This is a genomic window from Paenarthrobacter sp. 2TAF44 (genome assembly GCF_052114885.1).
In the GTDB taxonomy this organism is placed as follows: Bacteria; Actinomycetota; Actinomycetes; order Actinomycetales; family Micrococcaceae; genus Arthrobacter.
Genome location: NZ_JBFRFP010000017.1, coordinates 55693 through 112467 on the forward strand (window position 1 = coordinate 55693; position 56775 = coordinate 112467).

The window sequence follows — 56775 nt, forward strand, 5'->3', positions numbered from 1 at the left end:
AGCGGTGGAACGCGCCAAGGCCCAGGTGCACAATTCGGACCGGCGGTTTGGCCACGGGCGCGATAGTACGGTTGAGGCGCGGGAGGTCCTTCTCGTCGACACTCACAGTTTGAAAACCCGTCGAGGCGAGGAATCGACGACGTCGACAATCAGCTCGTGTGCGCGGTCCTCGCTGATGCGGTGCTCGGCAACGAGCCGCGCCAGGAAAGAGGCTTCGATCCGGCGTGAGGCGTCGTGCCTTGCGGGGATGGAGCAGAACGCGCGGGTGTCGTCGATGAATCCCGAGGACCTGGAGAAGCCGGCGGTCTCCGTAACCGCAGACCGGAAACGGAGCATCGCATCCGGCGCGTCCAGGAACCACCACGGCGCCCCGATGTAAACGGACGGGTAAAAGCCTGCAAGCGGGGCGAGTTCGCGGGAGAAGACTGTCTCGTCCAGCGTAAACAGCACCAGGTGGAAGTCCTTCGCCGTCCCGAAGTCCTGCAGCAGCGGCCGGATGGCCTCCGTGTAGTTCGTGGCGACGGGGATGTCGTGGCCTGTGTCCGCGCCAAAGGCTTCAAAGGTGGGCTGATGGTGGTTTCGGAACGAGCCTGGATGGATAGTCATCACCAGTCCGTCCTCCACTGACATCCTCGCCATCTGGTACATCATGTGGGCTTCGAAAGCGTCGCGGTCCGCTGCTGTTGCCTGACCGGACCGGGCGCGTTCGAACAGCCGTGCGGCGTCGGCAGGGTCCAATTTGAGGGTGGCCGGGGTGCGGACGCCGTGGTCCGCCGAGACGGCGCCATGCTCCACAAAGTAACGACGGCGGTTTTCCAAAGCGGCGAGGTAACCGCGGTAGCCCGAGCCGCCGTCGGACGCTGTTTCACTGAGCCGCTCAACGTTGGTTGTCCACGACGGGTGCGCAATATTCAGGTACGCATCCGGTCGGAACGTTGGCAGGACGCGTCCATGGAAAGAGGGATCTGCCGCGAGCGCCCGGTGGCTTGCGAGATCGTCCAGGGGGTCGTCGGTTGTGGCAAGTACTTCGATATTGAAGTCTTTGAAGAGCTCCCGCGGGCGGAATCCCGGCTCGGCGAGCTTTGCCGAGATGGCATCGAAGGTGGCGTCGGCCGTGTCAGAACTCAATTCGCCCTGCAGCCCAAAAACTGTCTCGAACTGCGTCCGCAGCCAGTATCCGGAGGCCGTGCCGTCAAAGAGCGGCCAGGACTCGCAGAAGAGCCGCCAGATCTCCCGGGCCCCGGCGCCCGGCTGGAGCTGTTCCAGCGGTACGCCGGACGCGTGGATGAGCCGCGTGACGTAGTGGTCCGGAGTTACAAGGAGAGCGGCCGGATCCGGGAACGGCGTGTTCTGCTCGATCACTGCGGCATCAACGTGTCCGTGCGGGGAAATGATGGGCAGGTCCTGGACCCGTGCCAGCAACGTGCGCGCTATGGAGCGCGTTCCGGGGTCCGCTGGCAGCAGTCGGTCCGGGTGGGTGGCAAGCGACTCGGTCATGGGTCAGCCTTTCGAGAGGGAGTCAGCAGGCAGGCTTCCGTTGACAGTCAATCCAGCGAGTTCTGCCGTGTGGCGCAGGAAGTGCAGGTTTCCGGCTGTCCGCTCGCCCAGTGGTAGGTCAGTGGAGAAGTCCTCCACAGTCACCCAGGCGTCATAGCCCACGGCGGCCAGGGCCTTGAAGTAGGCCAGGACGCTCCCCTGCCCCTCGGTGAGTGGAGCCCACTCGTTCACCCATACCGCCGCTCCAGCCTCGTCACGGTCATCAGTGCGGACCCAACGGGCATTCTTCACATGGACGTGGGCCAGGTAGGGGCCCAACAATTCCAGAGCCGGCAACGGGGACTCCCAGCCTTCGATCAACAGGTTGCCGAGATCATGGATGACCCCAACATGGTTCGGATCAAGGCCGTCCAGGAGCCTGCGCGCCGATGACGCCGAGGCTGTCACCGTGCCGTGGTGCAGCTCGACCAGCGCTTTGACACCGTGGTGTGCGGCCCGGCCGGCAACCCATTCATAGTGCTCGCGCGTCGCGTCGAAAAGCTCCGGGTAGGACAATCCACTCGGCTCCTGCCCGCCCATGGTCGAGTTGCCCAGCGGCAGAACATTGACCCTGACCTGGCGGGCGCCCAAGGCGGCGGTCGCTGCGAGGACCCTTTCGACGCCGTCGTGATCGTCGCATCGTGCATAACCACCCAAGCCCGAGTATTCGAGTCCGGCCTCGGAAGTGAGCCGCGCGATTTCCGGGATCGAGTCCTCAAGGCCGGTCATGGGCCAGGTTGCTTTGTTTCCTGCCCAGAAGCCAGGTTCCGGGGCGTCGGCCTGATCCGTGACACGCCATTCGATGCCGTGCCAGCCCTGGGCCGACAGTTCTGACACGGCTTGCTGCGGAGTCCAATCCGGCGTCGAGGCCGTGAAGACGGAGAATTTCATGCCGTAACCTCCTCGAAGTGGCCGTTGCCGGTACGCACCTCAACGTCGTTGTATTTTCCGGCCATCACGTCGGCGATCAGGACCGGGCGGCCGAGGGTAGCCGAGACGTACAGCGCACGGACCGTGGCCAGGGCAGTGACGGCGTCCTGGACAGTGACACCTGCGGGACGGCCCTCCTGGATGGCCTCCACAACATCGCGGTACTGGCGAATGTGGCCGGCAGGGTAGACCGTGGGGTCAAGGTTCGTCTGCTGGGGTGGCTCAGGGAATTTGGCCAACTCCTCTTCGGCCTGGTTGCCGCCACCGCGGATGCCCATGGGTCCGCTGTCCGCATCGCCGCCCTCAGCAGCAGCATGGAAGTACTCGAGGTTGTCGTTGTCGATCACCGCGGAACCCTGGCTTCCCATGACCTGCAGCCGGACTGTCAGGCCCGGGTAGGCTGCGGTCGTTGCATGCAGGACGGCGAGCGCGCCGGACTCGAACATGAGGGTTGCCACGGCTGTGTCCTCTACCTCCAGATCCGTGTGCGCCAGAAGCGCGGTCTTGGCGCTGATCTCCACAGGACGCCCAAGGAACCACAGGAGCAGGTCCACTGTGTGAACGCCCTGGTTCATCACGGCTCCACCGCCGTCCATGGCCCACGTTCCACGCCAGGCGCCGGAATCGTAATAGCCCTGGCTGCGATACCAGCTAACGGAAGCTATAGCCGAAGTCAGCCGCCCGAACCGGCCTGCCCGGCGCGCCTGATCCACCACGACACTCGCGGGGTCAAAGCGGTGTTGGCTGATGACGCTCGCTACGAGCCCTTTGTCTTCGGCAGCCTTGGCAGCGGCAACGATCTCGTCGGCACGGTCCAGGTTCACATCGAGCGGCTTTTCGATGACAACGTGCTTGCCGGCGTCGAGGACTTCCAGCGCCTGCTGGATGTGAAGTCCGCTGGGGGTAGCAATGATGACGAGGTCGACGTCGGCACCCGCGAACGCTTCACTCAAAGTCCGGAACGTGGCTGGCTTGGAAGCGCCACCGTCCTCTATCTCCTGGGCCAGTGCGGCCGCCGCTTCCGGGATTTCATCCACCAGTGCCGTGACGCGAAGCTCGGGCAGTTCTCCGACCGCTGCTGCGTGCGTTCGGCCAATGGTGCCGCATCCGGCGATGGCGACATTGATAGTTGTGCTCATTTGGTTTCCACTCCTGCTTCATTCACGACTCTTGCAAAGGCCCGCGCGGCCATCCCGAAAGCTGTGGGACCGGAGAAACCGCCCAGTCCGTGGGCGCCGGCCAAGTGCGGTTCCAGGCTCGCGAATCCCACGAAGCCATCGGATTTCAACGCCTCAACGGTGCGCAACACATCGCCGTCGCCCTCCCCGGCAGGAACCACGACGCCGTCGGCGAACCGCGCGTCCTTGACCTGCAGGTACTCCAGGTGGGGACGGAGCTTGGCGTAGCCCTCGTCAAAGGGCTTGACGCCCACCTGCACGAAGTTGGCCGGGTCCCATGCCACCTTCAAGGCCGGCGAGGCAACAGATTCAATGATGTCCAGGACACGGTCCGGGGTGTCCCCGAAAATGTCCTTTTCGTTTTCGTGAAGCAGGACAACGTCTGCTTCTTCGGCCACGGCAGCCAGGGCACGCATCCGCTGGATGACGTCGTCACGGATGCTGTCCACCGCCACGTCCTCGCCGTAGTAGAAGGAGAAGATCCGGATGTAGCGGGCACCAAGGACTTGCGCTGCTTTGACCGCCCGCCGTAGTCGCTCCACCTCGTGTTCCACAGGCAGCGTGACATCCACTTTGCCGATGGGCGAGGCAATGGCGGACACTCCCATCCCGGCTGCGTCCAGGAGCTTCTTGAGCTCGCCAAGTTGCTCGGCACTGAGATCCACGATGTTGGTACCCCACGCGCTGCGGACCTCGATGTGGTTGGCGCCCAAGGCTTGTAGTACCGCGATCTGCAGCACGGGGTCGTCGTCGATTTCGTCGCCGAAGCCCGAAAGCGTCCATTCGACTGTTGCTGAATCGGTCATTGCTATTTGACTCCTCCGGCGGTAAGTCCGCCCACTAGGTAACGCTGGAAAATCAGGTACAGGACCACGACGGGGGCCGCACAGACGAGCGAGGCTGCCATCATCTGTCCGTACAACGGGATGGCCCCGCCTTCCTGGGAAGCTCCGAAGATCTGCAGTGCGACGGCCGCCGTCTGGCTGTCCGGCCTGGTCATGACCGAGGCGAACAGGACGTCGTTCCATCCGAGCAGGAAGGCGAAGATGCCTGAGACCACGATTCCGGGCCAGCTGAGGGGAAGGATGATGCGGATCAGTACGCCAAGGTTGCTGGCGCCGTCGATCCTTGCAGCCTCTTCCAGTTCCCGTGGCAAGCCGCGCAGGTAGGTGACCATCACCCAGGTTGAGAACGGCATGGCGAAGGTGAGGTAGGTAATGAACAGGCCCCACTGGGTGCCGATGACCTGGATGCCGAGGTAGCTGGCCGCTGACGAGAAGAGAACGAAGACCGGCAGGACCATGAGCGTGCCGGGCACGGACTGCAGCGCCAACAAGCCACGCAGGATGCTGAGCCGCCCACGGAACTGGTACCTGACCAGCACGTAGGCGATGGAAACGGACATCGCCGCGGACACCACGGCCGTGGCTCCCGCTACGAGCACACTGTTGGTCAGGCCCTTGGCAAGCCCCACGCTGGACCAGATCTTGGTGTAATTCTCCATGGAGAACGTGGAGGGCCAGAACTCGCCGTTGGCCACACCGATGTCCGAGTTAACCGAAGCCAGGAAAATGTAGGCGACAGGGATGAGGACGATGGCGCACAGAACGGTAAGGATAATCGCCAGCATCGGCACGGGCAGGAGACGGGTTACTTCATGTTGTCGTTTTGAGCCGGGCCGGAATGTGGCTGCCGACGTTCCCCGGCTTGCCGTGCCGCGGACGGAGGTGGTTGATGCGCTCACTTCTTGCCTCCAGGCGTCTCGGCGTCGTCCAGCTTGACGGCGCGCAGGTAAATGAACAACGGGATAGCGATCAGTACCAGGGAGACAAACGCCATGGCGGCGCTGAGGCCGAAGCGGAAGCTCTGGAAACTGGTCACATAGGTGAGGATCGGAAGGACCTCGACGTCGGCGGGAGCCGGAACACCGAACAGCACGAACGGAAGCGTGAAGTTGTTGATGTGGTGCAGCATGCCGATCAGGAACGCCAGCGCCAGGGGTCCCTTGAGGTACGGGAAGATGACGTAGCGCAGCTTGTTCCACCACAGCGCACCATCCAGCGCGGAAGCCTCATGGACCTCGTGGTCCACGGACTGCAAGCCCGAAAGTGCCAGGAGATAGATGAAAGGCCACGAAGCCCAGATTTGGACCAGGATGAGCGTCCAATAGGTCTGGGGCCCATTGAGCCAAAGCCCGACATCCACCCCGAACGTTCCCAAGGCAGAGTCCACCACGCCGTTGGGCTGGAACATTGTCCGCCAAACAGTGGCCACCACGAATGACGGGAGCACGTAAGGGATCAGGAAGATCGATCGAATCACCGCGCGGCCCTTGAACGAGTTCTGGGTTGCCACCGCCGCAGCAATGCCCAGCGGCAGCGTGACGATCATGGCGATCAGGGAGTAGCTGACGCTCAACCACACCGAGTGAAGCAGCGGCGAGTCTGTCAGCGCCTCCACAAAATTCCCGACGCCGATAAACGGGGCGCTGACCCACTTGCGGAGCGAGTACTGGTCCAGGTTCAGGGCCGACATGTAGATGCCAAGGAACAGCGGGAGAACGATGATGATGAACATCAGGAGCCCGCCGGGGATCAGCATCCACAAGGGGCGGTTGCGCTCGCTCAAGCCCTTCCGGCGGACGGGTTTCTTACCGCGTCCGGCTGGCTGGCCTGTACCCGTGCCTGTGGCGGTGTTTGGTGACGTGCCGCCGTTGGACGCTTGAGCTGTTGTGCCCGACCGGGCTGGCTGCCCCTCGGCAGCCGGGCCCGTCGCGGCCTTCATTTCCCTGAAGGAATCAGTGGACATTGGAGATCCTGCCTAGGACTTGGCGGCCCGGTCGAGGGATGCTTGTCCCTTTGCTTGGGCATCCTTGAGCCGCTGCTCCAAGGCTGCGTCGTCCACAGCGCCCTTGGCCAGCTCCGGAATGGACTGGACCGTGACGTTCAGGAGGCCCAGCTGGATGTCGCCCCATGCGCCGGTGAAGGGGGTGGCCTTCGACTTGCCCGCAGCATCGGCGATCGGCTGGAGCTTCGGGTCTGTCAGCGATGCCAACGCGTCAGCGTTCGCTGGAAGTTCCCCGAAGATCTTCTGGTAGTTCAACTGCTCATCCTTTGACGTAATGAGCTCGACGTATGCGAACGCCAGGTCCTTCTGCTGTGAGTAGTCCGCCACTACTACGTTGTCGCCGGAGAGGATGCTGGCCGCTTTGTCGCCGTCGCCCTTGGGAGAAGTCTCACCCGGTGCTGTGGTCGGCATGATGGAGTACGCATATTTGCCTGCGACAGCGGACTTGTCCAAGGTGGGGATTGAACTCGACGTCGTCATCATCAAGTAGCCAGCCTTGCCCGAGGCGAACGCAGCTACAGCGTTGCTGTTGCTCCACCCAATCGCAGCCGGATCCACTACTTTGTCCTTGGTCAGCCAGCCGAAGTAGGTCTCGTAGGCTTTCTTGACGGTGGGATCGTCCATCTTCAGTTTGTCGCCGTCCACCAACGGGTTGCCGGCCTGGACGGACATCGCCCAAATGAACTTCCACGGGTCGAAGTTGTCCTTGTAGCCGGTGGCGAGGCCGAAGGTGCCCGTGCTGGCGTTGGTCATCTTCTTGGCTTGCTCGGCGAGTTCATCCCACGTGGTGGCCGGCTTGTCGATGCCCGCAGCAGCAAGGATGTCCTTGTTGTACGCCATGACGAAGGGGCGGCTGACGAAGGGAATGCCCGCCCGGTGCTCCGGGTCCGGGCCGGAGATCCCCAGCGCGGCCTGGTTGAAACGGTCCTTGCCGCCTACCTTCTTCCAGTCATCGTCGGACAGAGTGACGAAGGCCTTGGTGGCGTAGGCAGTGGGTGTGAAAGTAGTGCCCAGGCTGTAGACGTCAGGGCCCTGGCCGGAAACCACTGAAGTTTGGATCCGGGTCAGTTCATCGTTGGCGGACGCGAACGTCTCAAATTCAACATCCGCGCCTGTCTTGGCCTTGAACTTGGCCGCGATGTCCTTGAACCACGCCTTCTGCTGTTCGGGGTACTGGCTGTTGACGGCCGTAAGGACGCTCAGTTTCTTGCCGGTGCCATCCACCGCGCCCCCGGAGCTTTCGGAACTGCTGCTGCTTCCCCCGCAGGCCGTCAAAGCGAGCGCAGCCGTTGCGATAACGGCTGCCAGCTTTGCTGATGGTGCAAACCTCATTGTTTCCTCCTTGGATACCAAGCCCGCAGGTGTGGTGTGGTGCGTCTCAGGGGCTCGTTGTCGAGTCTATGGACTTGGCAATCAAAGCGACAAGCGTTTGCCAAAAGTTGCCAAAAGTGCTGCAATTGCCCCATGGCAGATGCAAAAGCCCGCTCGACGGCGGCGCCTCCCACCATCCGTGACGTGGCGGAACTAGCGGGAGTCGCAACTTCAACCGTGTCCCGGGCATTGTCCAATCCGGGCAGGGTGAACCGTGTGACCCGCGAGCGCGTGGAGCAAGCGGCAGCATCGCTGAATTATGTGCCCAGCTCACAAGCGCGCGGGCTTAGTTCCGGGCGCACCAACGCCATCGCCCTGCTGGTGCCCGACGTCACCAACCCCTTCTACTTCGACATCATCCGAGGCACACAAAACCAGCTCAAAGCCGCCGGCTACACACAGCTGCTCGTGGACACGGAAGAGTCAGCCGAGATGGAGGCGGACACCCTGCACAAAATGCGGCGGACGGCGGACGGATTCATTCTGGCCGCTTCACGCCTCACGGATGCGCAAATACTCGAAGCTGCGTCCTCACAGGCCATCGTTACGATCAACAGGTCCTCAGCCAACGCCCCCACGGTCATGATCGACACCCCCGGTGCAGTGGTCCAGGCCCTGGAACACCTGACCTCGCTGGGACATTCCAAGATCTGCTACGTCGGCGGACCGGCGTCGTCATGGTCCAACGCCAAGCGCTGGAAGACGTTCGAAGAAGAGAGCCGGGACCGTGGACTGACCACCTCCCACGTCGGCCCCTTTACGCCCAAGACGACGTCAGGCGCGGCAGCTGCTGACGCCGCGGCCCGGACAGGCGCCACGGCCTGCATCGTCTTCAACGACCTCCTAGCCATCGGCATGCTGCAGCGGCTGCGCGAGCGAGGCATCCGCGTCCCTGAGGATATGAGCATCGTGGGCTGCGACGACATCTTCGGCGCGGACTTCTGCAATCCGCCGCTCACTACCATTGCCTCGCCCATTGAGCAGGCCGGACGCGTGGCCGTCTCCATGCTGCTCGCCCAACTCGACCCGCTGCACGCCGGCTCCACCCGCCGCCTGGCTGTCATGCCCACCCACCTCACGGTCCGCGGCTCCACGGGTCCGGTCTCGGCCTAGAACCTTCTCTCACGTCCCGCCTCTTTTGGGCGAACGTTCTCTCACGTCCTGACTGTTTTGGGCGCTTGCTCTCTCACGTCCCGCACGACGGCGAGCTGGCCGCGATGCGCTAAAGCCCGACGTCGGCACTCACCGGAAGTGTCCGTCGTCGGGCGGTCCGGGCGTAAAGTTTTTTCCGGGACAGCATGAATGGGAGCTTCACTTCAAATGACCACGTCCAGAAGAAGATACGATGCCGCCTTCCGTGAGCGCGCGGTGCGGCTTGTTTTGTCCACTGGCAGGCCAGTGAAACAGATCGCCGAGGAGACCGGGGTGAAGGAAAGCACGCTGCAAAACTGGCTTCGCAGGGATCGGGCAGATCAACCTAACGCGTCTCTCCTGCCCGAGGACGGAGTCCCGGTTGCCTGGGATGAGCACCAGAAGGCCCTGGCTGAAAACGAACGGTTGAAGGCCGAGGTCGAGTTCCTGGGTAAAGTCAGCGCCTTCTTTGCCACGAAGCAAAAGTAGAGGACTTCTTCGAGTTCATCGACGCGGAGAAGACCAATCATTCAGTGGACCGGCAACGGTCGCAGTGAATGAGTCGAAGATCTTCGGTATGTGAGAGAGCGTCGGTCAAAAACCCCTCACCACGTGAGAGAACGATCGCCAAAAAACCGTGGGAAGTGAGAGAGGATCCGGGGGTTATTTCCACCAGGTATCGAAGATCGTGACCGGCACCGTGCGCTTGTGGCGCGTACGGAGGTACTTCTGTTCGATGATTTCAGCGACGCCGTCGGGCACTTCGCGGCCTTCAAGGTAGTCGTCGATCTGGTCGTACGTGACTCCGAGCTCGTCTTCATCGGTACGGCCCGGCTTGTCGTCCAGGAGGTCAGCTGTGGGAACCTTCTGCCAAAGCCGCGCGGACGCGCCAAGTTCGGCCAGAAGTTCGCGGTTCTGGCGTTTGTTCAGGCCGAACAGCGGCAGGATATCCGCACCGCCGTCGCCATATTTGGTGAAGAAGCCTGTGACGGACTCGGCGCCGTGGTCTGTGCCGATGACCAAGTAATTGTGTTCGCCAGCCAGTGCATACTGGGCAACCATACGCGCGCGGGCCTTGGTGTTGCCCTTGTGGAAGTCGGAGATTTCAGCGCCCGTGGCTTTCTCGAACTCTTCCTCGAATCCGTCCACTGCGCGGGAGATGTTGAAGGTCCGCTCGTTTTTGGCCTTGATGAAGTCCAAGGCGGCTTGGGCGTCGTCTTCGTCGTGCTGGATGCCGTAGGGGAGACGCATCGCGACGAAGTTCGCGTTAACGCCTTCAGCTTCCAGTTCCTCGACTGCCAGCTGCGCCAACCGGCCGGCAAGAGTGGAATCAAGTCCACCGGAAATGCCGAGCACAAAGCCGTTCGTGCCTGTGGCTTTCACATATTCTTTCAGGAATGTGACCCGTTTGCGGACCTCCTCTTGGGGATTGATCCGGGGCTGGACGCCCATTTCCTCGATGATCTTGGCCTGGAGTTCGCGCATGTGTCCAACACTAGTCAGCCCCATGACAAAGGCTCAACCATATTGCGCCGCGATTCGGCCGCGGCAGCATGGACCTGAAGGAACAATCCCCAAAAAGCGGCAGGACGTGAGAGAACGATCGCCAAAAACCCGCAGGACCTGATGGAACGATCGCCAAAAACCTGCAGGATGTGAGAGAGGATCAGGCGAGGAAGCCGCGCAGCAGTGAAGCCGTTCCTTCCAGGTGTTCGATGGTGGCCCGTTCGGCGGCGGGGGCATCGCCGCGCAGGATAGCCTCGGCGATCTCGGCGTGTTGTTCGTTGGCGTGCTCGAGGTTGGTGCTGAGCAAGGGAATCCGGTCCAGGAGTTCGTTGAGCCTGGATCGTGTTTCGGCCACGGCGCCCACCAAGCTTGCGGAGCCGGACAATTCGGCGACGGCGATATGGAACCGGGCATCGCGGGGCCGGTAGCCCACGGCGGGGGAAGCGCTCACTTCGGAGAGGCAGACCTGCAGGTGCCTCCGGGCAGCCGCGGAGAGGTCCGCTTTGGCGGCCAAAGAAGCAGCGGCAGGCTCGATGATGGACCTGAACAGCAGGACGTCCTCCACTTCGGCGGGGTCGAGCGGCCCTTGGTCCGGCTGGCGCTGGACTGCCGTTGTGGAGACATACGTACCGCCGTACCGGCCGCGCTGGACTTCCAAATAGCCGGCACTCTGCAACTCCCCCAACGCATCCCGAAGCGTGGCGCGGCTGACACCTAATTGTTCGGCCAGTTCGCGCTCGGGCGGCAGTTTTTCGGCGGGAGCAAAGATCCCCAGCTTGATGGTCTGCAGGATGTGTTCGATGGTCTCTTCGAACGCGTTGCCGCCCCTGACTGGGCGCAGCATCGAGAACGACGGGCCAAACGGTGAGTCCGGCACGGCATCTCCTTCCACGGAATGCGGGCTGCGCCCATCAGTGAGGTCATTCACCGATCAGTGAGGCCGTTCACAGGGCGCTGCTGCCTCCATGCTACCCACGCCAACCAATAAAGGTCATCAAAAAAACCATTGGACACGCCCTCAATTGTGATCCAAGTCATCAGGTTTTTCAGAAAAGTCTTGACTCGTGGCGAATCACGCTCCAGACTTTGAAGCACACTTTGGACTGAAAACAGTCCTTTAGGATCTGAATGATCCTCCGCTCGACTCTTCCCAGAAGCATTCCTCAGACGATAGGAAAACGCATGGAAACAGTGCTCCAGCCGCCCGGCGGCGAGGATGAGTATTTGAAGCACCGGCGCCTTAAACGGGGTGCCGCCGGATGGGTTCTCCTCGCGGGGCTCGGAGTGGCGTACGTGATCTCCGGCGATTTCGCGGGCTGGAACCTGGGCCTGGCACAAGGAGGCTGGGGCGGCCTGCTGATCGCCTTCCTGCTCATGGCCGTTATGTACACGTGCATGGTTTTCGGGCTCGCTGAACTCTCATCGACGCTCCCGACGGCGGGGGCTGGCTATGCCTTCGCCCGCCGGGCTTTGGGACCCCTCGGTGGATTCGCGACAGGTATGGCGGTCCTCATCGAATACGCGGTGGCCCCGGCAGCTATTGCCACGTTTATCGGCGGCTATGTTGAAGCGCTTGGCCTCTTTGGCCTCACCAACTCATGGCCGGTCTACCTGGTCACATACGTCATCTTCATCGGCATCCACATCCGCGGAGTCGGCGAAGCCCTGAAGATCATGTTCGCCATCACCGCGGTGGCAACCATCGCCCTGGCCGCCGCCGTCGTCGGCCTGCTTCCCAAGTTCGATTCCGCCCGCTTGTTCGATATTGTTCCCGATGGATCCGCCGGCTCCAGCGCCTTCCTGCCCATGGGTATCGGCGGCATCCTGGCGGCGCTCGTCTACGGGATCTGGTTCTTCCTGGCAGTGGAGGGCGTCCCCCTCGCGGCCGAGGAAACGTCCAACCCCAAGCGGGACATGCCTCGGGGAATCATTGTGGCCGTCATTATCCTGGTCATCTTTGGCGCCCTCATGCTGGTCCTGGTCCCGGGAGCGGCCGGCTCCCAAGCCATGAGCGAATCCGACAACCCGCTCCCTGAGGCACTACGCATTGCCTACGGTGGCAACACTTTCCTGGCCGACTTCATCAATTACGCCGGCCTGGCCGGACTGGTAGCCAGCTTCTTCTCCATCATTTACGCCTACTCACGGCAGCTGTTTGCCCTGTCCCGGGCGGGATACCTGCCCCGTTGGCTGTCACTGACCGGCGCCCGGCGCACCCCGTACTGGGCATTGATCGTCCCGGGAACCATCGGCTTCCTACTGGCTGCCCTAACGCAGGATGGTGCTTTGCTCATCAACATCGCAGTCTTCGGCGCCACAGTTTCCTACGTCCTGCTGAACCTCTCGCACATCGTCCTTCGCAAGAAGGAACCCAACCTGGAACGCGGCTACAGGACGCCGGGCGGGATCGTCACGACGTCGATTGCCTTGGTCCTGTCCGCGGTGGCAGTCGTGGCGACGTTCGTCGTCGACGTCTTTGCCGCTTCCATCACGGCAGCGATTTTTGCCGCTGCCCTCCTTTACTACTGGCTCTACAGCCGGCACCGGATCGTGGCGGGCGCACCCGAAGAAGAGTTCGCCCAACTCGCCATGGCCGAGGCCGAGCTGAAGTAACAGCCAGCAGAACCTGACATCCACTCACAGAACCACACTGCGGAGACATCATGAATTCCCACATCCAAGAGTCCAGCCGGAACCGGCAGCTCACCGTCGACGAACTGCGCGAATCCGTAGCTAGCGGCGAAATTGATACCGTCATTGTCGCCATCACCGATGCGCTGGGTCGCCTCCAGGGTAAGCGTTGTGGTGCACGCTCCTTCCTCGAAGACGTTCTGGACCACGGCGCAGAGGGCTGTAACTACCTGCTGGCCGTGGATGTCGAAATGCAAACCGTGGACGGTTACGCGATGTCGTCCTGGGAGACCGGGTACGGCGACATGGTAATGATGCCGGACATTTCAACCCTCCGGAGAGTCCCTTGGCTCGAAGGCACAGCCATTGTGCAGTGCGACGTCCTGTGGACGGACCGGACGCCGGTAACCGCATCACCACGGCAGATCCTGAAGGCCCAAATCGAGCGGCTCGAAAAGCTGGGCTACCGTGCCCACGCAGGGACCGAGCTGGAGTTCCTGATGTTCGATGACTCCTACAACCAGGCGTGGCAGAAGAACTACACGGGCCTCGCGCCGTCGACGCAGTACAACGTGGACTACTCGCTCCTTGCCACCGCCCGGCTGGAACCAGTGATCCGTTCCATCCGCAACAACATGGAAGCGGCGGGCCTGGTGGTCGAGTCGTCCAAGGGCGAGTGCAACCTCGGGCAGCAGGAAATCACGTTCCGCTTCGATGAAGCCCTTGCCGCCTGCGATAAGCACACGTTCTACAAGAACGGCGCCAAGGAAATAGCGGACCAGCACGGCAAGAGCATCACGTTCATGTCCAAGTTCAACGAACGTGAAGGCAACTCCTGCCACATCCACTTCAGCCTCACCGACCTGGACGGGAACCCCGTGCTGGCGGGCGACGGCGAACACGGCTTCAGCCCCCTGATGGAACGGTTCGTGGCCGGTCAACTCGCGGCGCTGCGCGAACTCGCCTATTTCCTGGCACCCAACGTCAATTCCTACAAACGCTTCGTGGAGGGCAGCTTCGCGCCAACAGCGATCGCCTGGGGTTTGGACAACCGCAGCTGCGCACTCCGCGTGGTGGGCCACGGCCGCGGCCTCCGCACTGAGAACCGTGTGGGCGGCGGCGACGTGAACCCCTACCTCGCCGTAGCCGCAATGATTGCCGCCGTCATCCATGGCATCGAAAACGATCTCCAGTTGCCGGCAATCACCAAGGGCAATGCCTACGAGTCCGACGCGGAACGGCTGCCCACTACGCTGCGTGATGCGCGGGACCTCCTGGCCGAAAGCAGCATTGCGCGCAAGGCATTCGGCGACGACGTAGTGGACCACTACGTCCACGCCGCCAACGTGGAGCTCACCGCCTACGACAGTGCCATCACAGATTGGGAGCGGGTCCGTGGCTTCGAACGTCTCTGAAACCTACGGGCAACCGTACAAGCCCAGAATCGCGCTCACCAGTTACCTTCAGGACGCCTCCTGGGGAGTGTGGAATACGACGGCGGCGATTCTCCCCGGATCGTACGTGGAGGCGGTGGTCGCAGCTGGAGCAACACCTGTCCTGCTGCCTCCGCTGGGCACCGACGAATCCGTGCTGGATCTGGTGGACGGCCTGATTGTGGTGGGAGGTCCCGACGTCGATCCTTCCCTGTACGGCCAGGCACCGCATCCCACCACCAAGTCCCAACCGCTGCGGGACGAGCATGACTCAGCCCTGATCCGTGCCGCCCTTGAACGTGGGCTCCCCCTATTCGCGATTTGCCGGGGAGCCCAGCTCCTGAACGTGGTTTTAGGCGGAACGTTGATCCAGCACATCCCTGACATCCTTCCTGACAGCAACAGTCAGCCAGCACCTGGTGTCTATGGTGAGGCGGCATTCGACACCACGCCCGGCAGCCTCATCCACCACCTCCTGGGTGATTCCGCCACTTCGCCGTGCTACCACCACCAGGCCATGGACGACGTGCCTGAAACCCTGCGCGTGACAGCCCGCTCCGCCGATGGCCTGGTGCAGGCCATTGAAACCACTGAGGGCGGCTGGGTTCTTGGCGTCCAGTTCCATCCGGAACACAACCCCCATGATCTCCGGCTGTTCCGCGGCTTTGTGGACGCCGCCGCCAGCTACCGCTCAGACCAGACCGCAACCATGAAAGCGATGTCCCCCGCATGACAGCAACAGTGTTTGACGTGATCAATCCGGCCACCGAGGAGGTCATCCAGACCGTTCCGCTCGCTGGCGTGGCCGAAACAGACGCCGCCATTGCCAAGGCAGCCGCTGCCTACGAAACGTGGCGGGCCGTTGCCCCCGCGGACCGGGCGTTGCTGCTGCGACGGTTCGCTGCCGCCGTCGACAATGATCTGGAGAACCTCGCGCAACTGGAGGTGCGCAACGCGGGCCACACCATTGGAAACGCTCGATGGGAAGCGGGCAACGTCCGCGACGTCCTCAATTACTACTCCGCCGCCCCGGAACGTCATTTCGGCCGCCAAATTCCTGTGGCAGGCGGCGTCAACATGACCTTCCACGAGCCGCTGGGCGTTGTTGGCATCATTGTTCCCTGGAATTTCCCGATGCCGATTGCTGGATGGGGATTCGCCCCCGCACTTGCGGCAGGCAATACCGTGGTGCTCAAACCGGCGGAGGTGACACCGCTGACCGCGATCCGCCTTGGTGAATTGGCTCTGGAAGCGGGCCTTCCTGAGGGCGTCTTCCAAGTGATTCCGGGCAAGGGTTCCGTGGTGGGCCAGCGGTTCGTCACGCATCCGGCGGTCAGGAAGGTGGTGTTCACCGGCTCAACCGGCGTTGGCAAGCAGATCATGGCAGGCTGCGCTGACCAGGTGAAACGCGTGACGCTGGAACTGGGGGGCAAGAGCGCCAACATCATTTTCGACGACGCCGATCTTGAGATGGCTGCGGCCGCCGCCCCCGGCGGTGCTTTCGACAACGCCGGGCAGGACTGCTGCGCACGCTCCAGGATCCTCGTGCAGCGAAGCGTCTTTGAGCGCTTCCTGGAACTGTTGGAGCCAGAGGTCCTCGGCATGCGTGTGGGAGACCCCGCAGATCCGGCCACCACCATGGGGCCGCTGATTTCGGCCCAGCAGCTGGACACGGTTTCCGCTTTCGTGCCCGACGGCGCCCCGGTCGCCTTCCAGGGGAAGGCGCCGGAAGGACCGGGCTTCTGGTTCCCACCCACAGTGCTCACACCGGATCTGAAGGCGCCAACCTTCACCGACGAAATCTTCGGCCCGGTTGTTGCAGTGGTCCCATTCGACGACGAAGCAGATGCAATACGGATCGCCAACAACACCGAGTACGGCTTGTCCGGCTCCATCTGGACGTCCAAAGTGGACCGCGCATTGCGTGTGGCTCGGGGAGTCGAATCGGGCAACCTCTCCGTGAACTCCCATTCGTCCGTCCGATACTCCACCCCGTTTGGCGGCTTCAAGCAGTCCGGCCTCGGCCGTGAGCTCGGCCCGGACGCCCTTGACGCCTTCAGCGAAGTCAAGAACGTCTTCATTTCCACTCAGTCCGCCTGATCTTTTCCACTTTTTCAAAGGAGAGCACCAATGCAAGCAGTAGTTTCCAACCGTCTCGCCGGCCGCAGCGCAGTCATCACCGGTGGTGCCAGCGGCATCGGCCTGGCCACGGCACGCCGGATGGCAGCTGAGGGCGCCAACGTCGTGATTGCCGACATCGAACCGACCTCAGGGATTGCGGCCGCCGGCGAAGTAGGCGGCCTGTTCGTCAAGGTGGACGTGACCAGTGAAGAAGAAGTCCGCAACCTCTACGCCCAGACCAAGGAGACGTACGGCAGTGTTGACATCGCCTTCAACAACGCAGGCATTTCTCCCGCCGACGACGCTTCGATCCTGGATACCGGAATCGACGCGTGGCGCCGGGTGCAGGAAGTGAACCTGACCTCCGTTTACTACTGCTGCAAGTACGCCATTCCTTATATGCAGGAGCAGGGCAAGGGATCCATCATCAACACGGCATCGTTCGTGGCTGTCATGGGAGCGGCAACATCCCAGATTTCCTACAGCGCCTCGAAGGGCGGCGTCCTGTCCATGAGCCGGGAACTCGGCGTCGAGTTTGCACGGCAGGGCATCCGCATCAACGCCCTCTGCCCGGGACCGGTGAACACTCCCCTGCTGAAGGAACTCTTCGCGAAGGATCCTGAGAAGGCAGCACGCCGCTTGGTGCACGTTCCTCTGGGCCGTTTCGCGGAACCGGAAGAACTGGCCGCTGCGGTCGCCTTCCTGGCCAGCGATGACGCCTCCTTCATCACGGCCTCAACCTTCCTGGTGGATGGCGGCATCTCGGGCGCTTACGTCACTCCGCTCTCGTAGCATCTCTCCTGCTGCCCCTGCCCTCTTTGGGCGGGGGCAGCTTTCGCGTTTAAACCCCTTGACGTCGCGATAGTTACCGATATATCGTTAACTATCGCCGATAATCCTTCGACGAACACTTATACCGAAAGGACGATGCTGTTATGAAAGGCATCCACGAACACGACAACACCTTCCCGGAGCATGGCTCCGGACTCCCCGAACATGGCCAGGGAAGAGGCCGCTTCAATCGGGGCAAGGGGCGCCGCGGTCCCCACGGACACGGCGGGCCCGGCTTTGGACCCGGCGGTTTCGGGCCTGGTTTTGGACCCGGTGGCTTCGGCCCGGGCGGTTTCGGCCCCAGGGGCTTTGGTCCCGGCGGCGGGCGGCGGGCAAACCGCGGCGACGTCAGGGCAGCCATCCTGTCCTTGCTGGCCGAGTCGCCATCCAACGGCTATGGGCTGATCAGGACGATTGCAGAAAAGACGTCCGGAACATGGCGGCCCAGCCCTGGATCCGTCTACCCCACCTTGCAGCAGCTGGTCGATGAAGAGCTCATCACAGCCGTGGGCGAGGGACGTCGGACAGAATTCACCTTGACGGACGACGGCCGCGCCTACGTTGCCGAGCATGAGGAAGAGCTCGCCAATGCCTGGAACACCGAGGCCGACGGAAACATGCAGGAGTTCCACCAGAGCATCGGGAAACTCATGGGCGTTGTCCACCAGTTCCGCGCCGCGGCAACCGATGAACAACGCCGGGCAGCAATCGAGAAACTCGATGAAACCCGCCGTGCGCTGTACCTGATCCTGGCCGACTAATTCCCCCTTGACCTTGACGTAACGTCAACCATTACTGTCAAAGGACAAGCCAGGAACGAGAGGGCCAGGACGGAGGACTCATGGACTGGTCGATCCAGGAAATCGCCAAGATGGCAGGGACCACCAGCCGCACGCTGCGTCACTACGACGACATTGGGCTGCTCAAGCCAAGCCGGACCGGTCATAACGGCTACCGCTATTACGACGGTCCGGCCTTGGTGCAGCTCCAGCGGATCCTCCTGCTCAGGGAGCTTGGACTGGGTTTGCCTGCAATTGCCGACGTGCTTGCCCGGGAGACCGACACCGTCAAGGCGTTGAGCGGCCACCTGGAATGGCTTGGGCAAGAGCAGGACCGTCTGGCGCGACAGATCGCGTCGGTACGGCAAACCATTGACACATTGAAAGGGGATGGAAAGTACATGGCACAGGACATGTTTGATGGCTTCGACCACACGCAGTACAAGGACGAAGTAGAGGAGCGCTGGGGCAAGGACGCTTACGCCACGAGTGACGCGTGGTGGCGCGGCATGAGCGCCGAAGAAAAACAGCAATGGAAGGAACGTTCACGGAAACTGGGGAGCGACTGGATCTCCGCTGCGACGTCCGGAATTACGCCCGATAGCGCTGAAGCACAGGAACTGGCAAGGCGCCACGTCGAATGGCTCCGCGGAATCCCTGGAACCCCGACGGCGGCACCTGGCGGAGACGTGAAGGGTTATGTCACAGGCGTCGGCGAGATGTACGTTGCGGACCCCCGATTTGCCGCGAACTATGGCGGGGAGTCAGGAGCCACGTTCGTTCGGGATGCCCTGCGGGTTTACGCGGAGGAGAACCTGTAGGCAGCCGGGATGCGTTGACCGGGGTTTGGCAATAGTCTGGCCGAATGGGTACTAGCACCGTAAAGTCCAGCGAACAGGTTGACCGGCAGACTCGCATTCTCGAAGCGGCCCTGGAACTGCTGTCCCGCCATGGCATTTCGGGCATCAATATGCGGGCCGTCGCGCGTGAAGCCGGCGTCGCCTTGGGGCTCGTGAACTACTACTACGAAGACAAGTCGAGCTTGATCCGTGCGGTACTTCACCGGATTGAAGAGCACGACCTCATACTGGTGGAGCCGGAGCCGGCCTCAACCCCTGAGGAGCAACTCCGAGAGTCACTTCGGCGCGTTGCGGACCCCGATCTCCTGACCACGCCGTACCTGTCCCTCCGCCTCCACCTGTGGGCGCTCGCCCAGGCCCATGAGGACTTTGCACGGATCAACGCGGCGGCGTTCGACCGGTATCTGGACGGGCTAGCCACACTCATAGGGAATGCCAAACCCGAGCTTTCCGCCGATGAGAGTAAGGAGCGCGCAGCAGACATCGTCGTCGTGCAAAACGGCATGTGGCTCACCACGCTCCTGGGTATAGACAAGGCTGCCATCGAGCGAGGCATTGCCCGCACGGAGCAGATCGCTTTCGCTCCTTCGCGTCACGACGGCCGACACTGATGAAGCGCGACCTGACCCTTCTACGCCCGCCATCCGGCTCTAGTTGACTGGCTGGGGCCTTCCGGGCAGGCTGTGAGGACATCCGGCAAGGGGACCACGATGACTTATCGACGCTCGTTGGCGGCTACCGCGGTGCTGCTTGGGTTTGCCCTTTCCGGATGCCAGCCTGTTGCCGGGCCGCGCACGGTCGGGTCTCCCGCAACAGCTGTGCCCAGCCCGTCGTCCTCTGAGCTTTCGGCCATCATCCAGACTGCCGTTGAGGACCGCAACGGCACTGCCCTGGACGTTCCCCCGGAGCCGCATCTCAGCGACGCGCAGTCGACGGCAGCCTACCGGGCGAAGCGCGAGAGGGACCTTCCGGTGGTGGCGAGGTCAAAGGCCGGCTTCAAGTCGATGGGTTTCTGGTACACGGACTTTTCGACGACGATCACGGTGGAGTCAATCGAGGTGGCCGGCTCAGAAGCCAGCGTCCATTTCAAGGAATTGACCGAGGAACACCAGGCCTCGGCAGCGAATGGACCAAGCAACGTCCCGTCCGGCTACTCGCTGCCGCAGACGGCACTTTTCCGGGCATCCGCGGATGGCTGGCAGCTCGACAGCATCACGGCGTCAGTACATGGGGGCGGCTTGCCGATGTCCGTCGTCGAGTAGCGGGAACGGGGCTGGATGCCCTGTAGCGGCTCGGGCCGCGATTAGTACCAGTACCGTCTTCCGGCAAGAGGGCGTCCGATTGCACCGAGCACCAAGAGGATGAGGCCGATAACAGCCACAATCCACCCAATAGTTATCAGGATTCCAATGTTGAAGATATAACCAAGGATTAGTAGAACAACTCCGAGTATGAGCATTTCAGTCCTTACCTTTCCAAATATTCCGACAAACCCTAAGTTGCAAGGGGGTTGCTTGCCCTCGTCTCATTCGTACCACACTGGGTTATCGAGTGGAACAGGAACCTTCAACAGATGTTCGTCCCAGCACCGTCCTTTTTTGGCGCATATCCTGAGCTCGATGAAGATGCCGTTTAAACCCGGAACATAGTTAACCCTGGGCGTGGCTAGAGAAGCGGACCTGCATGTCCGGCGACCAGTAGCAGACTGCCCTCTTCCCGGATCCAGACTTGGGTCATGGGCATGCGATTTTGCCTCCGGCCGGCCGTTGTGGACACATCGTCGATAGCGATGCAGGTCAAGACAGCTGTTGTACAGAAGATCGTGATCGTGGGCTGTTCGAGGGTTTGCGAGTGCCAATTGTTCTGACCGCCGATGTTTGATCGAACGTAGGTATCGCGGTCGAACCGCTCGCCTTGATGCGAGATCCAGCAAAACTTGGGGTGCAGCAGACGAATCAAAGATTCTCCGTCACGTCGCGCAAGGGCGTCGGCCCTTTCTACAGCAGCTTTGAGCACCTCGTCCTGAGTGAGCATTCATTGAGTGTGTCAGTCAATGGCTGGCGTTGGGAACTGACAGTGCCGAGAACTAATCAAGAAACGGTCGTCTTTCCTTGCCACTTATCGGGTTTTTGCCGTGCCACTTATCGAGTCGTCCGACGATGGTGCGGTTTCGACCTAGACTGCCGTGAACTCTTTTCCTGCCAAGGGGCAATACAGTTTGTGACTACCGATAGCGACTTGATTCGCCGCTCCAGCAAGGACCCGCAGGCCTTCGCTGCGCTTTATGACAAGTATTCGCGGGCGGTGTACCGCTACGCGGCTACCCGGGCAGGTGACTCAGTAGCTGAAGACGTCATGTCGCAAACGTTCTTGGTCGCCTATGAAAGCCGGGAGGCTTTTGATTACGAGTGGGATGATGCCAGGCCATGGCTATTCGGCATCGCGACCAATCTTCTCCGCCGGCATCACCGCACTGAAGCAAGGCGGCTAAGAGCCTTCGCGAAAGCTGCAGGCAGAGACAGCTACGAGGACGGTGCCGATCGTGTGGCTGAGCGGCTGGACGCAGCCGTGAAGTCTTCCAATCTGGCCGCAGCGATCAGGACGCTTTCGACAGCAGATCGGGAATGCTTGCTGCTCTATGCGTGGGCTGACCTGACTTACGAGGGCATAGCACTGGCAACCGGCGTTCCCGTTGGCACTGTCCGGTCACGGCTTAACAGGGCGCGGCGCATCATTCGAGGTGCCGCCGGCCTGCTGAACATGGATGAAGAGGAGATTGAGCATGGACGAGCTATCACTCCTGCGCGAAATGCGTGACAGGACTCCCATTGCCACCGATGCGGCTATCGACAGGGGTCGGACCAAGTTACTGCAAGGTATTGATCCCCACGCGGTAAAGCTTCAGAAGAACCCGCGTCGCCGCATGGCAATGAGGTGGGGGCTTGTTTCAGCGGCAACGGCTTTAGTCGCTGGCCTCCTGGTCAGTGGCGACGTCTTTGGGCCCGGCCCACTGCGGGGAGCAGCCACCGCGCAGGCCGCGGAGGTGCTCAACGCCGCTGCCGAGACAACCATCCAGACAGCAGACCTTGTACCGGGCCCTGGACAGTACTTGAAGATCCAAAGCACCAATATGTGGGGTAGTGCCGCGGTTACGGCAGATGGCAGCGAGTATGAGTGGCTGGACACTGAAAAGAGCGCCATGTACATCCCAGCCATCCGCGAGGAGGAGTGGGTCTGGGAAAGATCAGGAAGAATCCCCACAACGTTCTTTGATGAGGAATCGAAAGAATACGCCTCCAGTCTGGAACCTGCCGAAGCGTACGTGCTCCGGGGCAATAACGGAGGCTTCTACGGCACCCCACCTGAGCAGTCCAGCTTTCCATCGCAGGATGCCCTGGCCACCTTCCCACGCGATCCAAACGCCCTCCTGGCTGAAATCCAGCGGCAAACAAACGGCAAGGGCCAGTCCAAGGATGGCGAGGCGCTGGTGTTCATCGCCGACCTGCTCAGGACGGGCATAGTCCCTGCCGATCTCCGCGCTGCACTGTACAAGTCTGCAGCGCTCATCCCAGGGGTGACCGTCACCGACGAGCAAGCCACGCTCGATGGAAGAAAAGGCATCGCCATCGGGCGAGTGGAGACAGCTTCCAACCGCCGTCAAGACATCATCATCGACCCCAAGACAGGTCTGTTGATCGGCGAACGTGAAGTGCTGACCGAACCCCGGGGATCTATTCCTGCGGGAACAGCTACGACTTGGACCGCGATCGAAACGACCATTTCGGAGACCGCACCGTAACGCTCCGCCTGTTCCCTCATGGATGATGGCAGCGAGACCAGAGTAACGAGAGAAGAAGACCGGCACCGTGTGCCGGTCTTCTTTAACTTTTTCTGATTCGGTGAAACCTTTTGGGCATTGCCGGACACTAAAGGGCATGGGGAACAACACAGACAGCGAAGAGGGGTTGTGGCACCAGAGTCTTCTGGGCCATGGCGATGCCTTTGGCGCCTTGTATGACCTGCATCGGGACCGGGTCTTCCGCCATGCGCACCGGCTCTGCGGGAATCACCACGAGGCTGAAGACATCATGGCTGCCTCCTTTCTTGAGCTCTGGCGGCGGCGAAAGCAGGTCCGGGTCGTGGAAGGATCGGTCCTTCCGTGGTTGCTGGTCACGACGACGAACATGTCACGTAACAGCGCCCGGACAGCGTTGCGCTACCAACGCCTCCTGAAAGCCCTTCCCCGCAGCGGCGACCTGACGGACCCAACGTCAGATTCTTACCGCTCTTACCAGGACAACCTTGACCATGACCTTGCCCACGCTCTTGCGACACTGACGCCCGAGGATCTGCACCTGGTCACGCTGGTCGTTTTCGAGGAGTACACCATCGTTGCCGCCGCCACTGTCCTGCATCTGACCCCTGCTGCAGCGAAATCAAGGATGCACCGAGCCCGTCAGCGGCTCAGAGCAGCCCTCAACGGTGATGCATCAACAAACACGCCCACGGCTCCAACCCCGGTCTTGGAAGGAGAACGGCCATGAAGCAGCTCCACGTCGACGATCACTTCAGTGACGCCCTGCGGGCGGAACTCGTCTCCCAGGTCAAGAAGGAAACGCTGTCTGCTAAGCGGAGGCGCACCAGGGTGTGGCTTGGTACCGGCGCTCTGGCCGGTGCGGGACTGCTTGGCATTGGAGCGGCGGCAGCGGGACTCTTCTTCATCCCTGGAAGCGAGAAAGTGACCCCCTTGGCTTCACCTGTGACCACAACCTACGCCGGCACAGCAACCGTTGAGCTGGGCACTCCGCCCGAGGGAACCACGGGGATTCAAATGGAACTTAGGTGCCTGACCCCTGGCCGGTTTGAGTTTCCCGACGGTGCCTCGAGCAGCTGCTCAGATGTGGATGCCGCAAGCGACCGGATGGGCTGGAGCGGCTACACCATTGCACTCACTCCTGGCCAGGACAGCATCACGATCAAGGCCGACCCCGAGGCCCGCTGGCAGCTCACCGCCGAGTATGTGAAGCAGGAACGAACACCCCTGGGCATCAATGCGAAGGGCGAAACCTACGGCGTCGAAAGCCAGGAGAACGGAACCCCCGACTTGATCGCTGTGATGGCCACGAACGGGCAATCCGGTTACGCCTACGCCAGCGACCTATACGACGGCCCCATGCCGACCAGCCCTGAAGACGCCCTCAAGAACTTCAACACCCCTCGCCCTCCGCGCGAGATCCCCGTCTTCAGAAGCGATGGAGAAACCCAAATCGGCGTCTTCATGGCCTCCGGCTCCGGCGGGGGAATACCCTCCTACCCAACGCGAAGCGCCCCGCCCGGATGAACCGATTAGTCGCTCGGTCAGCATCCACCTTTGAGGGAGCACAATGAAACCCGTTCGGTTATGGCGATGCCTGATCCTGCCCCTTTTTCTCACCATGCTGCTGACATCGTGCGGCAACAAGTTGGCGGTCGATCCGGTAATTACTGAGCCCACGACGAAGGCCACTAGCTCGATTCCCGCTTCTACCAGTAGCCCCGTTCCAAGTGGTGGACCCTTTGCGTGCGTGGACTGGGTCCGGTTTGCGACCCCTCAGGACCAATACGACAAAGCCGGCCTGGTGCTCATCGGAAAGTCTGTAAGACGGGCAGGAGGGACCACGATTTATGGTCAGGAGGCCACCACCCACCTTGTGGAAGTCGAGCAGTTACTCAAAGGGAATCCCGGACACGGGAACATGCGCATCACCTCCATGCCCCCGACCTGCACTGCAGGAGGGTCCTACCCGGATGGCGACCCACTGGACACTGCTGAAAGAGTCATCATTTTTGCCACCAAGCAGGGCGACGAATGGTTCACCATGACCCCCGCACAGGGAGTGCTGTCTTTCCCCCAGGGCTCAGAACTTCCCTTTCACTGAATCAGCCCATACGTATTGGACTACCGATAAATCCCGCGCCACCCCCTAAGGCCTGAACTCAACGGCCCGGAGCCGCGATTTTCGCACCAGACAGACGAAAATAAGGAGCCTTATCTATCAAAGAATTAGTCCAGAATCTATTCTGTGTTTATGGGTATGTTTAGCGCCCATCAGGCCACCGGCACACCCCGGGAAGCCCATCCCGATCCGGGGGCCGTCTCTATAAGGAGGCGTCGATGTCAACTCCCGATCTGCCGACTCGCGGGCCAGCAAGGCCCGGTCCGTATATTGTGGCCGGAATCCTGCTAGCCATCTCCGTTCTGGTTCCCTTGTTCGTCCCGGCGTACGCAATGGATAAGCCACGGCTGGCCGGTATGCCGTTCTTCTACTGGTACCAAATGCTCTGGGTCCCGATCACCGCAGGCCTGGTCGGGGTCTCCTACTGGCTGGTTACCAAGGAGGACCGCCGCCGCCGCGCGGCCGTCCGGGGCACACGCTCCGAGGCGCAGGAACAAGCCGAGGAGCAGGAACAATGAACGCGCTCGCCGTACCGGTAGAGACCACAGGCGATCGTCCCGTCAACGGCATCGCACTCGCCATCGTCGTCGCTCTCTTTATTCTCGTGGCGGTTTTGGGTTTCTTCGCTGCACGGTGGCGTGCGGACAGAGAGACCGGTTTGCACAGCCTCGATGAATGGGGGCTGGGTGGCCGTGGTTTTGGAACGTGGGTGACGTGGTTCCTCCTCGGTGGCGACCTCTACACGGCCTACACGTTCGTGGCAGTCCCGGCGGCAATGTGGGCAACGGGAGCAGTGAGCGGCTTCTTCGCGGTGCCATATACGATCGTGCTTTACCCGATCGTATTCCTGCTGATGAGCCGGCTGTGGTCGGTCTCGCACCGGCACGGGTTCGTAACGCCGGCGGACTTCGTTGGCGGGCGCTATGGCAGCAGGGCACTGACCGTTGCCGTGGCACTTACCGGCATTGTCGCGACCATGCCGTACATCGCGCTGCAATTGGTTGGCATCAAAGCCGTGCTCACGGTGCTAGGCCTCGGCAGCGCCGAGAATGCACTGTTGACAGACTTGCCGCTGATCATCGCTTTCGTGGTCCTGGCCGCCTACACGTACACCTCGGGCCTGCGGGCACCGGCGCTTATCGCCGTCGTGAAGGATCTTTTGATCTATCTGGCCGTCATCGTCGCGGTGATCTATATGCCGATCAAGTTCGGGGGCTGGGACAACATCTTTGGCGCCGCCCAGACGAAACTCGACGCCGTTAGTCCCGCTACAGGCAAACCGGCCGGCATCTTTATCCCAGGCGCTGCTAGCTACTCGGCGTATTGGACACTCGCTCTTGGCTCGGCGATGGCGCTGTTCATGTACCCGCACTCGGTGACGGGGGTCCTGGCGACCAAGAGCAGGAACACGATCCGCAAGAATGCGGCAGTGCTGCCCTTGTACTCGCTGATGCTGGGATTCCTTGCCCTCCTGGGCTACGCAGCCATCGCTGCTGGCACCAAGCCCGTTGACCTCAACGGTGCCATAAATCCGCAACTGGTGGTTCCGCAGTTGTTCTTGGACAACTTCCCCGCATGGTTTGCAGGGATCGCCTTGGCCGCCATCGCGATCGGTGCCCTGGTTCCAGCAGCCATCATGTCGATCGCAGCTGCCAACTTGTTTACCCGCAACATCTACCGCGACCTCATAAAGCCCGACGCCGACCCGCGGCAGGAAGCGAGGGTCTCCAAGATCGCGTCGCTCGTGGTGAAGTTCGGAGCACTGATCTTCGTCATCGCGATGGACCAGTCTGCCGCAATCAACATGCAGCTTCTCGGCGGTATCTGGATCCTGCAGACATTCCCGGCGATCGTGGCAGGACTCTACACCCGCTGGTTCCATCGCTGGGCGCTCTTCGGAGGCTGGGTAGCCGGAATCATCTACGGAACCGTTGCAGCTTACAACGTGGTGAATCCGGCGACAAAGGCCAATTTCGGTGGCTCCATCGCCGCCATCCCCGGCACCAACGTGCAGGTCTACATCGCCGTAGTGGCCTTCGCGATCAACCTGATAGTTGCCGTTATCCTGTCGCTGCTCTTCCGTGCGATGAAGCTCCCCGATGGAAAGGACATTACGCGAAACTCCGACTACGGAGCGGACGAGAACGACCCCAAAGTCGCCAAGCTCCAGCGCGAATACCCGCTCAGCTAAGGTTCCGCATAATGAGACGTTTTTGCTCGTATAATGGACACATCCTTTAGCCTGGACTGTATGGATGACAGTCTGATAACCCAAGAGGACCTTCTGCCCTTTGTTGATGCCGCCTGGCTTACGGCGCACCGAAGCAACGTTGTTACCGCTGATGTTCGGTGGTACCTCGACGGCGCGTCGGGCCGTGCAGCCTACGACGGCGGGCACCTTCCGGATGCGGTGTTTGTGGACCTGGATTCATGGCTGTCTGGGAGTTCGGGACCACACGGGCTGAACCCGCTTCCCGACTATGAGGTGTTCGCACAGGGAATGTCCTCCTTGGGAATAGGTGACGACACGACCGTCGTCGCCTATGACGACGCCGGAGGAGTCATCGCCGCGCGGCTCGTGTGGATGCTGCGTGCGCTCGGGCACCGGGCGGCGTTGCTCGACGGCGGGATTGCCGCGTGGACGGGACCGCTGGAGACGAAGCCCGTGACGCCGACGCCCGCGACCTTCACGCCGTCTCCGTGGCCGGAGGAGCATCTCGCCCAGCTTGGGGACATCACGGCAGGGGTTGCCGGGATCATCGTCGACGCCCGCAATGCCGACCGCTTCGACGGAAGCCTCCAACTGCCCACCGACCCCCAAGCCGGACACATCCCCGGCGCAGTGAACGTCCCGTGCCGTGGAAACCTCGCCCCTGATGGACGCCTGCGCCCGATCGCCGAGGTCCGACGAGCGTTTGCGAAGGTTGGGATCGAAGATGCGAGCGCCGTCGTCTCTTACTGTGGATCGGGCGTCACGGCCTGCCACAACCTTCTCGCCCTGGAGCATGCAGGACTCGGCCGCGGCCGTCTCTACGCAGGCGGTTGGTCAGAGTACGGAGCCGAGCCTCACCGCCGAGCCGAGCTTGGCTGACAACGGACCTACGCCTTCCAGCCTCCGTGGGAATCGCTGGTGGCTTGCGTAGCATTGGGGCTCAACAACTATTGGGGGTAGTAGTGAATTTGAGTCCAGCCTTCGGAATCCTCGGGATCCTTTACGCGGTCTTCGTGATCGCGGTGTCCGTCATGGCCGTGTACGCCCTGGTCTTGGCCATCATCTTCTTACGGCTGAGGATCGCTGAGTTGAAGAGGGCAGCACGGGCCGAGGACAGCTGACGCCGCTGCGCAATTGCGGAATACGGGTGTTCCGGAGTGCCCGCCCTGATCGACCAATACCATTCGCGCGGGTACGCGCAGCCCTGGCCGTCGTTTCTTCTGTCACAAATCCGAGGGCTGTCCGGTCTTAGTCAGTAACGAGACCGGAGGACTTGCTGCGCCAACGAAATCCAAGATGAGATACCGGCGCGCGCCTCAAGGAATCTTAACTTCAGATATCCCGAGTGAATGGAATGTAGTGATGAAGCCTCAGGAACTGCTCGTGTCGACGTCGGTGCTCGTCATTGGCACGGGAGGCGCCGGACTCCGCGCCGCCATCGAGTTGGCCGAGTTGGGTGTGGATGTGCTCGCTGTCGGCAAAAGGCCCAGAAGCGACGCCCACACTTCGCTCGCGGCGGGAGGCATCAACGCCGCTCTCGGCACGATGGATGCGGATGACAGTTGGCAGCAGCATGCCGCAGACACAATCCTGGAGAGCTACGATCTTGCGAACCCTGAGATCGTGGAGATTGTCACCAAGGGTGCCGCGCAGGGAATCAGCGACCTGGAACGTTACGGCATGCCGTTCGCCCGCGAGGAAGACGGGCGGATCAGCCAGCGTTTCTTCGGCGCTCATACGTTCCGCCGGACAGCTTTCAGTGGCGACTACACAGGGCTCGAAATTCAGCGCACGCTTGTGAGTCGCGCCGCGGAGCTCGACATTCCAATATTGGACGATGTTTACATCACGCGCATCCTCGTCACCGAGGGCCGAGTCTTCGGTGCCTACGGCTTCCGGCTCTCGGACGGGACGCGCTACCGGATCCATGCCGACGCCGTGGTGCTCGCTGCCGGAGGGCATACCCGCATCTGGCGACGCACGTCCAGCCGGCGGGACGAGAACACTGGTGATTCCTTCCGCCTGGCAGTGCTCGCAGGCGGCCGCATCCGCGACCCCGAGCTGGTCCAGTTCCATCCCTCAGGCATTCTTGAGCCAGAGAACGCCGCAGGAACGCTCATTTCGGAAGCCGCGCGCGGCGAGGGCGGTATCCTCACCAATGCCCTCGGCGAACGATTCATGGCCAAATACGATCCAGAGCGCATGGAGCTCTCCACCAGAGATCGGGTGGCTTTGGCTTGTTATACAGAGATTCAAGACGGGCGCGGCACGGCCAATGGTGGCGTGTGGCTGGACGTTTCACATCTGCCTCGGGAGACGATCATGCGTCGCCTGCCGCGTGTTTATCAGACCATGCTCGAATTGCAGATGCTCGACATCACGACGACGCCCATGGAAATCGCACCGACAGCGCATTACTCCATGGGCGGCGTCTGGGTCCGTCCCGACGATCACAGCACGGATGTCGCGGGTCTCTACGCAATCGGGGAAGCCTCAAGCGGCCTGCATGGCGCCAACCGTTTGGGAGGCAACTCGCTGATCGAGCTCCTGGTCTTCGGCAGGATCGTCGGCAAAGCCGCCGCTGAGTATTCGGGATCCCTCACAGCACACGTCCGGTCAGCGAAAGCGGTGGATGAAGCCCGGCAAGAGATAGCTGAGCTGCTCAACGCCAAGGGACACGAGAACGTCCGCGTACTTCAGCGGGCCATCCGGGACACCATGACCGAGCATGCGGGTGTTGTGCGCAACGAAGAAGGTCTTAAGCAGGGCCTGGCGGAGCTCGACGACATTGAGGCCCGCATCATCGACGTGGGCGTGCATCCCGACATTGCCGGATATCAGGATCTTGCACACGCTTTCGACTTGAAGGCAGCCGCTCTTGCCGCCCGTGCGACGCTCGAAGCTGCCCGTGAACGCCGTGAAACACGAGGCTGTCATAACCGCAGCGACTATCCGGATCTTGATTCAAGCTTGCAGGTGAATCTCGTCTGGTCTCCTGCTCGTGGCATCGAGCACGAAGCCATCGCACCTGTATCGCAGGAGATTGCGAAGCACATGCGTCGACCGGTCACGACCGCTGACAAACTCGTCGAGTGAGTGGCGGGTAAGAATTGGAATACCAATTTACCGCCAGATTCGCCCGCCGTCGTAGGTCACCCAAGCTCAGGCTTCCACGGCCAGCGTCCAATCCTTCGAGCAGTAACATTGGGCGCATGGATGCCGACACGGGGTCAGCGGCCGAATTGGAAACGGCATCGACTATTTTCGCGGAAGTCCGTCCTCGATTGTTCGGGATCGCCTACCGCATGCTCGGAAGTGTCAGCGAGGCCGAAGACATCGTCCAGGAGACGTGGGTCCGATGGCAGACATGCGATCGCAGCCTGGTTCGGCATGCGCCGGCATTCCTGGCGACTACCGCCACCCGTCTCGCCATCAATGTCGGGCAGTCGGCACGTGTCCGTCGTGAGACGTATGTGGGTCCCTGGCTGCCCGAGCCGGTGGACACAAGCGCCGACCCCGAACTGGGCGCCTTGCGTGGTGAAGCGCTCGAGTTTGCGGTGTTGCTGATACTGGAAAAGTTGTCGCCAACCGAACGTGCAGCCTACGTGCTGCGGCAGGCATTCGACTACCCGTACGAGCAGATCGCCGAGGTCATCCAACAGACGGAAGGCAATGCCCGCCAGTTGGTCAGCCGCGCGCGCAAACACCTTGCAGAGGAGAAACGTGCTCAGGTGAGCGTGACCGAGCAACGGCAACTGCTGGAGGCATTCCTGGCCGCTGCGCGAACCGGCAACCTGGCCGCGCTGGAGGCGCTGTTCGCCGCCGACGTCGTCAGTTACTCCGACGGCGGTGGGAAGGTTCGGGCTTCGAAGTTCCCTGTTGTCGGACGGGAACGGGTCGCGAAGTACTACCAGGCGTTCGCGTCGCGTTTCTGGCTTGGTGTCGATACCCAGGCTTTCATGGCCAACGGCCGGCCCTCCGCACGCCTGGCCCGGGACGGGGTGGTGTTTGCGGTGGTGACCCTCACTGCGTCTGCCGACGGTATTGATCGGCTGTTGTGGACGATGAATCCAGACAAACTCTCCGGCGTGACGAGGGTTGGGGGCTGACTGTCACAGATTGATCCGGTATCCGGTCATAGCTGGTGGACGGAATGGCTCTACATTCCGCTACGCCAACATCGGAGGGAAAGATCATCATGAAGATCGTTGTAATCGGCGGCACTGGCCTGATCGGCAAGCAAGTTGTGGAGATCCTCAGCAGTCAGGGTCATGAGGCGAAAGCGGCGTCCCCCTCCACCGGGGTGGATTCGGTGACCGGCCATGGATTGGATGAGGCGATGGTGGGGGCGGACGTCGTTGTCGACTTGACGAACACGTCCGATTTCGACGAGAAGGTAGTCGTTCCCTTCTTCTCCACTTCATCCCGCAATCTTCTCGCTGCCGGGAAAAGGGCCGGCGTGCGGCATCATGTGGCTCTGTCGGTCGTTGGAACCGATCGTATCGACGTCGGCTACTTCGCCGGAAAAGCCGCGCAGGAGAAGGCTGTTAGAGATGGCGGAGTGCCGTACACCATTCTGCGGGCAACTCAATTCTTCGAGTTCATCCCGATCATCGCCAATGCAGGAATGCGCGACGGCTCCATTTATGCGACAAATTACCTGATGCAGCCGATGGCTGCTGCCGACGTTGCCCGCATCGTGGCGGAGACGGCCGTCTCGCCAGCGATCGACGGCGTCCTGGAAATGGCGGGTCCTGAGCGCGCAGGAATTAATGAATTCGTAGGCCGGGTTCTCGAGGCCCACAATGATCCCCGCCCAGTGGTTGTTGACACCCAGGCCGGCTACTTCGGCATACCGATCGAAGAGACGAGCATCGTTCCCGTGGGTGAATCCCGGATCGGGGACATCACCCTCAAAGAGTGGCTGAACGTGACGTCCTAGCACGGCCTGTCTTTGCTCAGCCTGTCACAGATTGTGTTGGTACCCGGTCATACCTGGTGGACGGATGTCACTGCATCCCTTCACGCCCACTTATCGGAAGGAAAGATCATGAAGATCGTAGTTATCGGCGGCACTGGCCTGATCGGCTCGAAGCTGGTCAGCAAGTTCCGCGAACATGGACACGAAGCAGTTGCCGCTTCCCCTGACTCAGGCGTGAACACGCTCACGGGCGAGGGCCTCGCGGATGTCTTGCAGGGAGCGGACACCGTAGTCGATGTGTCGAACTCGCCCTCGTTTGAAGATGCGGCTGTGCTCGATTTCTTTACAACCTCCACCCGCAACCAGCTCGCTGCGGAGAAGGAGTCCGGTGTCGGGCACCATGTCGCGCTTTCGGTCGTGGGCACCGAGCGACTGTTGGAGAGCGGCTACTTCCGGGCGAAAATCGCTCAGGAAAAGCTCATCAAGGAATCGGGCGTCCCCTATTCGATTGTTCATGCGACGCAGTTCTTCGAGTTCGTCAAGAGCATCGCCCAGGCCGCGACCGAGGGAAACATTGTTCGTCTGTCGCCCGCCCGGATCCAGCCAATGGCCGCGGAGGACGTGGCCACCGCAGTTGCACGCACCGCCGTCGGAAGTCCACAAAACGCCACCGTTGAGGTCGCCGGTCCCGAGCAGTTCGGTCTCGACGAGCTCATCCGCAAGGGCCTCAGCTTCCGTGGCGACCCCCGCGAGGTTGTCACTGACCCCAGCGCGCGCTACTTCAACGCCATGCTCCAGAATGGCGAGCTGCTTCCCGGCACCGAGGCGACCATTTATGACACCCGCTTTGAGGAGTGGCTGAGCCAGCAGTAGCCGGACCGTGTGCGGGGTGTCCTTTACAGAGGACCGTTGAAAAGGGCGCTCCGCTCCCGGCTTTTCGATTAAAAATGTACTCAAAATGGCCCCTGTGGAGGAGACCCCTTACTCAGCGTCAGCAGGCTATTGACCGAGTATTTGGGCAGGTCTAGCGTTGCGAATGGCAGTGGGACTATCCCCCGCCGTTCCCATTGGAGGTCCATTATGGCCGTTGCAGTAATCATGGATTTCACCGAAGGCACCCTTGAGGATTATGACAAAGTGGTGCAGCGACTAGGACTCGCTCCCGGCGGACCCGGGGCCCCGGGCGGGCTCTTCCATTGGGCATCAGGGACCGACAACGGTGCCCGGATCGTGGATGTGTGGCGGACCCGCGAGCAGGCCGATTCCTTCTACCAAGAGAAGCTCGGCCCGGTTACAGCCGAACTCGGAATTGCGCAGCCGGAGATCAGCTATTTCGATGTCCACAATTTCCAGACCGCAGGACCTGAGGCCTGACAGCCCTCGCAGGACGCAGACGACGACGGCGCCCTCCGGCAACCGGAGGGCGCCGTTGTTGTCCGCCCGGAAGGGCAGTGCCTGATCACCCCGGAGCGCGCAGCCAGCACCACTTTGAACATTTGTTCATATTTTCTCTTGAACAGATGTTCAAGATCCTCTAATCTACAAGTATGACCCAAGCCACATTCTCCGATTCCGCATCCACGCTTTTCATCAACGGCTCGTGGGAGCCGGCTGCGTCCGGTGCGGTCCGCCAAATCCACAACCCGGCCGACGGCGAACTGGTCGCCACGGTGTCCGAGGCTGGCCGCGAAGATGCCGAGCGCGCCATTTCTGCCGCTCGTGCAGCCTTCGACTCCGGCGTCTGGTCCTCCGTCCCGGCGCCCGATCGCGGCGCGTTCCTGCTGAAGGTCGCCGCTGAACTGCGCGAACGCCGGGAAAAGTTCGCCCGGGCCGAATCGCTGGACACCGGCAAGCGGATCATCGAAAGCCGCATCGACATCGACGACATCGCTGCCTGCTTCGAATACTTCGGAAGGCTCGCCGGGCAGTCGGCGGGCCGGGTAGTCGACGCCGGGGACAACGCCGTCGTCAGCAAAGTTGTCTACGAGCCCGTTGGCGTCTGCGGGTTGATTACGCCGTGGAACTACCCGCTGCTGCAGGCTGCATGGAAGATCGCTCCCGCCCTGGCCGCTGGCTGCACCTTCGTCCTCAAGCCCGCCGAGCTGACCCCGTCCACGGCAATCCTGGCCATGCAGTTGCTCAAGGACCTTGGCCTGCCGGACGGCGTCGCCAACCTCGTGACGGGCCCGGGCGCCAAAGCGGGCGCACCCCTTTCGGAGCACCCTGACATTGATTTGGTCTCCTTTACGGGTGGCCTGGAAACCGGCAAGCGCATTGCCGCGGCCGCCGCTGGCACGGTCAAAAAGGTGGCGCTGGAGCTCGGCGGCAAGAACCCCAACGTCGTGTTTGCGGACGCTGACTTCGACGCCGCCGTCGACAATGCGTTGAACGGCGCCTTTGTGCACTCGGGTCAGGTCTGCTCCGCCGGGGCGCGGCTGGTGGTGGAGGAATCCATCGCCGAACGCTTCGTCGACGAGCTGGTCCGCAGGGCACAGGACATCTGCCTCGGCGGCCCGTTCGATGAGTCCGCCGAAACCGGACCGCTGATTTCCGCAGCCCACCGCGAGAAGGTGGATGCCTACGTCCAGCGTGGCGTGGCGGAGGGCGCACGCCTACGCTGTGGCGGCGCGGCGCCTGAAGGGGAGAAGTACGACGCCGGTTTCTACTACCAGCCGACTATCCTGGACCGCATCCAACGGGGAATGTCGGTTGTCATCGACGAAGCCTTCGGCCCTGTAGTAACTGTGGAAACCTTCCGCACGGAAGACGAAGCCGTCGCCACTGCGAACGACACCATCTACGGACTGGCGGGCGCCGTCTGGACGCAGGATGCAGGCAAGGCACAGCGGGTAGCAGGCCGGTTGCGGCACGGCACCGTTTGGATCAACGACTACCACCCCTACCTTCCGCAGGCCGAATGGGGCGGCTTTGGCCAGTCCGGCGTCGGCCGCGAGCTCGGTCCCACTGGACTCGCTGAATACCAGGAAGCCAAGCACATCTACCAGAACACCAACCCGCAGGTAACCGGCTGGTTCGCTGAGCGCAGCAAGGAGAAATAGATGCACACCGACAACATCGAGAACCTCAATGACCGAGGGTTCGACTACGTGGTCATCGGCGGCGGCTCTGCCGGTGCCGCTGTAGCGGCCCGTCTGAGCGAGGATCCTTCCGTTACCGTGGCGCTGGTTGAAGCCGGTCCGGATGACCGCGGCCTCCCCGAGATCCTGCAGCTTGACCGTTGGATGGAACTGCTGGAGTCGGGGTACGACTGGGACTACCCGGTGGAACCGCAGGAGAACGGCAACTCCTTCATGCGCCACGCCCGCGCCAAGGTCATGGGTGGCTGCTCCAGCCACAACTCCTGCATCGCTTTTTGGGCTCCTCGCGAAGACCTGGACGAGTGGGAGTCAAAGTACGGCGCCACCGGCTGGAACGCTGCTGCCGCCTGGCCGTTGTACCAACGCCTCGAAACCAACGAGGACGCAGGCCCGGATGCTCCCCACCATGGCGACTCGGGGCCAGTGCACCTGATGAACGTGCCACCGACGGATCCCACCGGCGTCGCGCTCCTTGACGCCTGCGAGCAGGCCGGCATCCCCCGGGCAAAGTTCAATGACGGCAGCACTGTGATCAACGGGGCCAACTTTTTCCAGATCAATCGCCGTTCGGACGGCACGCGTTCCTCCAGCTCGGTCTCCTACATCCACCCCATCATCGAACGTGAAAACTTCACACTGCTGACTGGCCTGCGTGCCCGCCAGTTGGTGTTCGACGCAGACAAGCGCTGCACCGGTGTGGACGTCGTTGACTCAGCTTTCGGCCGGACCCACCGTCTCACAGCGCAGCGCGAAGTCATCCTGTCCACCGGCGCCATCGACTCCCCCAAGCTCCTCATGCTCTCCGGCATCGGCCCGGCCGCGCATCTCGCCGCACACGGCATCGAGGTGGTGGTCGACTCCCCCGGCGTCGGCGAGCACCTGCAGGACCACCCGGAAGGCGTGGTGCAGTTCGAGGCCAAGCAGCCGATGGTGCAGACCTCCACCCAGTGGTGGGAGATCGGCATCTTCACCCCCACTGAAGAGGGTTTGGATCGCCCGGACCTGATGATGCATTACGGCTCTGTCCCGTTCGACATGAACACCCTGCGGTACGGCTACCCCACCACGGAGAATGGCTTCAGCCTCACCCCGAACGTCACCCACGCCCGTTCCCGCGGGACAGTCCGGCTGCGCAGCCGGGACTTCCGCGACAAGCCCATGGTCGACCCCCGTTACTTCACGGATCCGGAGGGCCACGACATGCGCGTCATGGTAGCCGGCATCCGCAAAGCGCGGGAAATCGCCGCGCAGCCGGCCATGGCTGAATGGGCCGGCCGGGAGCTCTCCCCCGGTATCGAGGCACAGACGGACGAGGAACTGCAGGATTACATCCGCAAAACCCACAACACGGTCTACCACCCCGTCGGCACTGTCCGGATGGGTCCCGTGGACGATGACATGTCACCCCTGGATCCCGAGTTGCGGGTCAAGGGCGTTATGGGCCTGCGCGTTGCCGATGCCTCCGTCATGCCGGAACACGTCACCGTCAACCCCAACATCACGGTCATGATGATTGGCGAGCGGTGCGCGGACCTCATCAAGGCAAGCCGGACGGATGAAACCACGACGGCGGAGGCGGACTTCAGCTTGACCCCTGCCTGAGCAGGTGATTGCCACTGAAACACCGGTGGATGGCGCACCCAGCGCCCCCACCGGCGTTTCAGCGCACACGTTTCCGGCCCGCGAGCGCAAAGCCGGAGAAGGACGCCCGCATTATTCTTGAACATTTGTTCATAGACAAGTCTTGAACGCCTGTTCAATCTGAACTAACCTCTTCTTATGACCCACGCCACACCTATTCGGTTGCGGCTTGGCGGGCGTGGCCTGGGCCTTCGACCACATGGAAGGCCCAGCCGGCCCCGTTACAACAATGGGGAACAGCCGGAGTCACACAGTAGTGCCCGGCCTTTTGATTTCGACTGCGACCAATGGCGGCCGCAGGTCATCACCATTCGGTGCACGTCTGAGTTAGGAGTTCGAATGTCAGAACCCAGCAAATTAGGACCTAGCAAGAGCGATGCCAGTGGCATGGACGAGTTTGGCTACGCCCAGACCCTTGACCGCAGCATCGGCAAGTTCGCCAGCTTCGCCGCCGGCGTCAGTTACATCTCCATCCTCACCGGCGTTTTTCAACTCTTTTACTTCGGCTTTTCCACGGCCGGTCCGGCCTATGCGTGGTCTTGGCCAATCGTCTTCGTCGGTCAGCTGATGGTGGCCCTGTGCTTTGCGGAACTTGCTGGCCGCTACCCAGTGGCTGGATCGGTCTACAACTGGGCTAAACGACTCTCCACCGGAACGTGGGCCTGGCTGGCAGGCTGGTTACTCCTCATTTCCTCGATCATGGCTCTGGGTTCCGTTGCCTTGGCCCTTCAAATCACCTTGCCGCAGATCTGGAGTGGCTTCCAACTGGTGGGCGATGGAACAGGTCCTTACGACTTCGCCGTCAACGGCGTCATCCTTGCCAGCATCATGATCGGCATTTCCACACTCATCAACGCGTTCGGCGTGAAGCTCATGACCATGATCAACAGCGTGGGCGTGTTCGTGGAACTGGTTGCGGCCGTCCTGCTGATCGCGGCACTGATCTGGCACGCCGTCCGCGGACCGGAAGTCCTCCTGGACACTGCCGGATTCGGCGAAGGACATCCCCTGGGCTTCTTCGGGGTGTTCATGATTGCCGCCATGGCCTCCGGCTACGTCATGTACGGGTTCGATACCGCCAGTTCCCTGGGCGAGGAAACCAAGGACCCCAAGCGCACCGCTCCCAAGGCCATCCTGCGTGCCGTGACGGCGTCCTTCCTCTTGGGCGGACTGCTCCTCCTGGGCGGCATCCTGGCCGCGCCCGATCTTTCCGATCCCAAGCTTGGAGCTGCCGATGGCGGACTCCAGTACATCGTGCTTTCCGTGCTGGGCGGCCCCTTCGGCAAGGCCTTCCTGGTTTGCATCGTGGTGGCCGTCGTGGTCTGCACACTAGCGGTCCATGCAGCAGCTATCCGGATGATGTTCGCCATGGCCAGGGACAACAACCTTCCCTTCAGCCGCCAGCTCAGCAAAGTGCATCCCACCCGCAAAACCCCGACAGTGGCTGCAATCGTTATCGGTGTAGTTGCTGTGATTCCGTTGATCGTCAACATCTCCCAGCCAGCTATCTTCACCATCCTTTCCAGCATCAGCATCGTCCTGATCTACCTCTCCTACCTGCTGGTCACGGTGCCGATGCTGCGGCGCCGGTTCCTCAAGAAGTGGCCGCTGAAGGACGACGGTTCAGAACCAGGATTCAGTCTCGGTAAATGGGGGCTGCCCGTGAACATCCTGGCGGTACTCTGGGGCGGCGCGATGACGCTGAACCTGATCTGGCCCCGGCCGGAGATTTACAACTCAGTACCGCCCTTCGAGTGGTACCTGCAGTGGGGCGGCGTCATGTTCGTTGCTGCCGTAGTCATCGGCGGAACGCTCCTCTACCGCCTCCGTATCAGGCACCGGACAGGGGTCCTGGCCGAGCACGCCGCTGCGGCCCCCTCCCCGGAGCCAGCCTCGCCGGGGTTAGCGTCCCGTGAACCCGCAGCCCCTGAGCAAGCCGCATCGGAGCCTGTCCACGTCCTAACCCAAAGTTCCTAGCCGCTACTTCGGAGTCACACCAACGAGAGCATCTCTTCGCCAGCGTTCCATGGGCCAAGAGATGCTCTCGTTTTCGGCTTAAACGAACGCTGACTTTCCCGTTACCGCCCTGGCCACGATCATGGAGTTGATCTCGTAGCTGCCCTCATAGGTGTACAGGATTTCGGCGTCGCCGAAGAGCTTGCCCATCTCGTAATCCGTGGTGATGCCGTTTCCGCCCATCAAGGATCGGCCCATGGCCACGGACGAGCGCGCCAAACGGGTTGTGGTCGCCTTGCACATTGCGGCCTGCACCATTTCCAGCTTCCCGGCCTGCTGGATGCGCGCGAGTTCCACCATCAAGGACAGTGAGGCGTTGGCGTTGCCCAGGATGTCAGCTAGTTGCTGTTGGATGAGCTGGAATCTGGCCAATTCCTTGCCAAACTGCTTGCGTTCCAAGGCGTAGGAGCGGGCAATATCGAAGGCCGCAAGCTGGATGCCGGCAGCCTGCCAACCCACCCAGGCCCGCGAATCCCGCAACAGGTCATTGGCCCGCGAGAACGCTGTGGCGCCGGGCAGCAGGTTATCCGCAGGAATCCGAACGTCGTCCAGTGTGATGTCCGCGTTCTGCATGATGCGGAGACCGATCTTGTTGGTGATCTTTGTGGCCGAGTAGCCTGCCCGGTCCGACTCCACAATGAACCCCTTGATCTGATGATCGGACACGTCGCGCGCCCACACCAAGGCGAAGTCGGCAATTGTGCCGGCCCCAATCCAGCGCTTGGCACCGTTGATGACCCATTCGTCGCCGTCGCGTCGCGCCGTCGTCGAGAGTCCTCCGGCGATGTCCGAACCGTGGTCCGGTTCCGTGAGCGCAAAGGCGCCCAAGTGGGTGAAGGCCTCCAGCCCCGGAAGCCATTTCCGCTTCTGTTCGGGAGAGCCGAGTTCATGGATCATGCCCACGATGAGTTCGTTGTGGATGCCGACCAGTGCGGAAAGCGACACGTCTGCCCGGGCAATCTCGGTGTACATGAGGCCCTTGAACAGCTTGGAGGAGCCGTCGGTCTGGAGCCCGCCGAGTCCATATTTGGCCATCTCGGCCAGGAGCCCGAACGGGAACTCTTCGCGGTTCCAGTATTCGATGCTGGCGGCACGGATCCGCGTTTGGAGGAACTCCCGCACGTCCGCGTACCGCTCACGCTCCCCCGCAGGAAGCAGGTCCACCACGTGCATCAGGTCCGCCTCCGGATAAGGAGGCAGGATTTTCTGTATCGGTTCGCCGCTGGTAACGGTGCCGGCAGCTGCTTTTTCGTCGAGCATTTGACCCCTTCGTCATGTCCAACGCAGGCTCTTCCAAACCCTTGGATGTCCTAGTATATTGCAAGGTGATGTGGACCACTAGGCGGGATGCTCCGGCGACGGCGCCGAGGCACGATCCCCCCAGCGAAAGGCGGACTATGACAGTCACAGAAGACTTCCGTGCGGCGCGGGACCGGCTGCTGGAACTGCGCGAGGACTACAAGCAGGCGCACAGCGAATTCGAATGGCCACATTTTGACGAGTTCAACTTCGCCCTGGATTGGTTCGACCAGATCGCTGCCGATCCGGAACGGGGAAACAAGCCCGCACTGGTCATCGTTGAGCAGGACGGCAGTTCCACCCGGCGCACGTTTGCGGACCTTTCACAGCGTTCCTCCCAACTTGCCAACTGGCTGCGCAACGAGGGCGTCAAGCGCGGGGACCACATGATCATCATGCTCGGCAACCAGGTGGAGCTCTGGGAGCTCATGCTGGCTGGCATCAAACTGGGCATCGTCATGATCCCTACCACCACCCTTATGGGTGCCCGGGATCTGCAGGACCGCGTGGAACGCGGCGGTGCCAACTGGGTGGCCGCGGGTAGCGCCAACATCGGGAAGTTCACCGCTGTGGAGGGCGATTACACGCTGATCGAGATCGGCGGGGAACGCACCAACGCGGAAGCTAAACATTATGGAGATTCCTTCTCCGCACCGCAGGAGTTCAAGCCTGACGCCCCCACCAAAGCGGACGAGACGATGCTGCTCTACTTCACGTCCGGCACCACCTCGCGCGCCAAGCTCGTGGAGCACACCCACACGTCCTACCCCGTGGGCCACCTGTCCACGATGTACTGGATCGGCCTTGAACCCGGCGATGTCCACCTCAACGTCGCCTCTCCCGGCTGGGCCAAGCACGCCTGGTCCAACGTTTTCACCCCTTGGATCGCCGAGGCCTGCGTCTTCATCTACAACTACGAACGCTTCAATGCGGCCGCCCTCATGGACCAAATGGGCCGCGAAGGAGTCACAAGTTTCTGTGCACCCCCCACTGTCTGGCGCATGCTCATCCAGGCGGACCTCACACAGTTGACCTTGCCGCCGCAGAAAGTGGTGTCCGCCGGCGAACCGCTGAACGCCGAGGTCATCGGCCAGGTGGAGGAAGCGTGGGGCGTGACCATCCGCGACGGTTTCGGCCAGACCGAATCCACCGTCCAGATCGCAAACACCCCCGCGCAGCCGGTGAAGATCGGTTCCATGGGCAGGCCGCTGCCTGGTTACGACGTCGTCTTGGTCGATCCCCTCACCGGGAAGGAATCCGACGACGGCGAACTCTGCCTGCGCTTGGACCCCCGCCCAGTGGGGCTCATGAAGAGCTACTTCGGCGACGAAGCGAAAACAGCAGAAGCGTTCCGCGACGGTTACTACCACACCGGAGACATGGCCAGCCGGGACGCCGAAGGGGTCATCACTTATGTGGGCCGGGACGACGACGTCTTCAAATCCTCCGACTACCGGTTGTCGCCTTTCGAACTCGAAAGCGTACTCATCGAACACCCCGCAGTGGCGGAGGCCGCCGTCGTGCCTTCACCGGATCCCGTGAAACTGTCGGTGCCGAAGGCGTTTGTAGTGCTCGCCGCCGGCTACGAACCCGGACCCGCTGTTGCGGAGGACATCCTGCGGTACTGCCGCGAGCATCTGGCGCCCTTCAAACGGATCCGGCGACTCGAATTCGGCGAACTGCCAAAGACCATTTCGGGCAAGATCAGGCGTGTGGAACTACGCGGCACAGAAGTGGCCCGCCACGGTAGCGGACCCCTGCCGGCGGGTCTCGGCCTGGAGTACACCGAGGAAGAGTTCCCGAATCTGAAAGACTAGCCACCCGAGCAACGAAGGAGGCCCATGGGCACCCCACTCCCCCGCGACCCCATCGCCGACGCCCAACGCAACTGGGAACGGCATGGTTGGGGCGATGTTGCCGCGCCCATGGCTGCCATTACCGCGATCATGCGCACACAGCAGATCCTGCTTGCGCGCATCGAAACCGTCCTCAAACCGTTCGGACTGACCTTCGCACGCTACGAACTCCTCGCGCTGCTGAGTTTCGCCCGCAGCGGCGCACTCCCCATGAACAAGGCAAGTGCGCTCCTGCAGGTACACCCCACCTCGGTGACCAACGCCGTCGACCGTTTGGAAAAAGCCGGCCTGGTGGCCCGTTCCCCGCACCCAACCGACGGACGGACCACCCTGATCGAACTCACCGCCGAAGGCCGCACTCTCGCGAAGAAGGCGACGGCGGCCCTCAACTCCGAAGTTTTCGGTAAATCGGGCTTCGGAGACGACGACGTCGATCACCTTATCCGCGTCCTGGGCACCTTCCGCCGGGATGCCGGTGACTTCACGGAGGAGTGACTCACGGCGCTGGCGAGCGTATCCTAAAGTTCCATTGCCGCAGTTGGGGGTGGAGCCATGGCCAAGGACCCGGGACAACGCCGAAGAGGACAGCGCCGCAGCGCACTCCTGCGCGCTTTCCTCTTGGCTGTGCTGGGGTCCACCGCATGGATAATGTTGCTGGCCGGGCCTTCCTCGGCAGCGACGGACATTGGGCCTGTCATTCCTCCGCTGCCGGGCGGTACCACGGCGGTCACGCAGAACTCGGAGACTTCTCTAACACGGTCCGTCACGCCTGTGACCGGCACAGTGGACTCAGTGGTTTCCGCTCTGGAACCGCTCCCGGTGGTTCCCGAAGTTCCCGCACTACCTGCTGCTCCGGCAGTTCCCGCGCTACCCACCGCACCAGCGATCCCAAGTGTTCCCGCCGTTCCTGTACTCCCGTCGGTGGCCGTCCCCGAAATCCCGCTCGTCGGTCAAGTTCCCGAGGTACCGGGGCTACTTCCAGTGGAGGATGTCCCCGGCCTCCTGCCCGAAGTACCTGACATACTTCCAGTGCCCGCGCTTCCAGTGCCCGCGCTGCCTGGCTTACCCGACGTGCCGGAGTTGCCCGGGCTGCCCGGCCCGGTTCCAAACCCGCTGCCAAACCCCCTGCCGGGTTCGGTGCCAAACCAGCTACCAACCCCGCTCGACGTCGCCCCGCCTGCGGTGCCGACCCTCCGGGACGCCACTACCTCGCCCGCAGGCGCTCCCACGCTGCCCCTCGCCGTCGTACTCCAATCCACGCAAGCCGGGGCACCTCTGCTCGGAGGCATCAGCCTGCCCCTGCCCTTTTCAATGCATGATCCGGTGGGCATTCCGCCCGCGGCAATGCCCAGTCCCGTGAATCCCGTTCCGGACCCGCCGCTTCATCCAGCCTTGACGCCAAGCGCTGCGGGCTCATCAGGAGCCCGGGGCTCAAGCGCCTCGGCCCCCGGAGCATCCGACATTCCGGACGTCCTCTCACCGTTGCCCCCGCCTCGAGCTGGACCTGTCATGGACCCGCAACGAAGCGCAGCACCACAACCTTCGTACGATCCAAGGTCCCGACCTGACTGATGCGGTGGTTCCTGCTTTGGCAGGCACCACCACCTGCGACAACCGCCGCAGGCATATTCATCAGTCAGGAGGCACTCATGCTTCGCAAGATCCAGATTCCCGTCCGCAACCACGCAAGGGTATCCGCCAGCCGGGATATCGGCTTTTGGCCCGACTTCGTCGGCAACTGGCCGGACCCGATGCACGCGGAAAGGAGCCGGACAATCTGCTGAATGGGCCACATAGCCCAAGAAAATAACGACGCCGGCCGGATAGTCAGTCTGACTGCCCGGCCGGCGTCGTGCTGTCCGAAGTCATCATGGGCTGCTAGGGTGCGTTGCTGACACTTCAGGAGGAAACACGTGGGCTTTGCCGAAGAACTCAAGCACGAGTGCAGTAACGATTGGGACGCCGCCATCAATCATCCGTTCGTGGACCAGTTGCTCAGCGGGAGTCTTTCCGATGACGACCTGCGACGCTACCTCGTGCAGGATTACCAGTTCTGCGACGCTTTCACAGCACTCCTCGGGCAAGCAGTGGCTTCAGCTCCAGCACTGCGTTCCCGTCTGGTGTTCGCGCGCGTCCTGGGCGCATTCGCCTCGGACGAGAACACGTACTTCCAGGATTGCTTCAACGAACTGGACGTTCCGGAGGCTGATCGAAGCGCACCGGCACTGGGAATCGTGACGCGCGACTTCGACGCCCTCATGCGCAGCGCCCTGGCTACCCGTTCCTACCCGGACGTCCTGGCTGTCCTCCTTGTTGCCGAATGGCTGTACGGGGACTGGGCCGCGCGAGCCGGGGATCCTGCGGCATGGCCCACCGCACCGAAACATTCGGAGTGGATCCGCCTGCACAACAATCCCGAGTACAACGCCTGGGTGACATGGCTACGCGACGAGTTCAACGCCGTCGAACCTGTGTCGCCGGAAGACCGCACCCGCGTCGCTAAGACGTTCGCCGAAGCAGTCCGGCTGGAGCGGGCGTTCTTCGATGCGGCCCTGGTTCCGTCAAACGTCGCCCCGTCAGACGTCCTGGCTTAGGGGTAATTCCACAGCAAGCGGCTCATCCTCAGCCTGCTCCGGGCATGGCTCAGGAAACTCCCCAAGCTGTGTCCAGTGCCAGCCTTCCAAGCAGTCGTCGTTATCGCAGAACCGCGCCGTCATCACGTCCCCCACCTCGTTGCCTGGCTATCCCTTCTTTAAGAGGGGACAACTAGCGGGTCGTGACGCAGAAAGGCTTAGTGAATACCGGAGGTAAACGCGAAGATGAGGGCTGAGCCCAAGGACAGCAGGCCGATGCCATAGCCAACAATCAGGGCACCGATGGCAAAGGGCCGTCCGCGTTCTCCACGTTGCTGGATCTGGTTGAGGGCCACGTGACCTGCGCCCACAACGAAGATTGCGATGACGGCCATCCCCGCGAAGAACAGACCAACAAGGGCCAGCACCGCCATCGCTGCCGCCACGATGGCCTGGCGGTTGATCGGTTGGGCGGATGCTTCCGTTTGGCCGGTTTGAACGATCTCCGTTGACATGTTCTCTCCCCATTTGTCGGTGCCAACGAGTCTATCCTCGCGCATCCCAAAACGTGGCCAATCAACTACCGGTGTTTGAACTCGGGCTGCCGCTTCTCGCTGAACGCGGCCATGCCTTCCTTCTGGTCCTCAGTGGCGAAAAGCGAGTGGAACACGCGCCGTTCGAAAAGCACGCCCTGTGCCAGACCCATTTCAAACGCGGCGTTGACGGCTTCCTTGGCCACCATGGCTGCGGGCTTGGACTTGGAAGCGATGACCTCGGCGGCTTTCACTGCCTCATCAATCACTTCGGCTGCGGGGACAATCCGGGAGACAAGTCCGGAGCGTTCAGCTTCCTCGGCGTCCATGAAACGGCCCGTAAGGACCATGTCCATCGCTTTGGCCTTGCCAACGGCACGTGTGAGCCGCTGGGAGCCGCCCATTCCCGGAATGACACCCAGGTTGATTTCCGGTTGGCCGAATTTGGCGTTGTCCCCGGCAATGATGAAGTCCGCCATCATCGCCAATTCGCAGCCCCCGCCCAGGGCAAAGCCGGAGACCGCGGCAATGACAGGGATGCGGAGTCGCGTGAGGTCCTCCCAGCGGCGGAACCAGTCGGCTGCATACATTTCCATGTAGCTCTTGGAGGACATCTCCTTGATGTCGGCGCCCGCCGCGAACGCCTTGGCGGATCCTGTGATGACCACCGCGCCGATGTCAGGATCGGTGTCCATCGCCGTCACCGCGTCCACAAGCTCGTTCATGAGTGCTGTGTTCAGCGCATTCAGCGCCTGCGGCCGGTTCAAGGTCACCAGACCAACGCGGCCCCGGCGTTCCACCAGGATGTTCCCGTACTGCTCCGTCATGCTCTCCCTCTCACCCAACGTCATGTACACAGAACTCTCACACAGACTTATCGCGAATGTCCGTGATGATGCCCGAGAAGTCACGTCCGGCGCCCTCGCCGGCGGCGTAGGCATCGTAGATCCGGGATGCCAACGGTCCCATTTCCGCTGCAACTCCTGTGCTTTCCAACGCGTTTACAGCCAGCCGAAGATCCTTGGCCATCAGCGCCCCGGCAAAGCCGGGCTGGTAGTCGCGGTTGGCCGGGCTTGTAGGCACGGGACCGGGAACAGGACAGTTGGTGGTCAGGGCCCAACACTGACCGGAAGCGTTGGAAGCGACATCAAACAAAGCCTGGTGCGTCAGTCCAAGTTTCTCCCCGAGCACGAAGGCTTCGGCGACAGCAATCATGGATACACCCAGGATCATGTTGTTGCAGACCTTGGCTGCTTGCCCGGCACCGTGATCCCCGCAGTGCACGATCCTCTTGCCCATGAGTTCCAGGATGGGTTTGACGGTCTCAAAGTCCTCCGGCAAAGCGCCCACCATAAAAGTCAGGGTGCCGGCCTCGGCACCCACAACGCCACCGGAAACCGGCGCATCCACGGAACGGTGTCCCGCTTCCAAGGCAATTACGGCGGCCTGCCGGGCCTCGTCGACATTGATCGTGGAGCAATCCAGGAACAACGTGTTCGGCGCGGCAACCGACAGCAGCCCGGGCCCGTCAACACCGCGGTACGCGTCCAGCACGTGCTTGCCGCTGGGCAACATGGTCAACACCACGGCCGCGCCGTCCACGGCTTCCTGCGCGGTGGCCGCCATGGGAATCCCGTGCTCCTTGGCTGCCTCAACGGCGGCCGGCACGGGGTCATAGCCGATCACGTCGTGCCCGGCTTTGATCAGGTTGGCCGCCATGGGTCCGCCCATATGGCCGAGTCCGAGGAAAGCGATCAGTCCCGTTGCCGATGCTGCGTTCTCTGTCATATCGTCTCCTTCAACTGGTTAACTGCGAGCCCCAGCTCCCGCTCACCGAGGGATGCAAAGTAGCCCTCGACGTCGGGCTCGCGCACCTCAGCCAGCGTGGCGGGCTTCCATTGCGGGTTCCGGTCCTTGTCCACTACCTGTGCGCGGATGCCTTCACGAAAATCGGGCCCGGCCAGGCAGCGCAATCCCACCCGGTACTCCTGGTCCAGCGCTTCCTCCAGCGACATCCCCCGCACGCGCCGCAAGGATGCCAAAGTGACCTTCACGGAAGTGGGCGACTTCCTCTCAATGGTGTCGGCCGCGGAAGCTGCCTCGGGCGAAGAATCCCCCAGCGAGCGCAAACTCCGTACGATCTCCTCCGCGTCATCCTGGGCAAAGGCGGCGTTGATCCACTCCTGCTGGGCGGCCAGGGGCGAGTCCGGCGCCGCTTGGGCAAAGCGCCCGACGGCGTCCTCCGCCGTCGAGCTTTCCAACGCTTCCGCCAGTGCGGGCAGGCTTTCGGACGGCACGAAGTGGTCCGCCAGGCCGAGGAACAGGGCATCTGTCCCCGTGAGGTGGGCGCCGGTCAGGGCCGCATGGGTTCCCGTCTCCCCGGGTGAGCGGGACAGCAAAAGGGTGCCGCCGACGTCGGGCACGAAACCAATGGTGGTCTCAGGCATGCCGGTGCGCGTCCGCTCAGTAACGATGCGCACCGAGCCGTGCGCCGAAACCCCGACGCCGCCGCCCAGCACCAACCCGTCCATGAAGGCAACATAGGGCTTGGGGTAACGGGCAATGAGCGAGTTCAGCCGGTACTCGTCGGCCCAGAACTCCGCCGTTTCCGTTCCGCCCTGCAACATGTCCTTGTAGATGGCCACGATGTCGCCGCCGGCGCACAGCCCACGGTCGCCGGCGCCGCGCACCAGGACGGTTACCACGGCGTCGTCGTCAGCCCAGGCAGTCAACTGCTGGAGCATGGCTTTCACCATTCCCGCGCTGAGGGCGTTGACTGCCTGGGGCCGGTTGAGCGTCATGATGCCAAGATGGCCGCGGCGCCGGAAAAGAACGTCTTCTGCGTCCAAAGCCCCCATCAGCTGCCTGCCGGCATGATGAAGCTGGCGCCCTGTCGAATGCCGGAGGGCCACCGCGACGTCACGGTCTTGGTCTTGGTGTAGAAGCGGAAGGCATCGGCGCCGTGCTGGTTGAGGTCGCCGAAGCCCGAGGCTTTCCAGCCGCCAAACGTGTAATACGCGATCGGCACGGGAATGGGGACATTGATGCCCACCATGCCCACTTCCACGCGGCTGGCGAAGTCGCGGGCGGAGTCTCCGTCGCGGGTGAAAATTGCGACGCCGTTGCCAAACTCGTGCTCGCTGCAGAGCCTGAGCGCTTCGTCATAGTCAGCCGCGCGCAGCACGCTGAGGACCGGGCCGAAGATCTCTTCCTTGTAGATCTTCATGTCCTTGGTGACGTTGTCGAAGAGCGTGGGCCCAACCCAGAAGCCGCCCTCATAGCCGTCCACAGTGAGCCCGCGGCCGTCGGTGACAAGGGTTGCGCCTTCGTCAACGCCGGACTGGATGTAGCCTTCGATCCGTTCCTTGGCGGAAGCAGCAACCACGGGACCAAAGTCAGCGTCCTTGTCCAGGCTGTGCCCAACCTTGAGGTCCTTGACGCGCTCGGTCAGCTTGGCCACCAGGGCATCCGCTGTTTCCTGGCCCACCGGGACTGCAACAGAGATCGCCATGCAACGTTCGCCCGCGGAGCCGTAGCCGGCACCAATCAGGGCGTCGGCAGCCATGTCCAGATCGGCGTCGGGCATGATCACCATGTGGTTCTTCGCCCCGCCGAAGCACTGGGCGCGCTTCCCGTGCGCCGCCGCCGTGGCGTAGATGTACTGGGCGATCGGCGTGGAGCCGACGAAGCCAATGGCCTTGACGCGCGGATCCTCAAGCAGTGCGTCAACGGCTTCCTTGTCACCGTTGATCACGTTGAAGACGCCGTTGGGAACGCCGGCTTCGCTGTACAACTCGGCGAGCCGCAGCGGAACAGAGGGATCCCGTTCGGAGGGCTTGAGGATGAAGGCGTTGCCGGCTGCGAGCGCTGGCCCAGACTTCCAGAGGGGGATCATGGCCGGGAAGTTGAACGGCGTAATGCCCGCAACCACGCCCAGCGGTTGGCGCAGGGAATGCACGTCAATGCCCTGCCCCGCGTTGTCCGAGAACTCACCCTTGAGCAGGTGCGGCGCCCCTGCGGAGAATTCGACTACCTCGATGCCGCGCTGGATGTCGCCCTTGGCGTCGGCAAACGTTTTGCCGTGTTCGGAGGACAGGAGCTTGGCGAGCTCGTCCATGTTCTCGTTGACCAGGTCCACGAACTTGAGCAGGATGCGTCCCCTGCGCTGTGGGTTCATTGCCGCCCATTCGAGCTGGCCCTTTTCGGCATTTGCAATCGCGTTGCGGACCTCGTCCGCGCTGGCCAGCGGAAGCCGCGCCTGCACTTCGCCCGTGCAGGGATCGTAGACATCGCTGAACCGACCGGACGTGCCGTCGATCCTCTGGCCGTCTACGTAGTGTGAAAGCTCGCGCACCATGGTGGAATGCTCCTTTGCATCGTGAATGACTGCCGTACGGCTGGTTCCAGTAGTCGGCAGGAACGCCTCAGCGACTGTGAGCCAGGTCATCTCTGAACCGAATATACTCGGACTTCCTACTAATTTCCAGAGGAGGTTTTTCCGGCCCTATTCAACACCGGGCACTAGCTAGTGAACCTCTTTGAGTCCCTTGTAAGCGTCCAGGGCATCCTGCCGGGTGGTCTTGAGATCCACGATTTCCTCCGGGTAATCCGGCGTGCCGAACTCCTGGATCCAGCGCGCTATGTACTTGCCGTGGGGATCGAATTTGATGCGTTGGGCTTCTGGATTGAAGATCCGGAAGAACGGCGAAGCGTCCGCCCCTGAGCCCGCCACCCATTGCCAGTTGGCAGGGTTTGAGGCCGGGTCAGCATCCACAAGGGTGTCCCAGAACCACTGTTCGCCGAGTTGCCAATGGATGCCCAGGTTCTTCACCAGGAAGCTCGCCGCGATCATCCTCACCCGGTTGTGCATCCACCCCGTCTGCCAGAGTTGCCGCTGCCCGGCGTCCACCAAGGGGAATCCGGTGCGGCCCCGCTGCCAGGCGCGGAGCTCCCCTGCTGCAGACTCGTGACCGTCACTATCCGGCCAAGCCCACGGGAAGCGGTCAAACTCCTTGCGCAGGTTCGCTGTGGCGAGATCCGCGTTGTGGAAGTACTGGTGCCAACAGAATTCGCGCCAGCCGAGTTCGGAAGCGAAAATACTTGTGCTTTCCGATCTCTTGGTAGCCAGCGCCTGCCAAACCTCGAACGGGCTGAGCTCACCCCACCGCAGATACGGCGAAAGGCAACTGCTGCCATCGATATCCGGGCGATTTCGGCCTTCGTCGTAATCGGTGAGTCCATCCGCCACGAACTCCTTGAGCCGTTGGTGGCTGGCAACCGATCCTGGCGTCCACGCCTCCCGCAACCCTGCGGACCAGTCCGGCGTGGTGGGCAGCAGGTGCCATGACTCCAGCGAATCGAGCGCAGGGAGTTGGCCAGCGTAGCCTCGCCCTTCTTCCGGCACAGCCAACGGGTCCCGGAAGTCCCGGGCTGAAACAGTCCGCCAGAACGGGGTGAAAACCTTGTACTGGCCGCCCGTCTTGGTGGTGACTTCCCACGGCTCATGCAGCAGGGACGCCTGAAAACTCTCCACATGAATACCGGCATCACGAGCGCACGCCTTGATCCCGGCGTCGACCGTCCGCTCCGCCGGACCGTACCGGCGGTTCCAGAACAGCGCGCCCGCGTCGATCGCCCTCGTGATTTCCTGAACGACCGGGGCGGCCGGTCCCCGACGCAGCAGAAGCGGCACTCCAAGCGCTGCGAGTTGGTCCCGCAGCGCCGTCAACGAGTGGTGCAGCCACCAGCGTGCGGCACCGCCGTGGGCGCGGATGCCGGGCGATTCTTCGTCCAGGATGTAGAGCGCAACCGCCGCGCCATCATCGACGGCGGCACACAGGGCAGGGTTGTCCGTGACCCTCAGGTCGTCACGGAACCAGACGATGGCCGGCTTCACTATTACCCTCTTCCGGGCTCGTGTATGGCTGATGCCCCCAGGAATGCATCCTAAGGGCATCAGCTGTGCTCAAATTCGGGAACTCAAAGGGGGTTACCTCAAGGAAGGAACCGAGTCCTCACTTAACTGGGTCACTACGGGTACCCTGTTGTCGGTTTCAGTCCAGACAGGGACACTGTTCATCACGTAGTCCCTGGCTGCGGCGCCCACCATGTTCAGGCCGGGGTAGACGCGCTGGCCATGATCTTTCCTGGCGCGCAATCCTTCAAGTTCAAGGGCGGTCCTGAAAGCGGAATCAGGAATGGGCACTTTGCGTCCGAGGACGCACCAACTGATGTAAAGGCCGTAGAGGGTGTCAAAATCCAGCCCCTCCTCGGTGTCATCATCAAACACCACACAGTCACTCAGAAAACTACTGATTTGGGTGTCGGTCATTGCGGGGCCTCCGGTGGCGGAAGTTAAAAACGGGCCGCCGGGCTGCATCAGCGAATGTCCTGTTCCCCCACTATAGTCCTCTTGAGCTTCGCCTGTACTGGAAAGTAGGTGAACTCTGGATTGCATCGGCGTTGCGTCCCTGCTAAACGAACCTACATGCCTCTGGTGCCCACTGCCGCATCGGCGTAGCTTCGGATACGTCTACACATACGGCCGAGCCGACTCCCAGGCAAGCCGAGCAAAACCGCTTGTGCGGGCCATCGTTCCGCCCTGATTGGAGGCATAGACGTGGCTGGTTGGAACGCCGATACTGCCGCCGGGCCCCTTGGCTCCGGCACGGTCACGCTGGTGGAAGGCTCATCATTCTGCATTTCCGCTGCCAACGGAGACATCCGTCCGGAGCTACCGCAGGGGGTCTTCCATTTGGATACCCGGATCCTGTCCAAATGGGAATTGACGGTCAACGGACAACCACTTGAGCCACTGGCCGCGGAGACGAAGGAACCTTACCGGGCGCTCTTTGCCTGCCGGGTGCCCCGTTCGGACGGATATGCGGACAGTCCGCTGCTGGTGGAGCGCCTGCGCGAGGTCGGAGCCGGAATCCTGGAGAAGATCACAGTCCGGAACTACTCCACCAAGGCAGCTGATTGCCGGATCCTGCTGACGGTCGAGTCTGACTTCGCGGACCTCTTTGAAGTGAAGGAGGCCAGGATCACCCGTCACTGGACCGAAACCCGGCTTCCTGAGGGCAATTCCCTGGAAATCCGTGGCCGGTGGGAGGGTTTCCGAAAAAGCGTCGTCATCCAGGCCGAAGGTGCGGGTGCGGGAGCAAAGGCATTGGGCTTCAGGACCACGATTCCACCTTTCGGGGAATGGAGCACTCGGGTCACTGTTTTGCCAACCGCCGATGGCGTCGTGGCACCCTTCGTCCATCCAGCACGCGGGGAAATGTCGCCCAGCGACCGGCGTCGGCAAGATTGGGTGGACAAGATCCCCGTCCTGCATATTGGCAATCGATCCATTGAGCGGACCCTGCGGCGCAGCTACGAGGACCTCGGCGCCCTCAGGATCCAGGATCCGGACCATCCGGACAGGGTGGTTGTGGCCGCCGGCGCCCCATGGTTCATGACGTTGTTCGGCCGCGACTCCCTCTGGGCATCCGAGATGGCGTTGGCCGTTGACCCCTCCCTCGCTTTGGGGACGCTCCGAACGTTGGCCGACCGCCAGGGAACAGTGGTGGATCCGGTCAGCGAGGAAGAACCGGGCAAGATCCTGCATGAGGTGAGGCTCGATGTCTCCAGCGGCCTCGCTCTCGGCGGAAAGTCCACTTACTACGGCAGCGTTGATGCCACCCCGCTCTTCGTGGTTGTCCTGGGATCGGTCAGCCGCTGGGGTTTCGGCAAGGAAACCATTGCGGCCCTGCTTCCCAATGCGGACCGCGCCCTTGAGTGGATCCGCGATTACGGCGACCGGGACGGCGATGGCTTTGTGGAGTACGGTCGCCCCAATGAGCACGGGCTCATCAACCAAGGATGGAAGGACTCCTGGGACGGCATCAACTTTGCCGATGGCACCCTTGCCGAACCGCCCTTGGCGCTGTGCGAAGTCCAGGCGTACGTGCACGGCGCCTATACGTCCCGGGCCTGGATAGCGTACGACGCCGGCGACCTCACCTTGGCCGCGGAGCTTCAGGAACGCGCGGATCGCCTCAAGCAAAAGTTCAACGAAGAGTTTTGGCTTCCGGACAAGGGCTATTATGCCGTCGCTTTGGACCGCGACAAGAGGCCTGTTGACGCATGCGCCTCCAACATGGGCCACACCATGTGGTTTGGCTTGATGGATGAGGACAAGGCCCCCTCTGTGGTGGAGCACCTGATGTCCCCGGAAATGTTCAGTGGATGGGGAATCCGGACGTTGGCCAGCAACATGGGCGCCTACAACCCGGCCAGCTACCACAACGGCTCAGTCTGGCCGCACGACAATGCGTTGATTGTCCAAGGGCTGCTGCGGTACGGCTTTGTGGAAGAAGCACAACGGATTGCCACAGCGTTGCTGGAAGCCGCCGAGTATTCAGGTGGCCGGCTCCCGGAACTCTTCTGCGGCTTCGACCGGAAACAGTTCAGCGAACCGGTTCCCTATCCAACCGCCTGCTCACCCCAAGCATGGGCCGCCACAACTCCCATTCAACTGGTCATGGGCCTCATGCGCTATGACACGCACATTTCGTTGGGCGGCGTCTGGCTCGACCCCGTTTTGCCGCCATCCTTCGGAGACCTCCACATCGGCAACGCCCCCATGGGAAGCGGCCGAATCACCATCGACATCAGCGGTTCCAAACCCTCGGTCCAAGGCCTGCCGGAGGGGTTGACGTTCCACCATGCGCAACGACCCTGGCTCACTGAGCTATTGGAACAGGCGCACCTTCCGAGCCCGGAAAAGTAGGCGTCAAATAAGGGAGTCCCAAAAAAGCGAGCGGCCCGGAAAGCACCTCTAAAAGGGTACTTTCCGGGCGACATCAAGCGGGTTGCGTGAGGTAGTAACAGGCCTTACTGGATAGCGGCTTTGAGTTCCTTTGCAGCCAGTTCCGGATCAAGGGCGCTGTAGATGGCGCTGCCGGCCACGGCTACGTCGGCACCGGCCAACTGCACGGCCTGGATGGTGGACAGGTTGACACCGCCTGCAACCGAGAACGGTACACGGGCTTCTTCACCGGCGTTAAGGAGTCCGCGAAGGTCGAAGCCAGGCTGGGCTTGCTCGTCCAGGCCGGCGTGGAATTCGATGAACTTGGCCCCGAGAGCGCGGGCTTCCTTTGCACGGGTGACCTTGTCAGCGACGCCGATCAGGTCAACCACGATGCCCTTGTTGTGCTCCTGGGCTGCCTTGACGGCCCCTGCAATGGTGGAGTCGTCTGCAGTTCCGAGCACTGAGACGAGGTCGGCGCCGGCCTTGAAGGCGATGTCGGCTTCGAGTTCTCCAGCGTCCATCGTCTTCATGTCGGCAAAGACGATCTTGGTGGGATGTGCTTCCTTGATCGCGGTCACTGCGGAGAGGCCCGCTGCCTTGATCAGCGGGGTGCCCAGCTCGATGATGTCAACGTGCTCGGCTACTTTGCCGGCCAGTTCCAGGGCGGCCTCGGTGGTGAGGAGGTCCAGTGCGACTTGAAGTTTCATAGTGTTCTTACTTTCTTTGTGGGTTGTTGGTGAGTTGGAGTCGGCCCCAAGCAGCTAGCTCAACTGAGCAGCTAAGTCAGGCCTATTCGAGGTTGGCGTGACGCAGCCAGAGCTGTTCAGCGGGTTCGTCGGCGGCGTCCCACAGCGTCTGGAAAACCGACTCTGTAGCGAGGAACAGCGCCTGCTCGAAGAGGCTGCCGGAGTACTGGCGCGAAATGTTGGAACCGTGGTCCGTCTTTTGGGCGGCCGGGATAATCACCAAGGCGTCGGCCAGCCCCGCCAGGGGCGAGGAGGCGTTGGTGGTGATGGCAGCAACCTGTGCACCGGCCTCAAGTGCGGTTTGGGCAGCTTTGACCACACCCGACGTCGTACCCGAACCGGACGCGACCACCAGCAAGTCTCCGGAACTGATGGCCGGCGTGGTGGTGTCACCTGCGACGTGGACGGTCAGGCCAAGGTGCATCAGCCTCATGGCAGCCATCCTGAGGACCAGGCCGCTGCGCCCGGCTCCGGCGAGGAACACACGCCCGGCCCCACTGATCCTGTGTGCAAGATGGGCCAACTGAGCGTAGTCAATGCCGGAAGTAGTGTCAGCGACTTCGCCGAGGATCAGGGATACATTGCCGGCTACGTCCGCACTCGTGGCAGTTGCTGTTTCTGCGGTGACGTTCACATTCACTCCTTCGTGGATAGGTGCTCAAGCCTTTCGGGCCTACGGACAAGTCTTCCGGCTAGTTCGGGTAGGGGGAACGCCGAAAACGAGCAGTTCATACCACCCTTTTGGGTAGTTAACGTGGCTCATATTCCCTTAGGCTGCTTCCATGACCCAGCTGACCGATAGCAAACGCCGCCCGGATACCGGGGCCCTTCCGTGGCAGCTTCTGGACGCCGTCGCGGAAATAGCGCAGGCACCCTTGATGCGTATTGCAGAGAGCCTGCGTGGTGCGCTGGCCCCGTTCATCAAGTCCAGCGCCTTGGTGATTTTCACCGAGGACTGCACGGGCCGGCCGCAAAAGAAGGCGGGCGAGGAAAGCATTGTCAGCAGGGTTTCCATTCCGGAACTGGACCGTGTACGTGCCGCGATTCCAGACGAGGAACCGTGGCGGGGCAAGGCTGTTGTCGGGGGGACGGAGCGGGATGTACTGGCCTTGGGCTACGCACCGAGTAACGCCCTCCTGGTCCTCACGGATCCTGCAGAAGGCTTGGCAGAAGATGCGGAGCGTGTCCTCTCCTACCTTTGGCGGCTCACAGCGGCCCGTATCCAGGAGAAGGTCTCTGACGCGCCGCCGTCGTACCTTCTGGAGTCCCGCGCCGCATCAGCGGAGCGGATCCGCGTAACTGCCGAGTTGGTGGATCAGCACTCCACCACCTTGGAAACTGTGCTCGCGGCCTTGAGATCCAACTCCATGGACGACCACGCAGCCCGTACGGCCGTGACCGACATGACCGTCAAGGCCCTGATCAGCCTGCGCACTTTGAACGACCGCACCAGCGATCTTGTGGAGGAACCGGTCAGCACGGCGTTCGAAAGGCTTCGCGAGGACCTTCGGCCGCTGATGCACTTCAGCAACATCGATATCCAGTTCATCGAACCGCCTGCGAACGGCAGGGCATTGCCGGGCGAAGTAGCCCACGCCGCCCGCGCTGTGGTTCGAGGCCTCGTCCTGGCCATCGCCGAGCAACCCGACGTGCATCGTGTCCGGGCACAGTGGGACTGCGACGGCGAGAACCTGCTCATCAATGTCCGTGACGATGGCAGGGGCGAGCTATCCCCTGAGGCTCCCAACATCGAACGCCTGCGCCAACGCGTGCAGGCCGTTGACGGCAGGATGAGCCTGGACGTCATGCAGGGCTGGGGAGCCGACATCTCCGTTGTGCTGCCGCTGGATCCACCATCAGCGCCGGCAGGGGATGTCGCGGCGTGGGGCCTTGCGGCGAGGGAGCTGGAAGTCCTTCAACTACTGGCGGCCGGCCAACGTAACCGGGCCATCGCCGCTGAACTCAACGTCAGCGAAAATACTGTGAAGTTCCATAT

At 62.1% G+C, this 56775-nt stretch carries 55 protein-coding genes (2 of these 55 cut by a window edge); 34 read left to right on the forward strand and 21 right to left on the reverse strand.

Going from position 1 to position 56775, the window contains the following annotated elements:
* The 8 genes in view from AB4Z15_RS16900 to AB4Z15_RS16935 are tightly spaced (at most 12 nt apart) and all read right to left on the reverse strand, a layout consistent with a single transcriptional unit that may run on beyond the window.
* A protein-coding gene (locus AB4Z15_RS16900) for a mannitol dehydrogenase family protein (RefSeq protein ID WP_442018206.1) crosses the window boundary here: on the reverse strand, positions 1 to 106 show its beginning. 1235 nt of this gene lie to the left of the window's left edge; only the first 106 of its 1341 coding nucleotides appear in the window; its start codon is at positions 104 to 106; its stop codon lies off the left edge, out of view.
* Positions 103 to 1497, reverse strand: coding sequence for a glucuronate isomerase (uxaC, locus tag AB4Z15_RS16905; protein ID WP_442018207.1), 1395 nt, complete (start codon positions 1495 to 1497; stop codon positions 103 to 105). Before uxaC ends, AB4Z15_RS16900 begins: the two co-directional genes overlap by 4 nt.
* 3 nt (positions 1498 to 1500) lie before the next feature.
* Positions 1501 to 2427, reverse strand: coding sequence for a sugar phosphate isomerase/epimerase family protein (locus AB4Z15_RS16910; RefSeq protein WP_442018208.1), 927 nt, complete (start codon positions 2425 to 2427; stop codon positions 1501 to 1503).
* The gene (locus AB4Z15_RS16915; RefSeq protein ID WP_442018209.1) at positions 2424 to 3605 is read right to left on the reverse strand and encodes a Gfo/Idh/MocA family protein; all 1182 of its coding nucleotides are present in this window, start codon (positions 3603 to 3605) and stop codon (positions 2424 to 2426) included. Before AB4Z15_RS16915 ends, AB4Z15_RS16910 begins: the two co-directional genes overlap by 4 nt.
* Positions 3602 to 4450, reverse strand: a complete 849-nt coding sequence (locus AB4Z15_RS16920; protein ID WP_442018210.1) for a sugar phosphate isomerase/epimerase family protein — start codon at positions 4448 to 4450, stop codon at positions 3602 to 3604. Before AB4Z15_RS16920 ends, AB4Z15_RS16915 begins: the two co-directional genes overlap by 4 nt.
* A 2-nt stretch (positions 4451 to 4452) precedes the next feature.
* Entirely contained in the window at positions 4453 to 5388 is a 936-nt protein-coding gene (locus tag AB4Z15_RS16925) for a carbohydrate ABC transporter permease (RefSeq protein WP_442018211.1), read from the reverse strand.
* Positions 5385 to 6452 carry a carbohydrate ABC transporter permease gene (locus AB4Z15_RS16930; protein WP_442018212.1) on the reverse strand — a complete coding sequence of 356 codons (1068 nt, stop codon included), beginning with the start codon at positions 6450 to 6452 and terminating at the stop codon, positions 5385 to 5387. The genes AB4Z15_RS16925 and AB4Z15_RS16930 overlap by 4 nt, the downstream gene beginning before the upstream one ends.
* Before the next feature lie 12 nt (positions 6453 to 6464).
* Positions 6465 to 7823, reverse strand: a complete 1359-nt coding sequence (locus tag AB4Z15_RS16935; RefSeq protein WP_442018213.1) for an ABC transporter substrate-binding protein — start codon at positions 7821 to 7823, stop codon at positions 6465 to 6467.
* 132 nt (positions 7824 to 7955) lie between these two features.
* On the opposite strand from AB4Z15_RS16935, the gene AB4Z15_RS16940 reads away from it, so the two are divergent.
* On the forward strand, positions 7956 to 8975 hold the full coding sequence (locus AB4Z15_RS16940) for a LacI family DNA-binding transcriptional regulator (protein ID WP_442018214.1): 1020 nt from the start codon (positions 7956 to 7958) through the stop codon (positions 8973 to 8975).
* Positions 8976 to 9182: 207 nt separating this feature from the next.
* Positions 9183 to 9482, forward strand: coding sequence for a transposase (locus AB4Z15_RS16945; protein ID WP_442018215.1), 300 nt, complete (start codon positions 9183 to 9185; stop codon positions 9480 to 9482).
* Between the two features lie 174 nt (positions 9483 to 9656).
* On the opposite strand, the gene nadE is transcribed toward AB4Z15_RS16945, so the two are convergent.
* Positions 9657 to 10478, reverse strand: a complete 822-nt coding sequence (gene nadE / locus AB4Z15_RS16950) for an ammonia-dependent NAD(+) synthetase (protein WP_442002714.1) — start codon at positions 10476 to 10478, stop codon at positions 9657 to 9659.
* Between the two features lie 181 nt (positions 10479 to 10659).
* Positions 10660 to 11376, reverse strand: a complete 717-nt coding sequence (locus AB4Z15_RS16955) for a FadR/GntR family transcriptional regulator (protein WP_442002715.1) — start codon at positions 11374 to 11376, stop codon at positions 10660 to 10662.
* A gap of 305 nt (positions 11377 to 11681) precedes the next feature.
* On the opposite strand from AB4Z15_RS16955, the gene eat reads away from it, so the two are divergent.
* The 9 genes from eat to AB4Z15_RS17000 all read left to right on the forward strand — a co-directional run bounded on the left by eat (position 11682) and on the right by AB4Z15_RS17000 (position 20416).
* On the forward strand, positions 11682 to 13112 hold the full coding sequence (gene eat, locus AB4Z15_RS16960) for an ethanolamine permease (RefSeq protein WP_442018216.1): 1431 nt from the start codon (positions 11682 to 11684) through the stop codon (positions 13110 to 13112).
* A gap of 50 nt (positions 13113 to 13162) precedes the next feature.
* Positions 13163 to 14545: a glutamine synthetase family protein gene (locus AB4Z15_RS16965; protein ID WP_442018217.1), complete on the forward strand. Its 1383-nt coding sequence runs from the start codon at positions 13163 to 13165 to the stop codon at positions 14543 to 14545.
* Entirely contained in the window at positions 14526 to 15296 is a 771-nt protein-coding gene (locus tag AB4Z15_RS16970; RefSeq protein WP_442018218.1) for a gamma-glutamyl-gamma-aminobutyrate hydrolase family protein, read from the forward strand. Before AB4Z15_RS16965 ends, AB4Z15_RS16970 begins: the two co-directional genes overlap by 20 nt.
* Entirely contained in the window at positions 15293 to 16663 is a 1371-nt protein-coding gene (locus AB4Z15_RS16975) for an aldehyde dehydrogenase family protein (protein WP_442018219.1), read from the forward strand. Before AB4Z15_RS16970 ends, AB4Z15_RS16975 begins: the two co-directional genes overlap by 4 nt.
* Before the next feature lie 30 nt (positions 16664 to 16693).
* Positions 16694 to 17476, forward strand: coding sequence for a 3-oxoacyl-ACP reductase (locus tag AB4Z15_RS16980; protein WP_442018220.1), 783 nt, complete (start codon positions 16694 to 16696; stop codon positions 17474 to 17476).
* Between the two features lie 143 nt (positions 17477 to 17619).
* Positions 17620 to 18276 (forward strand): PadR family transcriptional regulator, encoded by a 657-nt coding sequence (locus tag AB4Z15_RS16985; protein WP_431117871.1) that lies wholly within the window; start codon positions 17620 to 17622, stop codon positions 18274 to 18276.
* Between the two features lie 80 nt (positions 18277 to 18356).
* Entirely contained in the window at positions 18357 to 19115 is a 759-nt protein-coding gene (locus AB4Z15_RS16990; protein WP_442018221.1) for a MerR family transcriptional regulator, read from the forward strand.
* Positions 19116 to 19159: 44 nt separating this feature from the next.
* Positions 19160 to 19765: a TetR/AcrR family transcriptional regulator gene (locus AB4Z15_RS16995; protein WP_442018222.1), complete on the forward strand. Its 606-nt coding sequence runs from the start codon at positions 19160 to 19162 to the stop codon at positions 19763 to 19765.
* A 99-nt stretch (positions 19766 to 19864) separates the two neighbouring features.
* The gene (locus tag AB4Z15_RS17000; protein WP_442018223.1) at positions 19865 to 20416 is read left to right on the forward strand and encodes a hypothetical protein; all 552 of its coding nucleotides are present in this window, start codon (positions 19865 to 19867) and stop codon (positions 20414 to 20416) included.
* A 403-nt stretch (positions 20417 to 20819) separates the two neighbouring features.
* On the opposite strand, the gene AB4Z15_RS17005 is transcribed toward AB4Z15_RS17000, so the two are convergent.
* Complete coding sequence (locus tag AB4Z15_RS17005) at positions 20820 to 21188, reverse strand: nuclear transport factor 2 family protein (protein WP_442018224.1); 369 nt, start codon at positions 21186 to 21188, stop codon at positions 20820 to 20822.
* Between the two features lie 186 nt (positions 21189 to 21374).
* Between AB4Z15_RS17005 and AB4Z15_RS17010 the strand changes: the two genes are divergently transcribed.
* The 17 genes from AB4Z15_RS17010 to AB4Z15_RS17090 all read left to right on the forward strand — a co-directional run bounded on the left by AB4Z15_RS17010 (position 21375) and on the right by AB4Z15_RS17090 (position 38939).
* Entirely contained in the window at positions 21375 to 21971 is a 597-nt protein-coding gene (locus AB4Z15_RS17010; RefSeq protein WP_442018225.1) for an RNA polymerase sigma factor, read from the forward strand.
* Entirely contained in the window at positions 21937 to 22953 is a 1017-nt protein-coding gene (locus AB4Z15_RS17015) for a CU044_5270 family protein (protein WP_442018226.1), read from the forward strand. Before AB4Z15_RS17010 ends, AB4Z15_RS17015 begins: the two co-directional genes overlap by 35 nt.
* A 136-nt stretch (positions 22954 to 23089) precedes the next feature.
* Positions 23090 to 23698, forward strand: coding sequence for an RNA polymerase sigma factor (locus AB4Z15_RS17020; protein ID WP_442018227.1), 609 nt, complete (start codon positions 23090 to 23092; stop codon positions 23696 to 23698).
* Positions 23695 to 24495, forward strand: a complete 801-nt coding sequence (locus AB4Z15_RS17025) for a peptidase M56 family protein (RefSeq protein ID WP_442018228.1) — start codon at positions 23695 to 23697, stop codon at positions 24493 to 24495. Before AB4Z15_RS17020 ends, AB4Z15_RS17025 begins: the two co-directional genes overlap by 4 nt.
* Positions 24496 to 24538: 43 nt before the next feature.
* Entirely contained in the window at positions 24539 to 25072 is a 534-nt protein-coding gene (locus tag AB4Z15_RS17030) for a hypothetical protein (RefSeq protein ID WP_442018229.1), read from the forward strand.
* 236 nt (positions 25073 to 25308) lie between these two features.
* On the forward strand, positions 25309 to 25608 hold the full coding sequence (locus AB4Z15_RS17035) for a DUF3311 domain-containing protein (protein ID WP_442002729.1): 300 nt from the start codon (positions 25309 to 25311) through the stop codon (positions 25606 to 25608).
* The gene (mctP, locus tag AB4Z15_RS17040) at positions 25605 to 27281 is read left to right on the forward strand and encodes a monocarboxylate uptake permease MctP (RefSeq protein ID WP_442018230.1); all 1677 of its coding nucleotides are present in this window, start codon (positions 25605 to 25607) and stop codon (positions 27279 to 27281) included. The genes AB4Z15_RS17035 and mctP overlap by 4 nt, the downstream gene beginning before the upstream one ends.
* A 60-nt stretch (positions 27282 to 27341) precedes the next feature.
* Complete coding sequence (locus AB4Z15_RS17045) at positions 27342 to 28181, forward strand: sulfurtransferase (protein WP_442018231.1); 840 nt, start codon at positions 27342 to 27344, stop codon at positions 28179 to 28181.
* Positions 28182 to 28264: 83 nt separating this feature from the next.
* On the forward strand, positions 28265 to 28423 hold the full coding sequence (locus AB4Z15_RS17050; protein WP_442018232.1) for a hypothetical protein: 159 nt from the start codon (positions 28265 to 28267) through the stop codon (positions 28421 to 28423).
* Between the two features lie 241 nt (positions 28424 to 28664).
* Positions 28665 to 30398, forward strand: coding sequence for an FAD-dependent oxidoreductase (locus tag AB4Z15_RS17055; protein ID WP_442002732.1), 1734 nt, complete (start codon positions 28665 to 28667; stop codon positions 30396 to 30398).
* Positions 30399 to 30514: 116 nt separating this feature from the next.
* Positions 30515 to 31411, forward strand: coding sequence for an RNA polymerase sigma-70 factor (locus AB4Z15_RS17060; RefSeq protein WP_442002733.1), 897 nt, complete (start codon positions 30515 to 30517; stop codon positions 31409 to 31411).
* A gap of 89 nt (positions 31412 to 31500) precedes the next feature.
* Positions 31501 to 32244 (forward strand): SDR family oxidoreductase, encoded by a 744-nt coding sequence (locus AB4Z15_RS17065; RefSeq protein WP_442002734.1) that lies wholly within the window; start codon positions 31501 to 31503, stop codon positions 32242 to 32244.
* Positions 32245 to 32352: 108 nt separating this feature from the next.
* Positions 32353 to 33096: an SDR family oxidoreductase gene (locus AB4Z15_RS17070; RefSeq protein ID WP_442002735.1), complete on the forward strand. Its 744-nt coding sequence runs from the start codon at positions 32353 to 32355 to the stop codon at positions 33094 to 33096.
* A gap of 207 nt (positions 33097 to 33303) precedes the next feature.
* A complete protein-coding gene (locus tag AB4Z15_RS17075) occupies positions 33304 to 33597 on the forward strand; it encodes a hypothetical protein (protein WP_442002736.1) in 294 nt (97 codons plus the stop codon).
* Between the two features lie 173 nt (positions 33598 to 33770).
* Complete coding sequence (locus AB4Z15_RS17080) at positions 33771 to 35282, forward strand: aldehyde dehydrogenase family protein (protein WP_442018233.1); 1512 nt, start codon at positions 33771 to 33773, stop codon at positions 35280 to 35282.
* Entirely contained in the window at positions 35283 to 36923 is a 1641-nt protein-coding gene (locus AB4Z15_RS17085) for a GMC family oxidoreductase (RefSeq protein ID WP_442018234.1), read from the forward strand.
* Between the two features lie 378 nt (positions 36924 to 37301).
* Complete coding sequence (locus AB4Z15_RS17090) at positions 37302 to 38939, forward strand: APC family permease (protein ID WP_442018235.1); 1638 nt, start codon at positions 37302 to 37304, stop codon at positions 38937 to 38939.
* A gap of 78 nt (positions 38940 to 39017) precedes the next feature.
* Here AB4Z15_RS17090 and AB4Z15_RS17095 read toward each other — a convergent pair whose 3' ends face one another.
* Positions 39018 to 40238, reverse strand: coding sequence for an acyl-CoA dehydrogenase family protein (locus AB4Z15_RS17095; protein ID WP_442018236.1), 1221 nt, complete (start codon positions 40236 to 40238; stop codon positions 39018 to 39020).
* 137 nt (positions 40239 to 40375) lie between these two features.
* Between AB4Z15_RS17095 and AB4Z15_RS17100 the strand changes: the two genes are divergently transcribed.
* The 4 genes from AB4Z15_RS17100 to AB4Z15_RS17115 all read left to right on the forward strand — a co-directional run bounded on the left by AB4Z15_RS17100 (position 40376) and on the right by AB4Z15_RS17115 (position 44727).
* Positions 40376 to 42094, forward strand: coding sequence for an AMP-binding protein (locus tag AB4Z15_RS17100; protein WP_442018237.1), 1719 nt, complete (start codon positions 40376 to 40378; stop codon positions 42092 to 42094).
* Positions 42095 to 42118: 24 nt separating this feature from the next.
* Positions 42119 to 42628 (forward strand): MarR family winged helix-turn-helix transcriptional regulator, encoded by a 510-nt coding sequence (locus AB4Z15_RS17105; protein WP_442018238.1) that lies wholly within the window; start codon positions 42119 to 42121, stop codon positions 42626 to 42628.
* Between the two features lie 57 nt (positions 42629 to 42685).
* A complete protein-coding gene (locus tag AB4Z15_RS17110; protein ID WP_442018239.1) occupies positions 42686 to 43705 on the forward strand; it encodes a hypothetical protein in 1020 nt (339 codons plus the stop codon).
* Positions 43706 to 44046: 341 nt separating this feature from the next.
* Positions 44047 to 44727: a TenA family protein gene (locus AB4Z15_RS17115; protein ID WP_442018240.1), complete on the forward strand. Its 681-nt coding sequence runs from the start codon at positions 44047 to 44049 to the stop codon at positions 44725 to 44727.
* A 197-nt stretch (positions 44728 to 44924) separates the two neighbouring features.
* Here the strand turns inward: AB4Z15_RS17115 and AB4Z15_RS17120 are convergent, their stop codons facing one another.
* From AB4Z15_RS17120 to AB4Z15_RS17150, 7 genes are all read right to left on the reverse strand, one after another.
* A complete protein-coding gene (locus tag AB4Z15_RS17120; protein ID WP_442018241.1) occupies positions 44925 to 45221 on the reverse strand; it encodes a DUF4190 domain-containing protein in 297 nt (98 codons plus the stop codon).
* 65 nt (positions 45222 to 45286) lie between these two features.
* Complete coding sequence (locus AB4Z15_RS17125; protein WP_442018242.1) at positions 45287 to 46066, reverse strand: enoyl-CoA hydratase; 780 nt, start codon at positions 46064 to 46066, stop codon at positions 45287 to 45289.
* Positions 46067 to 46103: 37 nt separating this feature from the next.
* Entirely contained in the window at positions 46104 to 47027 is a 924-nt protein-coding gene (gene mmsB / locus AB4Z15_RS17130) for a 3-hydroxyisobutyrate dehydrogenase (protein WP_442018243.1), read from the reverse strand.
* The gene (locus AB4Z15_RS17135; protein ID WP_442018244.1) at positions 47024 to 48097 is read right to left on the reverse strand and encodes an enoyl-CoA hydratase/isomerase family protein; all 1074 of its coding nucleotides are present in this window, start codon (positions 48095 to 48097) and stop codon (positions 47024 to 47026) included. Before AB4Z15_RS17135 ends, mmsB begins: the two co-directional genes overlap by 4 nt.
* Complete coding sequence (locus tag AB4Z15_RS17140; protein WP_442018255.1) at positions 48097 to 49596, reverse strand: CoA-acylating methylmalonate-semialdehyde dehydrogenase; 1500 nt, start codon at positions 49594 to 49596, stop codon at positions 48097 to 48099. The genes AB4Z15_RS17135 and AB4Z15_RS17140 overlap by 1 nt, the downstream gene beginning before the upstream one ends.
* A gap of 168 nt (positions 49597 to 49764) precedes the next feature.
* Positions 49765 to 51135, reverse strand: a complete 1371-nt coding sequence (locus AB4Z15_RS17145) for a cryptochrome/photolyase family protein (RefSeq protein ID WP_442018245.1) — start codon at positions 51133 to 51135, stop codon at positions 49765 to 49767.
* A 93-nt stretch (positions 51136 to 51228) separates the two neighbouring features.
* Entirely contained in the window at positions 51229 to 51570 is a 342-nt protein-coding gene (locus tag AB4Z15_RS17150; RefSeq protein WP_442018246.1) for a hypothetical protein, read from the reverse strand.
* 288 nt (positions 51571 to 51858) lie between these two features.
* Between AB4Z15_RS17150 and AB4Z15_RS17155 the strand changes: the two genes are divergently transcribed.
* Entirely contained in the window at positions 51859 to 54012 is a 2154-nt protein-coding gene (locus tag AB4Z15_RS17155) for an amylo-alpha-1,6-glucosidase (RefSeq protein WP_442018247.1), read from the forward strand.
* A 104-nt stretch (positions 54013 to 54116) separates the two neighbouring features.
* Here AB4Z15_RS17155 and hxlA read toward each other — a convergent pair whose 3' ends face one another.
* Complete coding sequence (gene hxlA, locus AB4Z15_RS17160) at positions 54117 to 54740, reverse strand: 3-hexulose-6-phosphate synthase (protein WP_442018248.1); 624 nt, start codon at positions 54738 to 54740, stop codon at positions 54117 to 54119.
* Between the two features lie 82 nt (positions 54741 to 54822).
* The gene (gene hxlB / locus AB4Z15_RS17165; protein WP_442018249.1) at positions 54823 to 55413 is read right to left on the reverse strand and encodes a 6-phospho-3-hexuloisomerase; all 591 of its coding nucleotides are present in this window, start codon (positions 55411 to 55413) and stop codon (positions 54823 to 54825) included.
* Positions 55414 to 55561: 148 nt separating this feature from the next.
* Between hxlB and AB4Z15_RS17170 the strand changes: the two genes are divergently transcribed.
* Positions 55562 to 56775, forward strand: partial view of a LuxR C-terminal-related transcriptional regulator gene (locus AB4Z15_RS17170; RefSeq protein WP_442018250.1) — the 5' portion only. The gene runs 79 nt beyond the window's last position; only the first 1214 of its 1293 coding nucleotides appear in the window; the start codon lies at positions 55562 to 55564; its stop codon lies beyond the right edge, outside the window.

Coding starts and splice junctions, on each gene's coding strand:
- mctP (WP_442018230.1), top strand. CDS start 25,605: ATGAACGCGCTCGCCGTACCGGTAGAGACCACAGGCGATCGTCCCGTC.
- AB4Z15_RS16915 (WP_442018209.1), bottom strand. CDS start 3,605: ATGAGCACAACTATCAATGTCGCCATCGCCGGATGCGGCACCATTGGC.
- AB4Z15_RS16980 (WP_442018220.1), top strand. CDS start 16,694: ATGCAAGCAGTAGTTTCCAACCGTCTCGCCGGCCGCAGCGCAGTCATC.
- uxaC (WP_442018207.1), bottom strand. CDS start 1,497: ATGACCGAGTCGCTTGCCACCCACCCGGACCGACTGCTGCCAGCGGAC.
- AB4Z15_RS17060 (WP_442002733.1), top strand. CDS start 30,515: ATGGATGCCGACACGGGGTCAGCGGCCGAATTGGAAACGGCATCGACT.
- AB4Z15_RS17105 (WP_442018238.1), top strand. CDS start 42,119: ATGGGCACCCCACTCCCCCGCGACCCCATCGCCGACGCCCAACGCAAC.
- eat (WP_442018216.1), top strand. CDS start 11,682: ATGGAAACAGTGCTCCAGCCGCCCGGCGGCGAGGATGAGTATTTGAAG.
- AB4Z15_RS17055 (WP_442002732.1), top strand. CDS start 28,665: ATGAAGCCTCAGGAACTGCTCGTGTCGACGTCGGTGCTCGTCATTGGC.
- AB4Z15_RS16985 (WP_431117871.1), top strand. CDS start 17,620: ATGAAAGGCATCCACGAACACGACAACACCTTCCCGGAGCATGGCTCC.
- nadE (WP_442002714.1), bottom strand. CDS start 10,478: ATGCGCGAACTCCAGGCCAAGATCATCGAGGAAATGGGCGTCCAGCCC.
- AB4Z15_RS16930 (WP_442018212.1), bottom strand. CDS start 6,452: ATGTCCACTGATTCCTTCAGGGAAATGAAGGCCGCGACGGGCCCGGCT.
- AB4Z15_RS16995 (WP_442018222.1), top strand. CDS start 19,160: ATGGGTACTAGCACCGTAAAGTCCAGCGAACAGGTTGACCGGCAGACT.
- AB4Z15_RS17080 (WP_442018233.1), top strand. CDS start 33,771: ATGACCCAAGCCACATTCTCCGATTCCGCATCCACGCTTTTCATCAAC.
- AB4Z15_RS17000 (WP_442018223.1), top strand. CDS start 19,865: ATGACTTATCGACGCTCGTTGGCGGCTACCGCGGTGCTGCTTGGGTTT.
- hxlA (WP_442018248.1), bottom strand. CDS start 54,740: ATGAAACTTCAAGTCGCACTGGACCTCCTCACCACCGAGGCCGCCCTG.
- AB4Z15_RS17005 (WP_442018224.1), bottom strand. CDS start 21,188: ATGCTCACTCAGGACGAGGTGCTCAAAGCTGCTGTAGAAAGGGCCGAC.
- AB4Z15_RS17020 (WP_442018227.1), top strand. CDS start 23,090: ATGGGGAACAACACAGACAGCGAAGAGGGGTTGTGGCACCAGAGTCTT.
- AB4Z15_RS16975 (WP_442018219.1), top strand. CDS start 15,293: ATGACAGCAACAGTGTTTGACGTGATCAATCCGGCCACCGAGGAGGTC.
- AB4Z15_RS17100 (WP_442018237.1), top strand. CDS start 40,376: ATGACAGTCACAGAAGACTTCCGTGCGGCGCGGGACCGGCTGCTGGAA.
- AB4Z15_RS17075 (WP_442002736.1), top strand. CDS start 33,304: ATGGCCGTTGCAGTAATCATGGATTTCACCGAAGGCACCCTTGAGGAT.
- AB4Z15_RS16990 (WP_442018221.1), top strand. CDS start 18,357: ATGGACTGGTCGATCCAGGAAATCGCCAAGATGGCAGGGACCACCAGC.
- AB4Z15_RS17015 (WP_442018226.1), top strand. CDS start 21,937: ATGGACGAGCTATCACTCCTGCGCGAAATGCGTGACAGGACTCCCATT.
- AB4Z15_RS16940 (WP_442018214.1), top strand. CDS start 7,956: ATGGCAGATGCAAAAGCCCGCTCGACGGCGGCGCCTCCCACCATCCGT.
- AB4Z15_RS17065 (WP_442002734.1), top strand. CDS start 31,501: ATGAAGATCGTTGTAATCGGCGGCACTGGCCTGATCGGCAAGCAAGTT.
- AB4Z15_RS17030 (WP_442018229.1), top strand. CDS start 24,539: ATGAAACCCGTTCGGTTATGGCGATGCCTGATCCTGCCCCTTTTTCTC.
- mmsB (WP_442018243.1), bottom strand. CDS start 47,027: ATGACAGAGAACGCAGCATCGGCAACGGGACTGATCGCTTTCCTCGGA.
- AB4Z15_RS17150 (WP_442018246.1), bottom strand. CDS start 51,570: ATGACCGACACCCAAATCAGTAGTTTTCTGAGTGACTGTGTGGTGTTT.
- AB4Z15_RS16965 (WP_442018217.1), top strand. CDS start 13,163: ATGAATTCCCACATCCAAGAGTCCAGCCGGAACCGGCAGCTCACCGTC.
- AB4Z15_RS17140 (WP_442018255.1), bottom strand. CDS start 49,596: ATGGTGCGCGAGCTTTCACACTACGTAGACGGCCAGAGGATCGACGGC.
- AB4Z15_RS16945 (WP_442018215.1), top strand. CDS start 9,183: ATGACCACGTCCAGAAGAAGATACGATGCCGCCTTCCGTGAGCGCGCG.
- AB4Z15_RS16935 (WP_442018213.1), bottom strand. CDS start 7,823: ATGAGGTTTGCACCATCAGCAAAGCTGGCAGCCGTTATCGCAACGGCT.
- AB4Z15_RS17035 (WP_442002729.1), top strand. CDS start 25,309: ATGTCAACTCCCGATCTGCCGACTCGCGGGCCAGCAAGGCCCGGTCCG.
- AB4Z15_RS17070 (WP_442002735.1), top strand. CDS start 32,353: ATGAAGATCGTAGTTATCGGCGGCACTGGCCTGATCGGCTCGAAGCTG.
- AB4Z15_RS17135 (WP_442018244.1), bottom strand. CDS start 48,097: ATGGGGGCTTTGGACGCAGAAGACGTTCTTTTCCGGCGCCGCGGCCAT.
- AB4Z15_RS17125 (WP_442018242.1), bottom strand. CDS start 46,066: ATGACGGAGCAGTACGGGAACATCCTGGTGGAACGCCGGGGCCGCGTT.
- AB4Z15_RS17045 (WP_442018231.1), top strand. CDS start 27,342: ATGGATGACAGTCTGATAACCCAAGAGGACCTTCTGCCCTTTGTTGAT.
- AB4Z15_RS17120 (WP_442018241.1), bottom strand. CDS start 45,221: ATGTCAACGGAGATCGTTCAAACCGGCCAAACGGAAGCATCCGCCCAA.
- AB4Z15_RS17110 (WP_442018239.1), top strand. CDS start 42,686: ATGGCCAAGGACCCGGGACAACGCCGAAGAGGACAGCGCCGCAGCGCA.
- AB4Z15_RS17025 (WP_442018228.1), top strand. CDS start 23,695: ATGAAGCAGCTCCACGTCGACGATCACTTCAGTGACGCCCTGCGGGCG.
- AB4Z15_RS16920 (WP_442018210.1), bottom strand. CDS start 4,450: ATGACCGATTCAGCAACAGTCGAATGGACGCTTTCGGGCTTCGGCGAC.
- AB4Z15_RS16910 (WP_442018208.1), bottom strand. CDS start 2,427: ATGAAATTCTCCGTCTTCACGGCCTCGACGCCGGATTGGACTCCGCAG.
- AB4Z15_RS17095 (WP_442018236.1), bottom strand. CDS start 40,238: ATGCTCGACGAAAAAGCAGCTGCCGGCACCGTTACCAGCGGCGAACCG.
- AB4Z15_RS17090 (WP_442018235.1), top strand. CDS start 37,302: ATGTCAGAACCCAGCAAATTAGGACCTAGCAAGAGCGATGCCAGTGGC.
- AB4Z15_RS17085 (WP_442018234.1), top strand. CDS start 35,283: ATGCACACCGACAACATCGAGAACCTCAATGACCGAGGGTTCGACTAC.